Source organism: Psychrobacter sp. CAM01, from assembly GCF_032842965.1.
In the GTDB taxonomy this organism is placed as follows: Bacteria; Pseudomonadota; Gammaproteobacteria; order Pseudomonadales; family Moraxellaceae; genus Psychrobacter; species Psychrobacter celer.
This window is the reverse complement of record NZ_JAWJBL010000008.1, coordinates 57,672-115,342: the sequence shown is the minus strand read 5'-3', so window position 1 is coordinate 115,342 and position 57,671 is coordinate 57,672. Positions and strand designations below refer to the sequence as shown.

48 protein-coding genes and 1 pseudogene (2 of these 49 cut by a window edge) are annotated in these 57,671 nt (G+C 47.8%); 23 read left to right on the top strand and 26 right to left on the bottom strand.

Annotation, left to right across the window (positions count from 1 at the left end; translation table 11 throughout):
• From R0I52_RS04135 to pilG, 6 genes and pseudogenes are all read right to left on the bottom strand, one after another.
• Nucleotides 1-3,159: the 5' portion of an Hpt domain-containing protein gene (locus R0I52_RS04135; protein WP_317053282.1), read on the bottom strand. It extends 3,819 nt beyond the left edge of the window; the window shows 3,159 of its 6,978 coding nt (coding positions 1-3,159); its start codon is at nt 3,157-3,159; the stop codon falls past the left edge of the window.
• 55 nt (nt 3,160-3,214) lie between these two features.
• On the bottom strand, nt 3,215-4,180 hold the full coding sequence (locus tag R0I52_RS04130) for a CheR family methyltransferase (protein WP_317053281.1): 966 nt from the start codon (nt 4,178-4,180) through the stop codon (nt 3,215-3,217).
• A gap of 72 nt (nt 4,181-4,252) precedes the next feature.
• Nucleotides 4,253-5,326, bottom strand: a pseudogene (locus R0I52_RS04125) (methyl-accepting chemotaxis protein); the annotation flags it as partial.
• Between the two features lie 516 nt (nt 5,327-5,842).
• Complete coding sequence (locus R0I52_RS04120) at nt 5,843-6,373, bottom strand: chemotaxis protein CheW (RefSeq protein ID WP_100750037.1); 531 nt, start codon at nt 6,371-6,373, stop codon at nt 5,843-5,845.
• A 3-nt stretch (nt 6,374-6,376) separates the two neighbouring features.
• A complete protein-coding gene (locus R0I52_RS04115; RefSeq protein ID WP_207970054.1) occupies nt 6,377-6,739 on the bottom strand; it encodes a PleD family two-component system response regulator in 363 nt (120 codons plus the stop codon).
• Between the two features lie 245 nt (nt 6,740-6,984).
• The gene (pilG, locus tag R0I52_RS04110; protein WP_317053280.1) at nt 6,985-7,362 is read right to left on the bottom strand and encodes a twitching motility response regulator PilG; all 378 of its coding nucleotides are present in this window, start codon (nt 7,360-7,362) and stop codon (nt 6,985-6,987) included.
• Nucleotides 7,363-8,169: 807 nt separating this feature from the next.
• Between pilG and R0I52_RS04105 the strand changes: the two genes are divergently transcribed.
• The 7 genes from R0I52_RS04105 (at nt 8,170) to R0I52_RS04075 (ending at nt 17,137) form a co-directional block, all read left to right on the top strand.
• Nucleotides 8,170-9,471 (top strand): efflux RND transporter periplasmic adaptor subunit, encoded by a 1,302-nt coding sequence (locus R0I52_RS04105; protein ID WP_317053279.1) that lies wholly within the window; start codon nt 8,170-8,172, stop codon nt 9,469-9,471.
• 379 nt (nt 9,472-9,850) lie between these two features.
• Nucleotides 9,851-10,573, top strand: a complete 723-nt coding sequence (locus R0I52_RS04100) for a response regulator transcription factor (protein ID WP_317053278.1) — start codon at nt 9,851-9,853, stop codon at nt 10,571-10,573.
• A gap of 98 nt (nt 10,574-10,671) precedes the next feature.
• Nucleotides 10,672-12,918 carry a sensor histidine kinase gene (locus R0I52_RS04095; RefSeq protein WP_317053277.1) on the top strand — a complete coding sequence of 749 codons (2,247 nt, stop codon included), beginning with the start codon at nt 10,672-10,674 and terminating at the stop codon, nt 12,916-12,918.
• A 287-nt stretch (nt 12,919-13,205) separates the two neighbouring features.
• Complete coding sequence (locus R0I52_RS04090; RefSeq protein WP_172953126.1) at nt 13,206-13,976, top strand: methionine ABC transporter ATP-binding protein; 771 nt, start codon at nt 13,206-13,208, stop codon at nt 13,974-13,976.
• Between the two features lie 18 nt (nt 13,977-13,994).
• The gene (locus R0I52_RS04085) at nt 13,995-14,681 is read left to right on the top strand and encodes a methionine ABC transporter permease (RefSeq protein WP_317053276.1); all 687 of its coding nucleotides are present in this window, start codon (nt 13,995-13,997) and stop codon (nt 14,679-14,681) included.
• 168 nt (nt 14,682-14,849) lie between these two features.
• Nucleotides 14,850-15,809, top strand: coding sequence for a MetQ/NlpA family ABC transporter substrate-binding protein (locus R0I52_RS04080; protein WP_317053275.1), 960 nt, complete (start codon nt 14,850-14,852; stop codon nt 15,807-15,809).
• Nucleotides 15,810-16,288: 479 nt separating this feature from the next.
• Nucleotides 16,289-17,137 (top strand): aldo/keto reductase, encoded by an 849-nt coding sequence (locus R0I52_RS04075; protein WP_317053274.1) that lies wholly within the window; start codon nt 16,289-16,291, stop codon nt 17,135-17,137.
• 256 nt (nt 17,138-17,393) lie between these two features.
• On the opposite strand, the gene ccmE is transcribed toward R0I52_RS04075, so the two are convergent.
• The 5 genes from ccmE to ccmA form a co-directional block, all read right to left on the bottom strand.
• Entirely contained in the window at nt 17,394-17,894 is a 501-nt protein-coding gene (gene ccmE / locus R0I52_RS04070; RefSeq protein ID WP_075100381.1) for a cytochrome c maturation protein CcmE, read from the bottom strand.
• A 391-nt stretch (nt 17,895-18,285) separates the two neighbouring features.
• Nucleotides 18,286-18,498 (bottom strand): heme exporter protein CcmD, encoded by a 213-nt coding sequence (gene ccmD / locus R0I52_RS04065; protein ID WP_317053273.1) that lies wholly within the window; start codon nt 18,496-18,498, stop codon nt 18,286-18,288.
• A 35-nt stretch (nt 18,499-18,533) separates the two neighbouring features.
• Entirely contained in the window at nt 18,534-19,322 is a 789-nt protein-coding gene (ccmC, locus tag R0I52_RS04060) for a heme ABC transporter permease CcmC (RefSeq protein ID WP_317053272.1), read from the bottom strand.
• A 197-nt stretch (nt 19,323-19,519) separates the two neighbouring features.
• Nucleotides 19,520-20,263 carry a heme exporter protein CcmB gene (locus R0I52_RS04055; protein WP_317053271.1) on the bottom strand — a complete coding sequence of 248 codons (744 nt, stop codon included), beginning with the start codon at nt 20,261-20,263 and terminating at the stop codon, nt 19,520-19,522.
• A 30-nt stretch (nt 20,264-20,293) separates the two neighbouring features.
• Nucleotides 20,294-20,923 carry a heme ABC exporter ATP-binding protein CcmA gene (gene ccmA, locus R0I52_RS04050; protein ID WP_317053270.1) on the bottom strand — a complete coding sequence of 210 codons (630 nt, stop codon included), beginning with the start codon at nt 20,921-20,923 and terminating at the stop codon, nt 20,294-20,296.
• 217 nt (nt 20,924-21,140) lie between these two features.
• On the opposite strand from ccmA, the gene R0I52_RS04045 reads away from it, so the two are divergent.
• From R0I52_RS04045 to R0I52_RS04035, 3 genes are all read left to right on the top strand, one after another.
• Nucleotides 21,141-22,280, top strand: a complete 1,140-nt coding sequence (locus R0I52_RS04045; RefSeq protein WP_317053269.1) for a hypothetical protein — start codon at nt 21,141-21,143, stop codon at nt 22,278-22,280.
• A gap of 142 nt (nt 22,281-22,422) precedes the next feature.
• The gene (locus tag R0I52_RS04040; RefSeq protein ID WP_317053268.1) at nt 22,423-23,271 is read left to right on the top strand and encodes a YbjN domain-containing protein; all 849 of its coding nucleotides are present in this window, start codon (nt 22,423-22,425) and stop codon (nt 23,269-23,271) included.
• Between the two features lie 118 nt (nt 23,272-23,389).
• On the top strand, nt 23,390-24,307 hold the full coding sequence (locus R0I52_RS04035) for a histone deacetylase (RefSeq protein ID WP_317053267.1): 918 nt from the start codon (nt 23,390-23,392) through the stop codon (nt 24,305-24,307).
• Between the two features lie 33 nt (nt 24,308-24,340).
• Here the strand turns inward: R0I52_RS04035 and R0I52_RS04030 are convergent, their stop codons facing one another.
• Entirely contained in the window at nt 24,341-25,114 is a 774-nt protein-coding gene (locus R0I52_RS04030; protein WP_317053266.1) for a sulfite exporter TauE/SafE family protein, read from the bottom strand.
• Nucleotides 25,115-25,222: 108 nt separating this feature from the next.
• The gene (gene coaBC, locus R0I52_RS04025) at nt 25,223-26,614 is read right to left on the bottom strand and encodes a bifunctional phosphopantothenoylcysteine decarboxylase/phosphopantothenate--cysteine ligase CoaBC (RefSeq protein WP_317053265.1); all 1,392 of its coding nucleotides are present in this window, start codon (nt 26,612-26,614) and stop codon (nt 25,223-25,225) included.
• A 141-nt stretch (nt 26,615-26,755) separates the two neighbouring features.
• Here coaBC and radC point away from each other — a divergent pair, with 141 nt between their 5' ends.
• The 3 genes from radC to R0I52_RS04010 all read left to right on the top strand — a co-directional run bounded on the left by radC (nt 26,756) and on the right by R0I52_RS04010 (nt 32,856).
• Entirely contained in the window at nt 26,756-27,439 is a 684-nt protein-coding gene (radC, locus tag R0I52_RS04020; RefSeq protein ID WP_317053264.1) for a RadC family protein, read from the top strand.
• Between the two features lie 322 nt (nt 27,440-27,761).
• On the top strand, nt 27,762-30,842 hold the full coding sequence (locus tag R0I52_RS04015) for an acyl-CoA dehydrogenase (protein WP_317053263.1): 3,081 nt from the start codon (nt 27,762-27,764) through the stop codon (nt 30,840-30,842).
• A gap of 637 nt (nt 30,843-31,479) precedes the next feature.
• A complete protein-coding gene (locus R0I52_RS04010) occupies nt 31,480-32,856 on the top strand; it encodes a dicarboxylate/amino acid:cation symporter (protein WP_317053262.1) in 1,377 nt (458 codons plus the stop codon).
• Between the two features lie 268 nt (nt 32,857-33,124).
• Here the strand turns inward: R0I52_RS04010 and R0I52_RS04005 are convergent, their stop codons facing one another.
• On the bottom strand, nt 33,125-33,880 hold the full coding sequence (locus R0I52_RS04005) for a TSUP family transporter (RefSeq protein ID WP_317053261.1): 756 nt from the start codon (nt 33,878-33,880) through the stop codon (nt 33,125-33,127).
• 502 nt (nt 33,881-34,382) lie between these two features.
• Here R0I52_RS04005 and nhaA point away from each other — a divergent pair.
• The 3 genes from nhaA to R0I52_RS03990 all read left to right on the top strand — a co-directional run bounded on the left by nhaA (nt 34,383) and on the right by R0I52_RS03990 (nt 37,784).
• On the top strand, nt 34,383-35,588 hold the full coding sequence (gene nhaA, locus R0I52_RS04000) for a Na+/H+ antiporter NhaA (protein ID WP_075100370.1): 1,206 nt from the start codon (nt 34,383-34,385) through the stop codon (nt 35,586-35,588).
• Between the two features lie 218 nt (nt 35,589-35,806).
• Nucleotides 35,807-36,388: a DUF2799 domain-containing protein gene (locus R0I52_RS03995; RefSeq protein ID WP_317053260.1), complete on the top strand. Its 582-nt coding sequence runs from the start codon at nt 35,807-35,809 to the stop codon at nt 36,386-36,388.
• Between the two features lie 40 nt (nt 36,389-36,428).
• Nucleotides 36,429-37,784, top strand: coding sequence for an oxygenase MpaB family protein (locus R0I52_RS03990; protein ID WP_317053259.1), 1,356 nt, complete (start codon nt 36,429-36,431; stop codon nt 37,782-37,784).
• Nucleotides 37,785-37,808: 24 nt separating this feature from the next.
• On the opposite strand, the gene R0I52_RS03985 is transcribed toward R0I52_RS03990, so the two are convergent.
• On the bottom strand, nt 37,809-38,546 hold the full coding sequence (locus R0I52_RS03985) for a CoA pyrophosphatase (RefSeq protein ID WP_317053258.1): 738 nt from the start codon (nt 38,544-38,546) through the stop codon (nt 37,809-37,811).
• A 545-nt stretch (nt 38,547-39,091) separates the two neighbouring features.
• Here R0I52_RS03985 and R0I52_RS03980 point away from each other — a divergent pair.
• Nucleotides 39,092-39,655, top strand: a complete 564-nt coding sequence (locus R0I52_RS03980) for an NUDIX hydrolase (RefSeq protein ID WP_075100367.1) — start codon at nt 39,092-39,094, stop codon at nt 39,653-39,655.
• 126 nt (nt 39,656-39,781) lie between these two features.
• Here the strand turns inward: R0I52_RS03980 and R0I52_RS03975 are convergent, their stop codons facing one another.
• Complete coding sequence (locus R0I52_RS03975) at nt 39,782-42,859, bottom strand: insulinase family protein (RefSeq protein WP_317053257.1); 3,078 nt, start codon at nt 42,857-42,859, stop codon at nt 39,782-39,784.
• 303 nt (nt 42,860-43,162) lie between these two features.
• On the opposite strand from R0I52_RS03975, the gene R0I52_RS03970 reads away from it, so the two are divergent.
• Complete coding sequence (locus R0I52_RS03970) at nt 43,163-43,624, top strand: universal stress protein (protein WP_317053256.1); 462 nt, start codon at nt 43,163-43,165, stop codon at nt 43,622-43,624.
• A gap of 99 nt (nt 43,625-43,723) precedes the next feature.
• Nucleotides 43,724-44,185, top strand: coding sequence for a universal stress protein (locus tag R0I52_RS03965; RefSeq protein WP_075100364.1), 462 nt, complete (start codon nt 43,724-43,726; stop codon nt 44,183-44,185).
• 130 nt (nt 44,186-44,315) lie between these two features.
• Here R0I52_RS03965 and R0I52_RS03960 read toward each other — a convergent pair whose 3' ends face one another.
• Nucleotides 44,316-45,251 (bottom strand): LysR substrate-binding domain-containing protein, encoded by a 936-nt coding sequence (locus R0I52_RS03960; RefSeq protein ID WP_317053255.1) that lies wholly within the window; start codon nt 45,249-45,251, stop codon nt 44,316-44,318.
• A gap of 282 nt (nt 45,252-45,533) precedes the next feature.
• On the opposite strand from R0I52_RS03960, the gene R0I52_RS03955 reads away from it, so the two are divergent.
• Nucleotides 45,534-46,619, top strand: coding sequence for a YeiH family putative sulfate export transporter (locus R0I52_RS03955; RefSeq protein WP_317053254.1), 1,086 nt, complete (start codon nt 45,534-45,536; stop codon nt 46,617-46,619).
• 199 nt (nt 46,620-46,818) lie between these two features.
• On the opposite strand, the gene R0I52_RS03950 is transcribed toward R0I52_RS03955, so the two are convergent.
• The 4 genes from R0I52_RS03950 to R0I52_RS03935 form a co-directional block, all read right to left on the bottom strand.
• Entirely contained in the window at nt 46,819-47,028 is a 210-nt protein-coding gene (locus R0I52_RS03950) for a cold-shock protein (RefSeq protein ID WP_025644841.1), read from the bottom strand.
• Nucleotides 47,029-47,261: 233 nt separating this feature from the next.
• A complete protein-coding gene (locus R0I52_RS03945; RefSeq protein WP_317053253.1) occupies nt 47,262-47,684 on the bottom strand; it encodes a YbaN family protein in 423 nt (140 codons plus the stop codon).
• A 295-nt stretch (nt 47,685-47,979) separates the two neighbouring features.
• Nucleotides 47,980-48,462 (bottom strand): hypothetical protein, encoded by a 483-nt coding sequence (locus R0I52_RS03940; RefSeq protein WP_317053252.1) that lies wholly within the window; start codon nt 48,460-48,462, stop codon nt 47,980-47,982.
• Nucleotides 48,463-48,523: 61 nt separating this feature from the next.
• Entirely contained in the window at nt 48,524-48,712 is a 189-nt protein-coding gene (locus R0I52_RS03935; RefSeq protein ID WP_317053772.1) for a TerD family protein, read from the bottom strand.
• A gap of 242 nt (nt 48,713-48,954) precedes the next feature.
• Between R0I52_RS03935 and R0I52_RS03930 the strand changes: the two genes are divergently transcribed.
• Both R0I52_RS03930 and R0I52_RS03925 read left to right on the top strand, forming a co-directional pair.
• Nucleotides 48,955-50,229 (top strand): AAA family ATPase, encoded by a 1,275-nt coding sequence (locus tag R0I52_RS03930; protein ID WP_317053251.1) that lies wholly within the window; start codon nt 48,955-48,957, stop codon nt 50,227-50,229.
• A 4-nt stretch (nt 50,230-50,233) separates the two neighbouring features.
• Nucleotides 50,234-50,767 carry a hypothetical protein gene (locus R0I52_RS03925; protein ID WP_317053250.1) on the top strand — a complete coding sequence of 178 codons (534 nt, stop codon included), beginning with the start codon at nt 50,234-50,236 and terminating at the stop codon, nt 50,765-50,767.
• Nucleotides 50,768-50,867: 100 nt separating this feature from the next.
• Here the strand turns inward: R0I52_RS03925 and R0I52_RS03920 are convergent, their stop codons facing one another.
• Complete coding sequence (locus tag R0I52_RS03920; protein ID WP_317053249.1) at nt 50,868-53,825, bottom strand: valine--tRNA ligase; 2,958 nt, start codon at nt 53,823-53,825, stop codon at nt 50,868-50,870.
• Between the two features lie 296 nt (nt 53,826-54,121).
• Between R0I52_RS03920 and R0I52_RS03915 the strand changes: the two genes are divergently transcribed.
• Nucleotides 54,122-55,168, top strand: a complete 1,047-nt coding sequence (locus R0I52_RS03915) for a formate/nitrite transporter family protein (protein WP_317053248.1) — start codon at nt 54,122-54,124, stop codon at nt 55,166-55,168.
• Nucleotides 55,169-55,390: 222 nt separating this feature from the next.
• Here R0I52_RS03915 and R0I52_RS03910 read toward each other — a convergent pair whose 3' ends face one another.
• The 4 genes from R0I52_RS03910 to R0I52_RS03895 form a co-directional block, all read right to left on the bottom strand.
• Nucleotides 55,391-56,314, bottom strand: a complete 924-nt coding sequence (locus R0I52_RS03910) for a bile acid:sodium symporter family protein (protein ID WP_317053247.1) — start codon at nt 56,312-56,314, stop codon at nt 55,391-55,393.
• Nucleotides 56,315-56,604: 290 nt separating this feature from the next.
• Nucleotides 56,605-57,078 carry a YbjQ family protein gene (locus R0I52_RS03905; protein WP_317053246.1) on the bottom strand — a complete coding sequence of 158 codons (474 nt, stop codon included), beginning with the start codon at nt 57,076-57,078 and terminating at the stop codon, nt 56,605-56,607.
• Between the two features lie 44 nt (nt 57,079-57,122).
• Complete coding sequence (locus R0I52_RS03900; RefSeq protein ID WP_317053245.1) at nt 57,123-57,569, bottom strand: YbjQ family protein; 447 nt, start codon at nt 57,567-57,569, stop codon at nt 57,123-57,125.
• Between the two features lie 96 nt (nt 57,570-57,665).
• Nucleotides 57,666-57,671 carry the end of a YecA family protein gene (locus R0I52_RS03895; RefSeq protein WP_075100354.1) on the bottom strand. 552 nt of this gene lie beyond the right edge of the window, so 6 of the gene's 558 nt are visible here — the last part of the coding sequence; the start codon falls outside the window, past its right edge — the gene reads right to left on this strand; it ends in the stop codon at nt 57,666-57,668.

The window sequence follows — 57,671 nt, the reverse complement described above, 5'->3', positions numbered from 1 at the left end:
AGAGGTAAGCGATTGCAAGGTGCTATCTATCTCTATGGCCACTACAGCGTCCCTTACCTCGCTGTCATCGCTTTCATCACCATTTTCATAGTCGCTCGCAGCCTCAATCTCATCGGCATCAGTCTCATCCCACTGCTCTGAAGCTAAAGCCAAGTCGTCTTTGTGAATATCAGACGCAGGCGTACTACCCGTTTGCGCCAGTAAGGCTGGGTAACTAAATTCCTGAGACTTTTGTTTACTATAGGCGTTGGCACAGGCAATCCATAACGGTACCAATGCTGGATACTCTTGAGCACCTCGCTCAAAGGTAGCGAGCATCGCTGGGTAAGCGGCTAATACATCCGCCATTAGCTGAGTGATATCTGCTGTCACCTCAATACTACGATCTAGCACACGATTGAGCATATTTTCAATAGCCCAAGCCAGCTCAGCGCTATAGTTGGCCCCGACCATACGGCCTGAACCTTTTAGGGTATGGAAGCCGCGGCGAATATCTGTCAAGACATCTAGGTCAGTAGGAGACATGCGCCAGTTTTCGTACAAAGGCACGATTTCGCTCAATACCTCATCGGCCTCTTCGATAAATATCTCTTTAATATCAGGATCTGCGTCACTGGCATCGACTGGTAGCTGCTCAGTATCTGGCATAAAGGGCGCAAGCACTGCTGGAACCTCAAGATCAAACAAAGATACCGTTTCGCCGCGCGCTTCGGTATCGGCCATATCCATACCGATCTCATCAGACGCAGCGGCATCATTGCTCTGTGATGCAGCGACGTCAGCTGCCGCGCGCGCTTCATCAGCCAGCATTTCCGTCTCAGTCACTGACTCGGTGTCAGAGATGGCCAATGCAGACTCGCTCTCGGCCAATCCAGCGTTGACAGGTTGTCCGCTCAATAGATTACGGCTTTGCAGTATTGTGATAGCAGGATCCACACTTGGCGGCCGTTTGGCTTGAAAATCAGCGACCAGAGTGGGCAGATGCGTTGTGGTTTGCGTGACCAGAGTTACCACGTCTTCGGTGACGGGCAAGGTTTTGTCCAATAATCGATTCAGCAAGTTTTCGATAGACCAGGCCATCTCACTGATACTAAAAGCCCCCACCATGCGCCCTGAGCCTTTTAGGGTATGAAAACCTCTGCGCACTTCTGTCAAGGGTGTCAAATCCTGTGAGTCTTGCTGCCAAATAGGCAAAAAGTCTTCTAAATCAGCGATCACTTCTGTGACTTCTTCGATAAATATCTCAAGGATATCGGCGTCTGCCTCAAAACTATCAGGCTGCAGCTGCGCGCGAGCCTCGGCCAATGCCTCACTATCTTTATGCGCAGCACTGCCATCGTGCACGTTGTCATCACGCACGTTGTCATCCTCTGGCGCATCACCGGATGGCTGAGCAGATAGATCCTGACTGGCAGGAGCAATCTCACCGCTGTCATCATAGCGCAGCACATCAGTTGCAGCAGGTGTCTGGGTATGAAAAGTATCACTAACCATCTCTGGTGCCTCAATATAAGCATCAAGCAATGCTTCTGCTCTGGCCGTATGCTCACTTGCGAGCGTTAATAGTTGCTGATCAAAAACCTGCTGAGCCAGATAATCTAACAACAGCTCAACTGACGTCAGTGCTTCGGCCAAGGCTTGCGTCACATCCCAACTCAGCGCATCAATCTCATGCGTTTTTAGCTGGCTAAAGATATGCGCGATCTGATCGGTGGTTTGGCAGATCGTTGGCAGCCCCATATCATCAAAGGCTTGACCGATTTTTGCAAAGTCAGCAGTCGCCGGTAGCAGCTGCACTTCTTGACGCTGTATATACTCATTAAAGCTTTGTTTGACGTCTTCAACAGCGATGCGCAGCTCACGCAGCTCTTCGCCCGCCGACACAGCATCAGCACTTGTGACGGGTTGCTCGTTGGCACTGGCAAGTACATCAGAAAAAGGAACAAATGCAGCGGCCTCACCAATCTTTTGCGAGATCACTTGCTCCGTATTGTAAATGGCGCTGTATAGCTCTTGCAGCTTTTGTTCAATTTGCCATTGTATTTGCGTCAGCGCCGCCTCAGACGCCAGCACTTGCTCTATCTCGGTCAGTATTTCTGCCACTTGTGCGGCATAATATGTCCAACCACGCCCCTCCAGCTGGGCTTGTATCTTTTGCAGCGGATATAACAGTGTGGTTGGCTTGTCTAAATGAAAAACCAAAGTCTCAAGTTCACTCAATATACGCGGTAAAAAACGCGACTCTACCGCCGAGCTTTGGGGCAAGTTACTTAGTATCGACTGCGTATTGTCACTGCTTTGGTCGAGACCGCTTAGCTCGATATAAATATTGGTGATAAGGCTTCTGATGACACTTGGTACAGGCGGTGTTTGCTGCACAAAAGCGGCAATAATCTGCTCAAGCTCGCTTAACAGAGGCGCATACTGCTGAGGCAGCGGAGCGGTATTTTGCGCAAGCTCACTAAACCACAGCTCAGTCAAGTACCAAAGCCGCTGCAAATCTTCATCTTGGCTCGTCTGCTGCAAGTATTGGCTGACTTTTTCTAGCGGGGTTAATAACGGCGGCTGATTACTATTAGCACTTAACAGCATTTGTACTTGTTGTCGCCAGACGAGCAATAATTGCTGGTATTGCTGCTCGTCTAGATGCTCGGTGACGTCATCTGTTCGCACAGGTACGGCCAGCTCAAACCCATCCACAGCCGCATCTGTGTCAGTTTTTTGATGCAATGCGCCTTGCTGAATAGCGCTGGATGCCAATGATGACCCACTAGCCGCTCCCAATTGCGTTAGCACCTCACGCAGCTGCTCCGCGGCGGCCGTGATTGGGGCGACATGGTAACTGCCAATGCGAGCATACTGATTTAGCGCTCGCTGCAACAATCGGTGCACAAGCTGACCCACGCGGCGCGCCTCACTAGCTAGGCCATCGCGACCACCAACTTCTGCTAATGCGCTGAGCTTGTATGCCAGATCTGCCAATGCCGGCAGATTGCTCATGATGAGCGCGCCACCGAGCTGATGATAGGACGCGACCATGTGCTCATAATTGATGGGATCAGCGTCTAATTGCCAGCCATCCGATACCTGTGATAATTGCTGATTAAATAGAGGGAGCAACCACTCAAGCGTCACTATGTCATTGGGCTGGTTTTTCATAGGGTCATCCTAACTCGTCTAGGCACTAATTTTGCCACTCATGAAGGCATGGGGTTTAAGTGTTGGTCTTTTGCCACACATTAACCTGTGGGTGCGCAATACGGCGCATATTTGCAGGACGCCAAAATAGCGCCTCACCCGGAGCCAATACAATGTATCCACCGGGAGCACACTGCGCTGACAGCCGCGCCAAAATATCACGCTGATCAAATTTTCGAAAATACAGCAGCATATTTTGGCAAATAATCACCTGCTGCAGATGTGGCGTGGGTGGTTGCTGCTCGATAATATTATGTAAAGCAAAGCTTACGTGTGATTGCAGCGTTGGGGCAACTTGCCACGATGCCTGTAGCGCTGTAGCAGGCATCGCGGTATCTGCCAAGCTCGATGTAGGCATTAGGCGGTTTGCTGACAACGGATACACATACGGCTGACAGTGCTGCGGAATCAATGCCTGCTGACGTTTGTCATATTGCGCCAACCGTGCTTTTGCCAGTGCTTTTTCACTCACGTCAGTGCCTAATATCGCAAACCTCGTCAGCTGCTGCGCCGCCAGACTCATGGCCAGCGACCACGCTTCTTGCCCACCGGCACAGCCCACACTCCAAATACGAAACAACTTGTCCGCGCCGCTTATCCCATCAGCGCTTACCCTATCAGCGCTTAGGGCTAGGCACTGATGCTCGGCGGCGCATTGGGTAACAAAATCTATCGAAGGCTGATGTCGAAAAAAACGGCTTTCGTGGATAAGCACTTTGTCCAGCAGCTGTTGACGCAGCGCGTTGTTTTTGGGTAGTTGATACCATAGCTGCTTGGCGCTTAAGCCCTGCGACTGGGCGGTATGGTCAATCGCATTTTTTAACCACTTTAGCTGGGCTGCTGGTAGTACAAAGCCCGTTTCGTGCTCTATATACCGCTGCCATTGCTGCGCATCAAAATGCTCATTTTGCATTACCGTCTTACCCAGCGCAGCGCTACTTGCTTTAACAAAGCTGCGGGTTGGTTGATTAAGATCGTCCACATGACCTGCCATTAATGTTACGCATCGTTACTGCATCTGTTTGCCAACTCTGGCTCGGGCACCAAATATCTATCAGGCGCTCTCTGATAAAGCCTCTTCAGACTCTAGCGTATCAGCGTCCAACAACTCATCGTCATTTGAGATTTTAAACCCAGTGACGGACTCTTGTAGTGCGGCTGCCATCTCACTCAACTCGCCGATAGAACGCGCGGTCGCCATGGTACCTGATGAGGTCTGTGACGTGATGTCTTGAATGACGTTCATGGTGTGTGAAATATGGCCTGCAGATTCAGCTTGCTGCAAGGCAGCGTTTGAGATGTTTTGGATCAAATCAGCGAGCGTATTTGAAACGCTTTGTACTTCTTCTAGTGCCTCACCGGCGTCTTTTGCCAGACGTGCACCGCGTACGACTTCAGAGGTCGTTGATTCCATCGAAACGACCGCCTCATTTGTATCTGCCTGAATGGTTTTTACCAGTGTTTCGATCTGCTTGGTCGCATTGGCTGAACGCTCAGCGAGACGCTGAACCTCGTCAGCAACGACCGCAAAGCCTCGGCCTGCCTCACCTGCCATCGACGCCTGAATGGCCGCGTTCAAGGCCAAAACGTTGGTCTGATCGGCAATATCATTAATCAAGCTGACGATATCGCCAATCTCTTGTGACGACTCACCCAAGCGCTTGATACGCTTTGAGGTTTCTTGAATCTGATCACGAATCACGTTCATACCTTCGATAGAGCGCTGTACTACCTCGGCTCCGTTATAGGCAATAGCAACTGAGCGCTGGGCAACGGTCGCTGACTCTGAGGCGTTATTGGAAACTTGGTCAATCGATACTGTCATCTCATTAATCGCCGCCGACACGCCAGCGATCTCTTGTGCTTGGTGCTCAGAGGCTTCAGCCAGCTCTACAGCGTTCATCTGTGTTTGCTCTGAGGATTGCGAGACGCGCTCAGCGGTACTGTTAATGACCAGTACCAGCTGACGCAGCTGGTCGATGGCAAAGTTGACTGAGTCGGCAATCGCCCCCGTAAAGTCTTCTGATACAGTCGCATTGACTGTCAAGTCCCCTTCTGCCAAGTCGCCTAGCTCATCGAGTAGACGCAAAATAGCGATCTGGTTACGCTCGTTTTCCTCTTGGATTTGACGAGCGCGCTCAGACTCCGCTTCGGCTTCTTGACGGCGACGTAGGGTCTCTTTTTCGATCAAGATGCGCTCTGAGCCGCCCCGTTGTTTTAGGATCTTATATAAGGCAAAGAAAATACCTAGCATACCTATGATCAACACCACCACAGGCAGAATGACCGATTGATTAAAGTCAGAAAAGTACTGACTCACTGACGATACAGAGTTGCCTAGCCAAATCAAACAAGCCACGCTTATCGCCACAAATAGAACCAGCAATAAGTTCCATTCACTATAGGCATCTTTGCCATCCGCTGTGGTTTTGGGCGTACCAGCTACAGGTTTTTTTATAACATCACTCATCTTACGTATTCCTTTCAAACAATCGTCAAAGTCTTATCGTGACTGACTTTGACAATCTTATTGTTATCAAAACAATGATCAACAAAGCCTGTATGAATGCTGACATCCAACCGCATCATGTCAGTCGCTATTCCTCTGTCTTTATGGATGAGACAGATTCTGTATTATCGACAGTTATATTGCCGCATCGCTATACTGCAAATCCTGCGCTAGTAAGCTTGGCATGAAGACATACCAATCTTGCTCATTTTTATAAAACTTACCGTGATTATAAGGCGCAAATGGCGAGCTTGGCTCGATGGCCTCGGCGCGATACTGGTCACTGGTAAACTGCTCAATACCGATCACCTGATCGACGAGCAAACCTGAAAACAGGTTGTCGTGATCGATGACAATGACCTTACGCTGACTCATTTGTGCCACACGGCTAGGTACTTGTAAAAACTGTGACAAATCCGTGAGCGGTAATAAACGACCACGGATATTGGCAATACCTAGCATCCAAGGCTTCACTAAGGGTAAGCTGGTATATTCTGGCATGGCCAACACCTCCGATACCTGACCCATTGGCGCCACCAAACGCTGTCCGCCAATCTCAAATACCACACCTTGCCAGTCATATTCTTGCCCACTACGGCGACCACTTTTGCGCGCGCGTGCCAGATCTGCTAGACGCAGAAGCTCAATAAACCCTTTGGAAGCCACAAGCTACTCCATTACTCGACGAATGATATTGACCAAGCTGCTCTCATCAATCGGTTTGGTCATATACTCTTTAGCGCCTTGACGCTTACCCCACACACGGTCTGTTTCTTGGTTTTTGGTACTGATCATGATCACTGGGATATGGGCGGTGGTTTTGCCGCGAGTAATCTTGCGGGTCGCCTGAAAACCATTCATCTCTGGCATCACCACATCCATCAAAATCACATCTGGCAGATGATCTGCTGCCATCTGACAGCCCTGCTCCCCATTGGTCGCCTCCAGCACTTGAAAGTTGTTTTTGGAGAGCATGTCGCGAAATTTCGCCATTTCAGATGGCGAGTCGTCAATGACTAAGACGGTAGTCATAGGATTTTCCTTTATTTACGAAGATATCCATTTGGATATTCAAATATATTATAAAGACCAACTGCTAAAGCCTGTGCTCCAAATACTCATGATCACACGCCTCTCACCGCAGTGGTTACTCGTTGTCAAGCGGCTAGCAACAGCCGTATGTGATATCAAAACCTGCACAAAATGTCTGCGAAAAACGTCTGCACAAAATATGCCACGCTCAAAGACCGTCTGGCACGTTTATCTTGACCCTTTGTCTAGCGATATTGCTTGATCGCGTCAAACAGCTCGTCTTTACTAAATGGCTTGGTCAGATACTCATCAGAGCCCACGATACGGCCGCGTGCTTTATCAAACAAACCGTCTTTAGATGACAACATGATTACAGGCTTGTCGGCATAATCAGGGTTGTTTTTGATCAAAGCACAGGTTTGATAACCATCTAAACGTGGCATCATAATATCCACAAAAATAATATCGGGATTGTTATCGACAATCTTTGCAAGTGCATCAAAGCCATCAATAGCAGTTACAACTTCGCAGCCAGCCTTTTGTAACAAAGTTTCTGCAGTACGGCGAATGGTTTTGGAATCATCAATCACCATCACTTTTAAGCCATCAAAATTATTTTCCATTCTCATTGTCCTATGAACGACTATGGGTTTGTCACGCGATCTATCAACACAGCTGTTAGGGTATTCTCAATTGATCATTTATTGATTATGGGCTTAAGACCACCCCTGCCATCTATCTATATCGTAGCGGACCTATCTTTTCTTTTATGAGTATCTGGCTTTTATCAGTCCTGAGCAAAAGTAGCCCCGCCATCTGGGTCATGATAGGCAATTTATGATGACTGAATCGATTGACGCTCAATCCGGTGGCCGACCACCAACCACCAACCACCAACCACCAACCACTGTGCTTAGCGTGTCGCCAGATAAAGGTATCTTAATGCATAAAAAACATTAAAGCACTTTGCCACCAACTATCGTCATCCTACTTTTTGATAAAAACAGGGCAACAAATCCACCAACTTCATGATATTTCTGCATTATATAGAATCAACTGCCACATTGCTGAATAATTTTCGATTGTGATAAAAATGTATCAATATATTTTGTTATGTTTGTTTTAGCACAGTTGTTAATGCAATTCCAGTGATTGACAAATTTATGTTCAGACTGACCAGTCTCCTAGCTAAGAACTTAAATAGCTATCCAAATAATTACCTAAATAGTTATCCAAATAGCTCCCTATAGTCATACTCCAGTCATGCTTCTATCAGCAGGTTGTTGTCAGCTTGTATGGCTTAGCATTTGGCAGTCATGATTGCATGACGATCGGCAATGTTTGGTTACTGCACAATCAGATGGCGTGCAATCGTTTCACCTCATAGGATTTCACTATATAATAAAACGACGATTATAACGGTGATTGCTATGACAGCTTTTCAATGGTTAAAAAAAGGCCCGTACTTACTTAGCGTTTTGCTGCTGCTGGCTTGTCAGCCCTCCCCGCCTACCGATGAGCCTGTCACAGCAGAAAATAGTGAGACGGTAGATAACCCACTCATCATCAGTGATAGCACGGTGACGATGACGCCAGACCATATTCTAAGTATCAAACCATCGCGCTATCAACCCAGCCTCGGGCTACAGGGCAATATACAGCCAATCAAACAAAGTCAGTTTGTCGCCGCCCAGCCGCTGTATGTCGAACAGGTACTAGTCAGTGAAGGTCAGCAGGTCGAAAAAGACGCGCCTTTGCTTATCGTCCGACGGCTGGACATGACCAATAAGACACCTCCCAAACGCCCAGATGAGATAAATACAGAGACCGATGGCAATGCAGCGCCGCAAGCCGAGAATGCAGCACCGCAAACCAAAAGTGCAGCAAAAGACCCAGCTACTGAAAAAACCTCACCTCGCCCGGACCAGACAAAACAAACCCCCATAGAGGATGCGGCCTCCGAGCCATCGGCCATCGATAGTAAATCTACCTCTGACAGCAAAGCCAACTCCGACAGCAATCCTGCCTCAGCCAAGATGCCGCACCAAAACAACGCGGATGCAGACGCTGCGACAGAGACACCGGACGACAACGCCTCAGAGCATTCGTCATACCAACTTATCACGGTGCGTGCCAGCTTCGCTGGGCGGGTCACGCAGTTAAATGCCGCCGCAGGACAGCAGCTCGCTGCACGTACGCCCTTATTGCACATCGCTGATGAGACCAAGCTATACTTTGTCGCGACCGTACCTATTCAGGCAAAGCCGCAACTATCGGTAGGACAAACCGTTAATTTCACAACCGCTGAGCTGACAGAACAGTTCACCGGTCAAGTCAGCAAATTGGTCGAAGCCCCGCACCCCAAAAAGCTGCTGGTTCATGTCAATGTGATCGATAATGAGAGCAGTCGCAAAAAACTGCTGCCTAAGATGCAGGTCACGGGGCGGGTCAACTATGGACAAATCGACGTCGGTACTATCGTGCCTAGGCGCGCCTTACATGATGTGAACTTGACAGAATTGCATTCACCACCATACAAACCTCTAAGGCCATTGGCGGCAAATGTGTGGATCATCGGACAAGATCAGCGTCTGACGCGCCAGCCTGTAGAAGTGATTGAGTTTAACCCCACCACTCAGCAGTATCTGATCGCAGGCATCAGTAATGACAGCTTGATTTGCTTGGCTGACTTACAGCTTGATTCTAAAGGCAAAAAAGTCATTGTGTCTTAATGGCTTATGCTGACAGTTACATTATGTAGAAACATTAACAAAGCTTGTCTTGTTTTGTCACAGCAAAATTAGGCACTATGTTTTTATTATTAAAGCGTTCGGATAATAGAACGTGATTATTAATAAAAAGAGTGCTAACGCAGCACTATAGAAAATACAGATTAACATGTGCAGCAACCACACGATGCAGTTAAAAGTATGCAGATTTAAGCGTATGTATATTTACGAGATAGTGCCTTTAAATAATGTCTTTAAATAGCACATAACACATTTAGACGTTTGGCATATAACAGCGGTCGCATCTGATGTATTTATCAGAATGACTGTACAGAGCCGTATAAACGCCTGACACATGATAACAACAACTAGAGGATAACCGATGAGTAAACAGATCTTATTAATAGAAGATGATCCAGATTTAGCAGAATTGATCAGCGACTATCTGACCATGAATTATTATGACGTGCATCATGCAGGACTTGGTCAAGAAGGTCTTGACTTACTAGATACCAAAGAGCGCGATATCGATTTGGTGGTGCTTGATTTGATGCTGCCCGATATGGACGGCATGCAGGTCTGTCAAAAGATCCGTGGCAATAAAAACAACATGACTAATAAAGTACCTATTATCATGTTAACGGCCAAAGGCGATACCACAGATCGCGTACTAGGCCTTGAGATGGGTGCCGATGATTATATCGCCAAGCCTTTTGAGCCGCGTGAGCTATTGGCTCGTATCCGCGCCGTGATTCGCCGCCATGAGCAGCCAAACCAAGCAGACAGCCAGTCAGATAGCTTGACGTTTGGCCGCTTAAGCGTATTTCCTGACAGTCATGAGGTGACGATTGATGGTGAGCCGGTACGTTTGACCACGCATCAGTTTCAATTACTACACTACTTTGCCACGCATTCTGGTAAAGTGCTCAATCGTGAGCAGCTCTGGCAGGCGATGCCAAATGATGACAGCTCAGACAATATCGACCGCGCCATTGATGTGCATATTTCACGTCTGCGCGCCTTGATTGAAGACAACCCTCGCCAGCCCAAACGTATCATCACCGTACGCGGCGTCGGTTATCAATTTGCCACCGATCAGGTGTGATTTTTTGCTCATATCATGAGCGGCAGCACGCTATAAACGGTAGACTGTATGCTAGCCGTTTTGAATTGTTATAAACGTCTGATAATAGAGATGGTTTGATGCAGCACTTGGGTTTTCGCTCTTTATTTGCCAAGCTATTTGCCAGTGTGATGCTGGCGCTTATCTTATTTGCGGTGGCGATGGTGCTGTTGACCCAGCTGGTCCATGATAAAGATGCGGGAATTCGCTCCGAGGTATTGGCCACTCAGATCTTAGGGCAAATCGATCCTTTTTTGCATGAGCTAAATACCGCCATTAGCAAAGACAACCGTTTGCAGTCGCGGTTTATGCTGGCGGTCGTCAAAAAAAGCTTTGATATTTTTGACGAGTCTTTACAGGCCAAGATGGGTCTGTATGACAGCGATGGTCATTTGCTGATGCAAACCGACCACAGCGATTTGCCATTAGAGCTGCCGCCTACCCCATCTTTGTTATCGCGCATTTTCCCTTCTTTTTCTGACACTACCACGACCCAGCAAGCACAAGTGTATAGCAGCACAGGCTATACGCTGCTGTACGAATCGCGCTTACCGCCCAAAAAACCAGCCCTTTCTGCGGCATTGAACCTATTTACTGGCACCTTATTGCTGCTGCTTATCATGGCAGGGGTTTTGTGGATTATTGCTCGCACCATGACGTGGCGTATCAATCAGATGAGCCAGCAGATGGCGCAGCTAGGTGACGGTGATTTTACCGTGCGGGTCAATGCGCGCGGTAATGATGAGATTGCTTCCTTGGCGCGCGGGTTTAACCAAGCGGCGCAAAAAATCGAGCATTTGGTCGATGCCAATAACTTACTGCTAGCGCATGCCTCCCATGAGCTGCGTACGCCCATCACCCGTATTCGCTTGCAGATTGAGATGATGGACATGCTGGCTGGCGCGCTGCCCTCTGATATCAAAGAAAAGTTTGATAAACGCGCCCAAGCCATCAATCGCGATTTGTCTGGGCTCAATGACTTGGTAGAAAGCATTTTGCTGGTCAGCCGCTTGGATGCAGGTCATGCGTTGCAGCAAGTAGAACGCCTAGATCTATACGATCTCATCAATCAAGAGCGCCAACATTACCCTGAGGCGACGTTGATCGGCGAGCACATCATCATCGATGGGCAGGCCTCTATGCTAACCCATTTGATTCGCAATCTATTGACCAATGCCATGCTGCATGGGGTGCCGCCGGTGACCGTACTGCTATATGGCGTACAGACCATTGACGAGGCCGATAGCATCCCAGACTATCTACTGCAAACCCTCATTTGCAGTAGTTTCGCTGACTATAATAGCTCAGACTTTGACTCCTATGATGAGACCGTGGCACCAAACCGAGAGGATGCGCGGGCGGCATCAGCGCAAGGCGACGATACCGCGCTCACAGATACCACTGCAGATGAAGCAGACATGACAGAGACGGTCATGGCCCTGCCTGCACCGCCTATCTACAAAAACGGCGAAACGTTCGTTGACGAGGCCGCTGTCATTAATGAGGCAGATAATACTGATGCCACTCACACTGCGGTCGACACGACAAACGACAACGCTGCTGACCGTCCTAACCACGATGCAACACCAAGCAGCAAGACGCATCAGATTAAGACATCTGCGATAGGGGCGGATGACACGCTTGCAACGGAGACGGATGATAACGCTCTCGCTTCGGCCAATAACCATACCGCTCTTGAAATAAAGAACGCGCGCGCATCGCTATCTGTAATGACAGACTATCAGCGCTTTACCTCTGAGTTTGCGGACAAAATCAAAAAGGTCACTTGGCGTGCGGTACCTGAGAGCGCGGCAGCAGAGGATAGTGACCTTATAGTGCAAAAAACCAAAGACAGTCTGATGAGCAAAGGTATCAATGCGCTAAAAAATGGTCACAGCCAAAAAAGCGCCATCGCCGATAGTACAGCCACTAGCGATGATAGCAAAAAGCCAAAAGATCAAAAAGCCAGTAGCAAAAACACGACGCAGCTTGACGGGGAGGCTATGGACGCGCCGCGCAAAGAAGGCTTGTTTACCAAGCATCTCAAAAAAACCAAAACAGAGCCTGAACGTCCTCTGCCCAAATACGCGGTACTGGCCGTCATCGACGAAGGAGCTGGCATCCCTGAAGAAAAGCGCGAAGAAGTGTTTAGTCCATTTGTGCGTTTGCAACAAAAAAACAAAGGCTCAGGGCTGGGATTATCACTGGTATCACAAATCGTCACCGCGCATCAGGGCCGTATCACCACAGATACCATCAATGGCCATACAAGGTTTTTGGTCGTACTACCAGTCAAGCATGATACGCACTATCATCCAAATGACTAGGGCGTGTCTTTATCTTGCTTGCGCAAACCGTTCTATTAAGGGCATCTATCTGGTCTTCGTGTCAAAAGCTGCGCTTATTATCTGCCTCTTTTCCTCGCCTCCCCCGCCTAATCGCTATTCATCATAAGCGGGTCGCGGATGCGCATATCCAAAGTACCCGATAATATGCTATATTAGCGCCCCTTATTATAGGGTTATGAACGGTTGTTTTTTTGCCTCTTAGATGACGATAGAGGCAAAACAAGGCGTTTGTGACATTAAAAAAACCATTGAATTTTGAGCCCTCCATGAATGACATGATTGTCTTAAACGATGTGACCAAAAGTTTTTTAAGTGACCGCTCAATCAAAGACAAAGATGGCAAGCCCCACTGGTTTACTGCTGTCGAGCCGACGTCACTGTCCATCCAGCAAGGTGAAATCTTTGGCCTAATGGGCTATTCAGGTGCCGGTAAATCCACCTTGTTGCGCCTGATCAATATGCTCGAGCGTCCAGATTCAGGTCAGGTCATTATCGATGGCACTGATTTGACCACCTTATCAGCCAGCGACCTACGAGTGGCGCGCCACAATATCGGTATGATATTTCAGCAGTTTAACCTCATGTCCAATCGCACCGTCTTTGACAACGTGGCCTTTAACTTGATGGTCGCAGGCTATCCGCGTCGTGATATTCATCAGCGCGTCATGGATTGCCTGGAGATTGTCGATCTGACTGATCGCGCCGGCCACTACCCTGCGCAGCTCTCAGGTGGCCAAAAGCAGCGCGTTGGTATAGCCCGCGCGATAGCGCCTAGTCCAAAGGTGCTATTGGCCGATGAGCCGACCAGTGCCCTCGATCCTGCGACAACTCGTAGCTTGCTCACCTGTCTGCGTGATATCAACGAGCAGCTAGGCGTGACCATCGTCATTGTCACCCACGAGATGAGTGTGATCCGCAGGCTTTGCGACCGCGCCGCCTTATTACACCAAGGCAAGCTGCTTGAGGTTGCAGACGTAAGAGATGGTCTGATTCAGGCCACCACCCCGATTGGCCAAGGCTTAGTCGTTGAGGACTAATGAGGTAGGAGAAATAATATGTTAACTGGTACGGAACTATCCGCCTCGATCGACAAGCTGTTTGCACTGCGTAAAGAGATTGTGACTGCGTTTATTGATACCTTTATCATGCTGGGTATCTCAACGACGGTTGCCATTTTGATCGGTGGGCTATTTGGAATATTCTTATTCTTATCCAGCGATAGACAGTTTTTGCAAAATAAAACACTATATGGCGTGTTAGGCGCCATCACCAACTTTATGCGCGCCTTCCCGTTTGTGATTTTAATGATTGCAATGAGTCCATTTACCAAAGCCATCGTCGGTACAGGTATCGGACCGATTGCCGCCTCCTTGGTGCTTGCGATTGCCGGCTCGTTTTATTTTGCCCGTTTGGTCGAGCAAAACCTGCGTGAAGTCCCGCGCGGTATCATTGAGGCCACCGAGTCGATGGGCGCTCGACCCTTTACCATTATCAAAGTCTTGCTCAACGAGGCGCGCTCAGGGCTGGTGCTGTCAGTGACTATCTTGTGTATCAGCTTGCTGTCATACTCTGCGGCGGCTGGTATGATCGGCGGCGGCGGTTTGGGCGATTTGGCCATTCGTTATGGTTACTATCGTTACCAAACTGAGGTGATGATTTTTATCGTGATTATGCTATCCATCATGGTCATCGCTATCCAAGCGTCTGGTAACTGGCTGGCCAACCGCCTAGACAAACGTTAAACCGCTTTGGCAAATACTTGACATTGCCAGCGACTCGGTTTATTTTTGGCAGTAATGAATCCTCTTAGCTCTTATCCTAAAAAGCAGCATTACTATGTAGAATGTTGCTTTTTTAATGCTCAGGCGCGACTCACATAACCCAATCCCATGTACGAATAAGGAAATTTTATGAAATTAACAGATATCAGCCGTCAGTTGGCCACTGCCTTTGCAACCGTTGGTGTGACGGGGCTCGTATTGGTGGGCTGTAACAACTCATCAGCGCCAGAAGCCACCAAAGAAGCGGCGACTGAAAACACCACAGCCCAAACGACGGACAGCGATATCGATCCTGAGCATAGCAAAATCGTCATCGGTACCACTGAAGGTGACTTTGCCGACATGGTACGTAATCAAGTCAAAGGCGCGCTAGAAGAACAAGGTTATGACGTTGAGCTAATCGCATTTACCGACTATGTGCGTCCTAACTTGGCGCTGGCTGAAGGCGACTTGGATATCAATATCTTCCAGCATAAGCCGTATCTTGATACCTTTAAAAAAGAAAACAATCTAGATTTGGTTGAGGTATTCCAAGTACCGACCGCCCCGCTTGGTATTTATTCAGGTAAAAAGACCAGCCTTGATGAAGCCTACAAAGGCATGAGTGTCTCAGCACCAAACGATCCAAGCAACTTTGCACGTGCTCTTGTGATGATGGACGACCTTGGCTGGATCACGCTAAAAGACAATATCGATCCGTTGACAGCCTCAAAGACTGATATCGCAGATAACAGCAAATACGACATCAATATCGTCGAATTAGAAGCCGCGCAGCTGCCACGTGCCCGTGATGAAGTTGATTTTGCAGTGATTAATGGTAACTATGCCACCGACTCTGGTATCAAATTGACCGAAGCACTGTTTCAAGAGCCAAGCTTTGCTTATGTCAACTGGTCAGCGATCAAGTCTGCCGATACTGGCAAAAAATGGGTAGAAGACGTCACCAACGCCTATAACTCAGAAGCCTTCAAAAAGTACGCGCATGAAACATTCCCGGGCTACAAATACCCAAAAATCTGGGATGAAAACACCACTGACGCAACCAAAGCCCCTGAAAACGCGGCTGTAGAGACCGAAGCGGCGCAGTAATTTATAACCGTGCTTCCGCGTCTATAGAAGCGTCCAATATCAATCGATATTGGGCGCTTTTTTACGTTATCTCTCATCCGTCTGCTACGTCTCTTGCGCCTTTGCTCTACTGTCTTTTTTGACTCTCGTTATCACACTGACAACATTTGCTCATAAATTAGACGGCTCTGGAGCGTGTCTTCATCCCAAAAACAGGGATAAAAATGACGTTACAGCCTGTTTGTCCTTTGTAGGAAAGCGTCAACCGACCTTTTACTTTATTCTATTTTTTTCTATAGTAGCTGGGTTGCCGCGTTGTTCTGTTAGGGCAAGTATTACAATGAGCACTATGATACGACTGTTATTTATTCAGGTTTAAAAGCTTCTCACTCAGGTAGTGACACTGAATTTAGTTATTACTTGTTTAGAGAACACTTATATAAAGAACACTTATATAAACAGCCATAGAACCACACTCAACACATAATAAGGATAATAATATGAGCAAGAAAACTTATAATATTCGTACCGCAGGCCAAGCCAATATTCCTGTACTAGGGCTAGGTACTTGGCAATCAACAGGCCAAGACTGTATCAATGTCGTCAGCCAAGCGTTAAAAATGGGCTACGAGCACATTGATACCGCGCAAGCTTATGACAATGAAACAGAGGTGGGAGAAGGTATCAAGCAATCAGGCGTGGCGCGTGATAAGTTCTTTTTGACCACCAAGATTTTCCCTGATGATATGAAGTTTCAATCAGAAAAGCTGATGGCAGCTGCCAAGCGCTCATTAGAAAACCTAGATACCGATTATGTCGATCTGCTATTACTGCATTGGCCCGATGATCGCGTGCCATTGTCTGAGACCATTCCTGCGCTGTGTGAACTGCAAAAACAAGGGCTGACGCGTCATATTGGGGTTTCTAACTTTAATATCGCTCATATCATCGAAGCCAAAAAACATGCTGATGTGCCTATTGTCGTCAACCAAGTAGAGTTTCATCCGTTTATCAAACAAAACACCCTGCAGACTTTTTTGAATAACCATCATATTTTACTAGAAGCCTATTCGCCACTGGCGCGCGGTGATGTGTTTGATAATGAGGTCATCAAAGAGATTGCGGATAAGCACAACGTGACACCTGCACAAATATCACTGGCTTGGATATTATCGGACAAAGACCGTGTAGCCATTCCCAAGACGTCCAATCCCGACCACCTGCAAGGCAACTTGGATGCCATCGATGTCCAGCTTAGCGCCGATGAGTTAGAAAAAATCGGCAATTTAGCTCGTAGCGATGGCCGTAAAATCGAGCATCCTGACTATACGCCTGAATGGGATGACTAGGACGTATCCTCCATTCAAGCGATAGCCATCTAAATGGGCTAAAAATGGCTGAATCTGACCAAACGGTGTCAGATAGCTGACTACTATCTCGATAGTATCTGCGCTATTTTCCTTGTTTGACGGCGATTTATCTCATTTTTACCGCCATTTTTAAAATGAGGACACGCCCTAATGTTTTTATCAAAACCCACATAAAAAAGCGCCGCTAATAAAATATTAGCGGCGCTTTTACGGTCAGTGTGGCTATTTTTGAACGCTACTGTTGCAGCGTTTGGGTCTCATGGATTGGCTCTGCTGGATTGTACTGCTCAGAAGGCGGCGTCAATCCATTGCGATTGTTTTCTTTCATAGATTTGGCAACCTCAGGCGGCATGTAGTTTTCGTCGTGCTTGGCCAGCACTTCCCCTGCGACAAAGGTCTCGCCCTGCATTTTACCTGTGGCAACCACGCCTGAGTTTTCAGCAAACAAATCTGGCAAGATACCTTGATAAGTCACAGGCACCGTCGATTCAAAATCGGTAATCGCAAACTCCACACTCAGCGGATCATTTGGTGCTCGCTGCACGCTGCCAGCGACGACCATACCACCTGCACGAATACGCTTATTTTGCGGCGCTTCCCCTTGGGCAATGGCTGTCGCATCAAAATAATAGTCAGTCTGCTGCCCAATGGCATAGATGACCAACGCCACGGCTATCGCGGCTCCTGCCAGCGTAAACATCACCCACATCAGTTTTTTGCGACGAACTGCGTTCATACCACTACCTCATTGATGAGTCACTGTCTTATAGTCAAATCATTCTAAAAATAACATAGCGATATTGGGATAAATGTTGCGAGCATCGGACGATAACAGCACGCAAGTAAAATTTATACCAGTAGCGCGTTTAAATCTAAAACGATTTTAATTGGAACTGACCATATCAGTCATATCCAATGCCATATAAACCTATAAAACAGAACATATTAAAGAAACCACCATTAGAAAAACCTTTTTTAAATATTTTTCTAATCGTACTTTCTAGTGGCTATATAGTAGCATTTTTTGCGTCAATCAATAAGCCTCCAAGCCTTCATATCGCCATATAGTGACGATATAGACATTCTAGTCTTGCGAGCTAAATTGATGATATACAGATGGTTTTTGACTATTCGGTTGTAGAATTGGAGGTGTTGGCAGTACGCTGCGCTTGCCGCGCTTGCTGGATGGTCAGCTGCTTAATCAGCGCTTGTCGCTGCCTGCGGCTATAAAAAATAAAAGCCAGCACCACACCCACGGTAATAGCCCAACACGACCAGACAAACACGCCATGCTTACCCATGGCGATAAACTCAGACACGCTGTAAAAATAAGGCTGCATCATCATCTCCTAGCCGTTATTTATGTGATTGACGATTATTTGGCTTGCCCGCGAATGTATTCTTTTACCCAAGCCTTGCCCTGATCGCGGTACAAAATCAACGTATTGGTGCGATAAATCGCCAAGGTCGCCACCAGTAAATAGCTACCGATGACCATGAGCAATAGCGGCATCCACATATCGGCTGACATTTTTGGTGCAGCGGTCAAGGTAAAAGTTGAGCCTTGGTGCAAGGTGTTCCACCACTGTACCGAGTATTTGATAATTGGCAGGTTGACCGCACCGACGATAGACAAAATAGCCGCCGCTTTGCCGCGGTTGGCGGTATGCTCAAAGGCGGCAAACAGCGCCATGACGCCTGCGTACAAAAACGCCAAAATCAGCATCGAGGTCAAACGCGCGTCCCAGACCCAATACGTCCCCCAAGTGGGTTTTGCCCAAATAGAGCCAGTGATCAAGCTAATCACACAAAGCAAAAACCCCAGCGGCGCGAGCGCTTGCGCCACCAAACTGGCCGTCTTAATCTTCCAAACGAGAAAGATAACCCCTAACACCGCAAGGGCGAAATAGATGGAGATGGCCAGACTGGCTGCCGGTACGTGGATAAATATAATACGGTAGCTGTTGCCTTGTAAGTAGTCAGGCGGCGCAAATGCCAGCCCCCAGACACTACCGATTACAAGGCAAATACTGGCAAGTATGGCAAGCCACTTGACCCAAGGCGCAAAAATGCGAAAAAACTGCTTGGTACCAACAGTGGTCAAAAAGCCTTGCCAAATGCGCTGCCACAGGCTGGGAGATGAGACATTATTCAGGTTGGGCATGGGAATAAACCTATTTACACAGCATAGTGGTTTGACAGATATGGCATCATGGGCGCTACGACATCATGATTGCTACTATCCGCTAACCTGCCGGCGTTAAACACTGGATAGAATCTACAAGTGACTTGTTTGTATCGTTAATTGGCTATTATAGCAAAGTTGCCCGTTTTCAACATGCTGTTGATATAAAGGTTTTTTTAATTGAGCCACGCCATCTTTAAGGTTACAGCAATCACCCATGGCATCACGAGTACCGAGATGATGCTGCCAGCTAATAACAGCGCTAGTATCGGCAAACCATTGAGACCTGTGGCAAACAAATCCACCGCCCCAGTGGCAAAAATCAGTACCGGAAGCTGCATGGGCAAAGCTATCAGCGGCACCAGCACGGCACCGTTTTTTAATGACAGTGTCAAACTACTGGCAACGGCAGAGAGCATCAGCAGCATCGGACTGCCAGTGACGATAGAGGCCAGCAATATCCACGCCTCAAACCAGCTAAGCTGAAATAGCGGCACCGCCAATAAGCTGAGCACCGCCACAATACCGCTACTAAAAATCCAGTGTATGACTAAGCGGATGAGCACCCAAAGCGGTAGCGATGCTCTGGCAACGACCAACTGCGCCAGCGTGCCATTATCAAGCGCGGGCTTAAATAGCCCATCAACCCCCATCACAAGTGACAAGAGCGCGGCAATCCACACAGCAGACACGCCTAAACGCTGCAATAGCGCAGGCTCACTACCGACAGCCAGCGGAAACAAGGTAATAATCACTAAAAACAGTACAAGCGGATATAGCCACTGTACCGCTCCTTGCTGCTTGACCTGCCATTCGCGGCGCCAGAGCTGCCCAAAGCTGATACCGCGCGTACCGTCAAAGATATTTGAGCGCGGCTTTGCTGCTTGCGTTGGTGCAGACTGTACTGGGCTATCTGTCATGATTCATCCTTTTACTGATACTCACCGCCCTTATACCATATAACCTGACAAGTCGAGCACTTGATTGGCCACGCCGACGGCCTGATGACTGGTCATTAATATCGCGCCGCCCGCACTGGCAAAGTCGCATAGTCTATCCTCCATTCGTGCCACCATATCGACATCTAGCGCGGTAAATGGCTCATCAAGTAGCCATAATGGTGTCACCGCAGGCGTCAATAAATACAATCTGGCAAGAGTAATGCGCCGCGTTTGTCCAGCGGATAGATGGCTTGAGCTTACGGTCTCAAAGCCTTGTAGCCCTACCCACGTCAGAGCGGCATCAATGTCAGTACTGCTTGGCGCGATGCCATATAGATTGAGCAAAAACGTCAAGTTTTGTGCGACCGTCAGATTGGGATGGATACCCAGCTGATGCGAGACATATAGCGGCTGTACAGGTAAGCTTTCGACGCCTTGATAGCGCACGGTACCTGTCAGTACCGGCAGTAGTCCTGCCAGCTGCATCAGAAGTGTCGTCTTGCCCGTACCATTGGCACCGATGAGATGGCAGATATCCCCTGCAGACAGTGTGAGCGCGACCTTTTCGCATAGGGGAGTCTCACCGCGCTGGACGGTCAGCTTATCGAGCGCAAGTAAGGGTGCATCCAGTGCCGTCATCAAATCTCTCGTTATTTATTAAGCGTTATCAATATTCATCACAAACGAATACTGCTTTCATGACATAATAGTTGATGCGCATACCATTCACAAAAACTTGTCCGCGCTCCCTAAACAAATAAGGCTGACACCGACACCGACAATCGTATTTTTTAGGGTTGATATTACCCCAGCCACACAGTATAACAAATTGTCCATCACTATGACCTCAAAACCTATGCCGACTTCACAAGATAATCCTAGTTTAGAAACCCACCCTGCCCCCTCTCAGAGGCAAAAAGCAGATGTCCAGCCAAATACTCAGCCAAATACTCAGCCAAATAGCCAGTCAAACACTAGCGCTGGCGCGCCTCTCAGTCTTGATAGTATCATCGAGGCACAAGTTGGCTTTATGCAGCAATGGCTTGGGGCACAAGCAGATACCTTGAGCGTGCAGGCATGTCAGTGGTTTGGTGAGCAGCCATTATGCCAGTACCTACAGGCTGATGATTTAAAGCGCCTCATCAATGACGGCTTATTACAGCAGCCGATGAGCGACGTCATGCGCACCGATATCCGTGATATCTTGCATGCCGTTATCTACCATCCGATCAATGACAATGTCCCATTGTCTGAGCTGATAGATGACACCCAAGTCGAGACCCTTGCCAGCTATATCGGCCGTCACGACGAGCAGCGCAACGCTCTTATTCATACGCTCATCGGCAACGAGACCTTTGCTGACCTACTCACACAGACGCTTTATCATGCTATCAATGATTTTATGGAAAATACGCTCGATAAAGCAGGCGGCGTGGGCAAACTGATGAAGCTTGGCCGTAGCTCGTTTGAAAAAGCCACCAATAAAAACCTAGATGAAAAACTGCAAACCTATTTGCACCGTAACATCAAAGACTTGACGCAGCGCGCAGAGAACAATGCTCAAACGCACTTGTCTAACGATGAGGTCGCGCGGCTGTTGGTCATGGGCTGGTCACGTATCAAAGATCTACCGATCAGCGAGATACAGACATACCTAAATGATGATGCCGACAACAACAGTATCGAGCATATCGAGGCCAGCATTCAGCAAAGCTACAACCGCCTGCGTTTATCGCCCTATCTGCGCAGTCTAGTAGCAGCCAGCATCGACACGTGGTACAGCAATCATCAATCAGACACCATTGCGGCAGTGGCGGCAAGCCTACCTATCGATACCTCGCTCTCCTCACCACTGAGCACAGCATTACGACCGATCATACAAGACGCGCTTGACAGTCCATGGTTTACCGCTCATATTCGTGAGATGCTACAAGCTTTTTATGCGCAGCCTACTATCAAAGCTTCGTTTGCGGGGCGCAGCGATGAGCCCTGCTAATCACCCAGCGCGGTAGATGATAGGGGCGGCGTAGCAAGCAGTATGGTCATCGGCAAAGTGACATTATTGTCTTTACGGTATTATCTTTACTATATTGTCTTTACTATAACGCTCTTACTTCTCTATCGGTCATGGCAATCTTATGAGCCAACGTAACAAACTCAGCTTATGGCAACGACTCAAGCGGCTGCTGACAGAGGCCGCGCCGCCTGCTGTCGTCGATGACGATAATGACGACTTGCGGCAAACCACGATCGATGATGAGCTCAATGGCAGGCCGTTATCTAGCGACAAGCCTGCTAGCCGTCTAGACAGCGATCAAAAAAACAATCAAAACAGCAATCTAAATAACGATCTAAACAGCCATGTAGACGCCTCTGATAATGACAGCAAGCCTGTCGGCACCGTGCCCCCTCAATCTACGTCAGATCGTACTCATCAGCCGCTCGACTCTACCGACACTCATATCGATATTGTCGAGTGCTTAAAACAATACTTTGAGCAAAAACAATGGCACTATGTCTACTATCGCCCAAGCAAAGGCGATCAGCGGCAGTCGCATCATTTGTCGCTAAAGATGCAACATAAGCAGCTAAGCTGTGGCTATTTGTTTCGTGTGCCAGCAGAAAACAAACTGCTGGCCGTATATGGCATATTGCCTTTTTTGATTCCAGAGAGTCACCAAAGCGCGGCGATGTTATTGATTACCCAAATCAACTATGACATGCTGATTGGCAATCTAGAGATGGATATCAACGATGGCGAGATACGCTATAAATATGCTATCGACGTCGAAGCCGTCGGTATCAATGACCATATCATCGAGCACGCCTTACAAAGCGTCATCGCCATGACCACAGTCGCCCATGAGCTGTTTTATGATTTGATCAATCAGCAATACCCTGCCGAAGACATGCAGACGTTGCTGGCAGAGCTGCGTCAACAAGCAGATGCGCGCACCTTCTTTTTGCCAACTCAGTATGTTCAGTAATCCACTGAGTCTGATGGCTATCCCCAGCTTTTACAATTCCTCACCAACCCCTTATTTTCAAAGCATTTAAACTTATCTATCCTTAAAACACTTTTCAAAAAAGACATGCTTTAACACTATGCTAAAAATTGCCTATTCTGACGTGTTTCGTTATAGCGTGCCTGACAAGCACCGCTTCCCTATGCAAAAGTACACCATGATTCCTGAGCGCTTGCTTGAAGAAGGCACCATCACCCATGATAACTTTTTTGCGCCAAAACGTCTGACAGAAGATGAAATCTTAACCACGCATACAGCGGACTACTGGCATAAGCTCAAAACCCAAACCTTGCCGCGCAAAGAAGCGCGACCTATCGGTTTTGAGATGACCGAGGCTTTAGTTGATCGAGGTCGTCATATCGCGCACGCCACTTATGAATGTGCATTATATGCCCAGCAGTATGGGGTGGCGATGAATGTCGCGGGCGGCACCCATCATGCGTTTGCCGATCATGGCGAGGGGTTTTGCGTGTTTAACGATGTGTGTATCGCCAGTAATCTACTGCTTAATCGCAGGCAGGCGCAAAAGATTTTAATCGTGGATTTGGATGTGCATCAAGGCAATGGTAATGCTAGTATTATGGCGGATGAGCCGCGCGTTTTTGTCTTTAGTATGCATGGCGCCAAAAACTATCCGTTTCGCAAAGAAGTCTCTGATCTTGATATTGAGCTAGATAACAATACAGGGGATGCAGAGTATTTACAGATATTAAAAGACACCTTGCCGCGTTTGATCAGTGAGGTTGCACCAGATATGATTTTTTATCAGTCAGCGGTCGATGTGCTGGCGACCGATAAACTGGGTAAACTTGGCTTAACGCAAGCAGGCTGCAAAGCTCGTGATGAATATGTGCTTGAGCAAGCAAAAGCCGCTAGCATTCCAGTTGCTATCGTCATGGGCGGTGGTTATTCTGAAGATATTGAAGATGTGGTCGAGGCGCACTGCAATACCTTTCGCATCGCCCAGCAGCTGTATTTTGGTGAAATGGTTGGTTGAGTATAGTCGACTCGTTTATTTGTATTGACTATACTACAAAAACGCCACCACCCCCTGCCAGCCCACACGCAGTCCCAGTACGGAGAGAATCACTAAAATAAGCTGACGAAAGCGTGCTTGCGGCAAATAACGACGCAAGCGGATACCAACCAGCAGCATCGCTATAGACAGGACGCTAAGGATCGCTATCAGCTGCCACTCACCACGGCCAAGCGCCTTGATTGGCTCACGCAATACGATGATTTGAGCGATTTTACCCAAAAAATAACACATGTTGCCGACTTTGGCGATGGTGTTTTTATCATTGCTGGCAGAGAGCAAATACATCATCAGGATGGTCGACATCGCGTTGGTCGCACCGCCAATAACGCCTGCACTAAAACCTACGATAATCAGTACTGGCTTGGTATCAGGCAGGCGGATTTGCTTACCGAGTAAGCTACTGACCACATAATAACCAATGACCGCCGCCAGCAGTACTAAGATGTACGCGCTATCGACCCATAATAGTAGCTTTGCCCCCAAAATACTGCCAAGTAGACTGGTCAACGCCAGCAGCCAGTAGCGTCTGCCATAATAGATAAAGTTTTGCCAAATACTACGGCCACCGCCAGCCAGCCACGTCAGCGCGTTGAGCAATAATGACGGAAAAATAATCAGTACAATGGCGCATGGCAGCGGGTACATGCTCGCAAGCGCAGTGGTGGTGACCAAGGTGACGCCCAGCCCGCTGATACCATGCAGCAGTGATGCTAGGGCAAAGACAGCCATCAGTAATACGGTCTGGGTACTTGCATCATCCATCATACTTACCACACCGCCTTAGCGCCCAACTTGTCCCAACTGATCTGACATCACTATTCTAAAATCACTATATAGCTGTGCTGTGATAGCTGCGCCGTGATTGAGCTATGATTAAGCATCATACCGCTGCCAGAGGGTCTCACCGATAATACGGGTCAACTGCTCAGCGATTTTATCCTTGCTTGCTTTTTCTAACGTGACACTGTCGTGCTCATAACGCTCGGAGAAAAACACTTGCATAGCGTTATCATCACTGGCAAACCCAATATCCACGCGAGACACATCATTGCAAGCAATCAAATCCAAGTCTTTGGAGACAAGCTTACCACGTGCATAACGCTCGACATCTTGCGTCTCTGCTGCAAAACCCACGACAAATAGCTCAGGATGCGCAAGCGAGATAGTCGCTAAGATATCAGGGTTTTTTACCAAGTCTAGTGTCATCGACTCTTGGGTTTTTTTGATTTTCTGCGGCGCCGCGTCTCGAGTACGATAGTCAGCGACAGCCGCGGTGGCGATAAAGATATCAGCGACTTTAGGCTCGTCATCAGGGACATGGTCGTGCATATGAATGTGATCGTCTTCATGCTCATGCGTCTCACCGCAGCCACAGTCATCGTGATGTTCGTGCGAATGGTCATGAGTATGCTCAGAATGGTGTTCATGCTCCTCTGCGGGCCCATACTGTAGTGCCGCATGCGTACCTGCCACACACTGCTGAGCCGTCAGCAACATCTCTTCGGCAGACAGCACATCGATACGTGTGACATTGAGCGGCGTCGGTAAACCCACCTTGCCACCTGCTATCAAGATCACCTCCGCACCGGCAGCCACGCAAGCGCGCGCTAACGCAAAGCCCATTTTCCCTGAAGAATGATTGGACAAGTAGCGCACTGGATCGATCGCCTCGACCGTTGGCCCTGCAGTAATGACCACTCTTTTACCAGCCAAGAGCTGCGGCGTGGTTTGCATGGCATTGAATAATAACACCTCGGTCAACAGCGCCTCAGGCTCAGGTAAGCGGCCGGCGCCCACATCACCGCACGCTTGCTCACCGCTGGCAGGGGCAATGATTTGATAGTTCATATCGCGTAGAGTTTGTACATTGAGATTGACCGCAGGGTGCGCCCACATCTGCTGGTTCATCGCTGGAGCAACCAGCACCGGCGCGCTCGTCGCCAGACAGACTGTGGTAAGCAAATCGTCCGCCATACCCATCGCTAGGCGTGCCAAGGTATTGGCAGACGCCGGCGCGATGACGACCAAATCTGCCCATTTTGCCAGCTCGATATGCCCCATACCCGCCTCCGCTCGCTCATCGAGCAAAGAGATATGCACTTCGTTACCCGTCAGCGCCTGCAAGGTCAGGGGCGTGATAAAGGCTTGCGCGCCGCTGGTCATGATGACGCGCACATCAAAGCCTGCTTTGACAAGCAAGCGAGCAAAAATAGCGGATTTATAAGCGGCGATACCGCCGGTGATAGCGAGCACGATATTGGACATAAGCATGGCATCAATAAAAAAGTGGAAAGATAAATTGCGCTTATAGTAACAATTATGAGATAAATTGGGTAAGAATTTACGTATTTCGCCCATTTATCGATACGGGCGTGTTTATCAAAATAATACTTTTAGGAAAAAATAATGGCAATCAAGGACTGGCACGAAGACGACCGACCGCGTGAGAGACTACTCAAAAACGGGGCAGCAAGCTTGTCTGACGCTGAGATTTTGGCGATATTTTTACGTACGGGCACTCAGTCACAGTCGGCAATCGAGCTGGCGCGGCATCTTATTGACCAATTCGGCAGCCTCGCTGAGCTGTTGGCCGCCCCGCAAGACACCGTCCTCGCCTGCCATGGCATCGGCCCTGCCAAGTACGCCCAGATACTGGCCTCGCTTGAGATGGGGACACGCTACTTGGACAGTCAGCTAAAAACAGGGCAAGTGCTTGGACGCTCTCAGGTGGTCAAAGACTATATCAGCACCCAGCTACGCGGCGAGCACCGCGAGGTCTTTGCCGTACTGTGCTTGGACAACGCACTCAACTTATTGAATTTTGAGGTACTGTTTACAGGCGGTATCTCTTCTTGCTCTGTCTGTATCAAACACGTCCTGCGCCATGCGCTGAGTCATGCCGCCAATCAGCTTATCATCGCCCACAATCATCCGCACACCGATGCGACCCCATCGACTGCCGACGATGTGCTTACCTATGAGCTAAAAAAAGCCTGCGACCTAATCGACTTGTCATTGGTGGATCATATCATCGTGGGGCGCAACAACACGTTGTCTTACGCCGAAAACGGCTTTGCGCCTTTTTCTTAAATGACAAAAATAGCGATGAAGAAGAAAGCACTCATAAAAATAGCGATAGCCATTCCATAATCGCCATACCTAGCGTCTTATGATACATATTTTCGACACAGCGTAGCACTTTCGCTATTGATAGTCATCGACAACTGTTTCATATTGATGGTTAACTGTGTCTTTCGTAGAGATTTGACTCTTAGTATTTTGACTCTCAGTATTTTGACACACGGCCATAAATAACACTTAAAAACCTACGTCAGAAAAACCATAACTATATGTATCTGACCTGCATTCACATATTTTTACGCTATTGTTTGGCGTTATAAAGGAGACAGTCATGGCAATTGGCTTATTTATTTTGGCAATATTCATTCAATTAGCCATGGTCTTGGCCATCTTTTTGATGTCCTTATCACGTATCACCGGCAGCATCGTCGCCCTCGCCACCGTCATCATCACTGCTTTTATCAGCCCGTGGTCGCTTGTTTTGGGCATTCCAATCGCGGTGTTGTGCTTGATACTGCTTATCTCGCCGCTGCGGCAGTCCCTTATCACCAAGCCGGTCTATAAGACGCTGGGCGGTGCGATGCCCAGCATGAGCGATACTGAGCGAGAAGCGCTGGATGCTGGCACCAGCTGGTGGGAAAAAGAGCTGTTTATGGGTGCGCCCAATTGGGATACTTTTGCCAAATACCCTTATCCAGAGCTATCAGATGAAGAGCAAAGCTTCATCGATAACGAAGTAGAGACGCTGTGTGCCATGCTTGATGAATGGAAAATTCAGCATGAGGATAAAGAGCTTTCGGCTGAGGCATGGCGATTTATCAAAGACAATGGCTTTTTGGGTTTGATTATTCCAAAAGAATTTGGCGGCCGAGCGTTTAGCTCTTATGCCCAAAGTCGGGTGATGAGCAAGATTGCCTCACGCTCACCGACAGCAGCAGTGAGCTGCATGGTGCCAAACTCACTCGGTCCAGGCGAGCTGCTCATGCATTATGGTACTGATGAGCAAAAACAGCGCTGGCTGCCGGGACTGGCAAGCGGTGATGAAGTGCCTTGCTTTGGTTTGACAGGGCCTGAAGCAGGCTCTGATGCAGGCGCGATACCGGATACTGGTGTGGTGTGTTATGGCAGGCATGAAGGCGAGCCCGTGCTCGGCCTACGGATGAATTTCTCAAAACGCTGGATTACTCTGGCTCCTATCGCGACAGTCGTAGGCTTAGCCTTTAAGATGCACGATCCAGAAGGCTTGCTTGGAGATGCTAAAAAGACCGACTACGGCATCACCTGTGCGCTGATTCCTGCCGATCACGAGGGCGTGGTCATCGGACCTCGTCATAATCCTATTGGCTCGCCCTTTATGAATGGTACGGTCGATGGCAAGGATGTCTTTATTCCGCTAGATTATATCATCGGCGGCGTCGAAAACGCGGGGCGCGGCTGGCGTATGCTGATGGAGTGCTTGGGCGTCGGCCGCGGCATTTCTTTGCCTGCCCTGTCCACGTCGGCCAGTGAGATGACCTATCTGTCTGTCGGTGCCTTTGCCAAAGTCCGCGAGCAGTTCAAAATCTCTGTCGGTAAGTTTGAAGGAGTACAAGACGCCACCAGCCGTATGGCCAGTCATACCTATATGTTAGAGGCCTTTCGTCATCTCGTCACCTGTGGTCTCAACCAAGGGGGCACACCATCGGTCATGACGGCCATGGCAAAATACTACGCCACCGAAACCATGCGTGAAGTGGTCAATGACGGTATGGATGTGGTCGGTGGCCGTGCGGTACAGATGGGGCCACGCAACTTTTTGGCGACGCCTTATCAGGCAATCCCTGTCTCTATCACCGTTGAGGGTGCCAATATCTTGACGCGCTCACTGATGATATTTGGTCAAGGAGCGATGCGCTGCCACCCTTATCTGTTTGATGAACTACAACTGCTACAAAGCGAGGACAAACACCGCGCTATCCGCGAGTTTGATACTTTATTCTTTAAGCATTTGGGTTATACCTTTAACCGCGGGGCAAAAGCCTTTGTCGCAGGCTATGTCGGCGGCAGCAATCATGTGCCAAGCTTTGCCGATCGCTTCACCCGTCCTTACTATAAGCACATCAACCGCTTGAGCGCTAGCTTTGCCTTGACTGCCGATATGGCGTTGGGGCTGCTCGCAGGTGATCTAAAGCGTAAAGAGATGCTCTCTGGTCGTCTGGCTGATATTCATAGTCATTTATTTATCGCGACGGCCATTTTGCAGTTTTATGAGTATGGCAGCAAATCTGAAGCGGAGCGTTTGCATGCCGAAGTCGCTTTACAAAATAGCCTGTTCACCATCCAAGAAGCGTTTGAATCATTTTTTGAAAACTTCCCGAATCGCTTTGCCGCAGCATTGGTTGGATTCGTGACTTTCCCCAGTGGCCGCATCTTTACGCCGCCAAGCGACGAACTAAAACGTCAGCTCGGCGATACCTTTATGGAAGACTTTGAGGCCAATCCTTTTCGCGATTACCTCAAGACCATGGTCTATTACAACACTGACGAGGACGATGTGACGGGCCGTATGGAAAACGCCTATCAGACCTTATTGGGTATCGAACCGCTATGGCAGAAATTTAAAAAGGCGGAGCACAAAGACAGCTTTGCTGGCCTGACCTTTGAAGACCATGTGGTCTATGCCAGCCAAAACGGAGATATCACCGAAGAAGAAGCCGAAGTGCTTATTCAATACAATGCCATACGTTTTGATTCGCTATTGACCGATGTCTTTGACAAGCATTTATCACAAGCGCAGCCACGCTTTAACCATCATACGCTCGAAAACGCGGTCAACCAGCTGACCGACTATGCAGAGCGCAAACGTGCGGCGCAAGCTCAGAGTGACTCAGCGTCTGATGATAAGTCTGCTACCGACACGGCCACTGATACAGCAGCCAATAGCATAGCGGCGGGCGCAGCAGAAGGCTTGCGAGCTTCAGCAGATGAACCAACAGGCGATGACAATCCCAATCATGGCTATGAGCCTGATGGTGAGGTAGAAATGGTCGCAGAACAAGACTCTCAAAAGGAAAGACAGGCTCAGACTGACTTTGATGACTCTCATCCTGAGATTGAGGCCTTGGATGCACGTCACCGTGACGCCGCCTCGCACCTCAATGAGCGTATGGGCAACAATCATCGTAGCACAGCCTCAGAGCGCGCTGAACCAGACAGCGCTCAACTACATGGCACCCAGCTAACGGACAATACCGACCAAATAGATACTGACCACGCCAATACCGATGACATCAATCACGACGACATCAATAATAAAGGCATCAATCAAAAAGACAGGGCGCAAAAAACTCAGTCTATCGACGAGCACCTAGACGAGCTGGGCGATAGTGAGCCATGGCAAGACAAACATCGCCGCGAGGAAAGCAAAAACTAAGCGATGGACTTTGTAGAAATTGTCCGTTTAAAAACGCCTGTTTAAAAACACTGTTACTTATTAGTGAATGTCCTCGTTTAGCGGGATATCGATAGGATTAAGAATATGCCTAGCCATTTATATTGATAGACTTATGTTTTACAGTAAGGTGATCCTTACCAGTGGCCTGAAGCTTCATCATTGATACATTACTGTCATTTTTACAAAAGACTGCCGCGGTTAGGCAGTCTTTTTTTTGTCCGAGCGTTTTTGGTCATCGCACCCTTTTGATGATGACATTTAACAAAAATGCGTTGGTGCTGGCTTAAATGTCGATATTTTAGCGACGTTAGCCTAATGATTGTGGTGCTTTTGGCGATTTATAGCATCAGATCTATCTTTTACTGAGTGATTATCTAGACCTGTTTTTTGACAAAAAACTCTAAACCACCTTTAATCAGTTATAGATTATTATTTAAATCATAAAAAAATCTTGCAGTAACCTTAATAATTATTTTATATTGTCGAAGAGCCTGACATGAAATGACAGACAAAATTTTGCAGATGCAACACCATCAGGCGTAAGGATGGCAATCATAAACGCATTGGTTTAGTAGCACCCTTGATACTGAATGTTGCGGATAAAAGGATAGAGTTTATGTGGAAAAATATGGGACTAACGGGCAAGATCATCGTTGCCATGGTGCTCGGTATCATACTGGGATTATTTATCAACTATTCAGGACTGAACGCTGAGGGCGGTTTTGTTAGTACATATATCACCAATGGATTTTTGGCCATCATCGGCAAGCTATTCGTCAACTCCCTCAAAATGCTGGTCGTGCCTTTGGTACTTATCTCGCTGATTTGCGGGGTGTGCGGTATTGGTGATATTCGTTTGCTTGGGCGCATAGGTACCAAGACTTTCCTAATCTATATGATGACGACCGCGCTTGCTATTGCAACTGCTATCGGACTTGGGTTTTTATTTGGTATCGGTAAAGGCATGGAGGTTGAAACAGAAGCGGCATTTGAAGCCAAGTCTGCGCCACCTCTACTCGATGTTTTTTCAAATATCATTCCGTCAAACCCCATCAGCGCGATGGCAAATGGCGACATGCTGTCGATTATCTTCTTTGCCATCTTGATCGGTATCAGTATTTTGATGGTCGGCAAGCCTGCCAAAGGTTTGGTACAAAGCTTGGAGCTGATTAATGAAGTCATCTTAAAGATGGTGACCATCATTATGAATCTTGCGCCTTATGGGGTTTTTGCGCTATTGACCAAAGCCATGGCGGAGCTGGGCTTAGATCTGATTTGGTCATTGCTCGGTTATGTTGCAGTACTGATTGGCTCACTGGCTTTCCACTTTTTTATCACTATGATGATCGTGCTAAAGCTGTTTTCTGGTCTGTCTATTAAGACGTTTTTGGCAAAAATGCGCGAAGTACAGATTTTTGCTTTTAGTACCTCAAGCTCGAACGCCACCATTCCGATCACGCTGCGTACCGTCACCAAGCGTATGGGTGTCAACAACTCAGTAGCCTCGTTTACCGTGCCTTTTGGGGCGACCATCAACATGGATGGTACGGCCATCATGCAAGGTACGGCGACCATCTTTATTGCCAATATTTATGGTATTGATTTGGGTGTGACCGAGTATCTGACAGTTATCTTGATGTCGGTGCTGGCCTCTGTCGGTACCGCAGGCGTCCCTGGTGTGGGCTTAATCATGCTGTCTATGGTATTTGCTCAAGTCGGTCTGCCTATCGAAGGTATTGGGCTGATCTTGGGTGTGGATCGTATCCTTGATATGCTGCGTACGGCGGTCAACGTCGGCGGCGATGCAGCAGTGACAGCAATCGTGGCAAAATCTGAAGAGAAAATGGACGTCGCTATCTACAACGATCCTGCGGCGGGCACCAAAGACGTCTTTGATGGTCACATCGATGAAGACAACGAGCGTGAGTTCTCTCAAGTGTTTAGTGATGGCATCATGGGTAGTGAGTACGATGATATTGATCGTCGCCGCTAATCAATAAAGCGTTTATTTATTCATTTATCAAAACCTTAGTTCACTTTTGAACTGAGGTTTTTTTATGGCTGCACTGCCTATAAACAGGCTGTATCGATACTCAATAAAGCATATAGCCAGTTGAAAACAAAACTGTCATAAGTTCCAAAGCACTACTGGGATGCTGTTTTTAAACGTAGGCTGCGCAGCCTCTGTGCATACAGCACGCAAGTAAAATTTATACCAGTAGCGCTACAACATTTTTAAACTGAATCTACTATAGATTGCGTTAGCCAATCACATACTTGGTAATCATGGCAAGGCAGACCAGCACGATGACAGGACGAATCAGCTTGCTCCCCCCTTTGACCACCATATGCGAGCCAAAATACGCCCCTACCGTTTGTCCGACCATCATTGCCAGACCGACTTTCCACAACACATTACCGCCCAAAATAAAAAAAATCAGCGAGCCAATATTGGTCGATAAGTTTAAAACCTTAGCCGCGCCTGTTGCCTCGATGATCTGCCGACCACGTAGCGCCACATTACCCAGCGCAAAAAACATGCCCGTCCCTGGCCCGATATACCCATCATAAAACCCAATCAATGGCGCCACAATTTTTTGCCACTTGCCCTCTGAGATACGCGGCGCCGCTTCCACCTCGCCGAGCTTGGGTGCAAACAAAGTATAAATCCCGATAGCGGCAATCAAAAACGGAATCAGCTTTTCGAGTAAATCCGGCGGCGACATCTGTACAGCGATGGTACCGATGACTGAACCAATAAAAGCCCCGATAATCGCCACCTTTATACTTTTAGGGTTGATGACGCCCTTTTTTATCATCGTAATCGAGGCCGCTAGCGCACCCGAGGCGGCTTGTAGCTTATTGGTGCCAAGCGTGAGCACTGGCGGGATATTGGCCAGTAGCATGGCTGGTATGGTGAGGAGCCCACCGCCGCCTGCAATGGCATCGATAAAACCGGCTATTGCGGCCACCGCCGTTAGCATTAAGATAATCTCGATAGAGAGGGATAAGTCCATGACGCTGACCTGCAAAATTGATAAGAAAAATCAGCCTCGATATTGAGGCTGTATGTACCGCTATCTGTCAGCAGATACACTGACCTGCTGACACATTTATACCTATAAGTGGCACTGTAGAGTGACGCTCATTATAAAGATAAAAACGTAAAAAAAGCCAAAAACGTAAAAAAGTCTGCTAGATTTGTCTAAGGCATGCTCTCGATTCAATCGATAGTCATCTAGATGGGCTAAAGATTGCGACGCGCGTCGGATCGTTAGTCAGTAACGACTTATCACTATATTTACCAGTGTTATCATCGTTATAATATCGCTATTGTGGATATAGCAAGACGTGCTTATAACTTTGGGTGGACGTATTTTGTTGTCTATATGAATCAGAGTATGAGAAACTGTTGCTGTCTGTTTGTATGGCGCGCTAAGCGACCGCATCGATATTTGAGGTTATTGAATTGTTTGGCAATTCGTTTTTAGTAATTTGTATTTAGAAAATGAGGGTAATATGGCAATACGAAGGATTAAGGCATTTTTTGAATTTGAGGCAGCAGGCGGCATCGTGTTAGCACTGGCTGCCATCGCTGCGATGATAATTGCCAACTCCCCTCTAAGCACGTGGTATGAAGGCTTTATCCATGCCCCTGTTGCCATTCAAATCGGTGATTTTGCGATTGCCAAAGACGCCCATCATTGGATCAATGACGGCCTGATGGCGATTTTCTTTTTTTTGGTCGGCCTTGAGCTCAAGCGCGAAGTGCTTATCGGTGAGCTGTCCAATGTCAAACAAATCATTTTGCCAGCAGGCGCGGCCATCGGCGGGATGATCATGCCCGCTGCAGTCTATCTGCTATTTAACTATAGCGAGCCTGAGTTTTGGAAAGGTTGGGCCATTCCTGCCGCCACAGATATTGCTTTTGCCCTCGGTATCTTAAGCCTACTTGGCAGTCGCGTCCCAAACTCCCTCAAAGTATTCTTGGTATCGATTGCTATTTTTGATGATATCGGCGCGATTTTGATCATTGCCTTGTTTTATACCAGCGAACTATCCCTTGAGTCATTGGCCTTTGCAGGGCTATGCTTGCCGTTTTTGTATTTGCTAAACCGTCGTAACGTGACCAGTATCACCCCCTACCTGCTCATCGGCGTCATCATGTGGATTGCCGTTCTCAAGTCGGGCATCCATGCGACATTAGCGGGCGTGGTGTTGGCGTTGTTTATTCCTATGTTTGATCGTACTGACCCTGAGCACTCCCCTGTCGAAGAGCTAGAGCACGACCTACACAACACTGTGGCTTTTGGTATCTTGCCTCTATTTGCCTTTGCCAACTCAGGCATCTCACTCAAAGGCGCAGGTTTTGCAGAGCTGTTTCACTCCGTACCGCTGGGGATCGCCGCCGGTCTATTTATCGGTAAGCAATTGGGTGTCATGGCGATGTGCTGGTTAATCTTTAAGCTGGGTATCTCAACCATGCCAAAGGGCATGAATTATAAGCAAATTTATGGTGCCGCTTTGCTGTGCGGTGTGGGTTTTACCATGAGCTTATTTATCGGTGGCCTTGCTTTTGCAGGCGACACCGCGTTATTTGATGAGCGTCTAGGCATCATCATGGGCTCTATCGTCTCTGGGATTGCAGGTTACCTAATGCTAAAAGTCAGCCTAAAAGACAACGTCAGCGGCACCTCAGTCGATTTGACACGGCCTCAGCCATAATCCATCATCAGAAGAAGGCGAGCTATTTTGCGGTTATTTAGCCAACAAATAGCTCACCGCTTTTTTGTTTAAACCCTAACAGTAAAAAACAATAACCTTAGAAAAACCAGCACCACAAGCCATGTTTGGATAAAGGCAGTAAGCGCAACGACACCTCGCCTCGTGACATCTAGATACACACTGGGCGCAACTGATAACAGCAGTTTTAGGAGATGACCATGCAAGGACTTATCAGATCTATATCGCTTAGTCTGCCTATCCTTGGCAGTATGTTTTTACTATCATGCGCGACTCTCTCCAAACAACAATGCCTGATCGGTGATTGGCAAACGATAGGCTATAACGATGGCGTGGCAGGCTACTCCTCAGAGCGCCTCGCCTCACACAGCAAAGCCTGTGCCAAAGCGCATGTGACCCCTGATTATCTTGCGTGGGAGCGCGGCCGCAAGCTTGGGCTGCAGCAATACTGTACGAGCACCAATGCTTACAATGTCGGTCGCCGCGGGCGTAGGTTAAACAACGTCTGCCCTGCTGCTATGGTAAACCACCTTCAACAGGCCAATCAGCACGGCCTAGCCTATTATCGTCTAGACAACCAGCTCGACACAGACAGACGCCTATTAGATGAGTATCAAGCAGAGTTTGATCAGCTTGAGAGCGGCGCGATGCTAGACTTTGCCAACGAAAAAGACGCTCGCAAACGGCTGTTGTTTTTAGCCGATGAGCTTGGGTCGATCAAACGTCGCCTCGATGACACACAAAGGCAGCTCGATATGCTCAACCAAACGTCTAAATATTAGGCCATCATAAAAAGCCTACCGATAAAGGCATTTGCTACCTATGGATCCAAACAATACAGCGCAGACACAGCCAGCGCGCGCGTCAAAACCGAGCCAACCTACCTCTGCATCGTATCAGCGTCATGGGCGTACCACAGCGATTGATGATCATCATGACCTACAGGTCTTAAAACGGATCAAGCGCTACTTGCTACCCAAAGATTTTGTCATCTCGCAAGATTTATTAGAGGAGATGGTCGCAGGCTACGACATCGGCGACCCCCTGACCGATACGCTCGCGGCTGATGGCCTGCGTTTTGCCAAACCTTTACAGCAGCTTATCCTCGATAACAAAACCGACAGTAAACTCGCAGCTCATCCGTCCTTTTGTGCACTGGCTGAGCAGTTTAGCGATCATCCTACTTGGTTTGACCCTCAGCTTGCACAGACTGGGGCGATCGCCTATCGGCGCTATCCGCTGATGCTGATTTGGCTGCTGCGAAATGTGGCATTGATGGCAGGTTATAGCATCCCTGCCCTATCGCTGCCACTGATCCAAACTGGCGCGTTGATGCACGATGCTCTACCAAGACTCATGCGCACTTATGCTTATATTTTGGCGGTCTCTGAGCATCCATTATTGCCCAAAACAAGCACACGTATACCGCGCACACGAGGGCCTATCGATAGCGTTTTGGCGATCGGCTCTGAGGGTTGGCGTCAGTCGATTCAGGTGCGGCAGATTCACACACTCGTGCGGCAAAACTTGCTCAGTGGCAAAAGCAACGCGGCAAAAGGCGTCGTCACAGAGGCCGATCAGCATCGCAACCCTGATGGCAGCTGGAACACTGCTTATTGGGGTGTACCGATCAACCAAACTGATATGATTGCCACTCATCTGCAATTCTCGCTACTGATTATGCGCGGGCTACGGCTGCTTGGCGCGCGTATCAGTAGCGAGGAGGCCGAGGGAATTTTGCATTTATGGAATCTTGCCAGTTACTGGATGGGTGTGGATTTAGAGCGTCTACCAAAGGATGAGGCCGCCTGCTGGGAGTGGCTCTATACCTACTTGTCCATTCAACAGCTAGACTTTGAGATGGGGCGACCTTTAGCAAAAGCCCTACACGATCTGCCGCGGCAACTGATGGGCGAAGACAATCGCCGCGGGCGTTTTGTAGAGATGGTCAATGCCAGTGTGACACGTACTCTGGTCGGTGATGATATCGGAGACGGCTTAGCGCTACCAAAATCGAAGCTCCGGTTTGGTGTCTTATCTTCCGTGCCTATTTTGTTTGCGCTCGATACCGCGCGGCAGCACAACCAAACGGTAGCCGCCAAACTAGAAGCCTTTCGCGCCAAGCGTCAAGACAATATGAACTGGTGGCTCAAAAAAAACGACGCCTATTATCAATGACGCAGCATCTGTCGGCTCAGCTCATTACAATCGGCTATCTTGCACGCGGTAATACCACTCCAACTGCCGATCAAAAGCTGTCTCTAATAAGCTGGCAATGACGCGGCCTGTCAGCCCCCAGACCGTCTCGCCATCGACTTGCCAGCTGGGCGTAAGTATCGTCGCCACCTGATCTTGCATGGCATATTCTATCGCATACTCAACGGTAGGCTGCGTGAGTAACGCCTCAAAATCTGCCCAAAAAATACGCGATATCTCACCGATTTCAGGCACCAGTACCAAATCAGGCGCGATCAAAGCCACGATTGGGCGCACGCTCATGCCGCTTTTGGAGGTCTGAATGGGTAGCTGACCGATTAGCTGTACCTTGTTGGGCGGGAGTGCCGTCTCTTCACAAGCTTCACGTAGCGCTGTGACGACGTTATTACCATCCCCTATCTCGTATTTACCGCCAGCGCAAGATACCTCGCCTGCATGGCTATTCATGTGCGCAGCGCGCCGCGTCAAAAGCAGCTTGGGATGGCGCTCATGGGTGATGGCCACCAGTATCGAAGCATCGGCAATGGGCGTCTGGTATAGACTGTCTAAGACACGCGCGCTGCGAGAGCTTTGCTGCGCGGTATGCAGCGCTGAATCGGTCAGCGCATTTAACGTCTCTTGCTGAACCCGCTCGGTCAATTGCCTGAGTGTCGGATAGCGAATAAAAGGTGGTATAGCGACTGACTGCTCATCTAACTGTACAGTCTGGGAAGGGAGTAACATGATCTTGCCCTATGTTTTTATCAATACGTTTTTATCAATATGTGGCGTGACTAGCTGTAGACTAACGTACTCTTCACGCAGCTGCATGCTATTTGTGTGACTCTTCATTTGTCAGGAAGTGTTCGTTATAAGGTATTCGTCATGAACGTCTCAAATCGCATCGACAGACAGGCGCCGCGTATTGTCTTCTTATTTTATAAGTCAACGTGTTTTATGGGTTAGCGTGACCGTTTGAGACAAATAGCAGTGATGGCTTGCCACGATGCCAAGATACCACGGGCGTTGCTGTCATTTATCGGACGATGACCCGCCAGCGATATGCAGCGTTACTGTTATCATGCTGCGCTACGAACAAAATGTGTGCTATCTTAAGGCGGTGCTTGCTTATTAAAACAACACCTTGCAGCATCGCTTTACCGGTATCCTGATAGTAAAAAAACCAATGTATAAAGGGCGGGCGCGCCTGCCCATGACGAGGTGTTTTTGCCATTAGGAGTACTGATTCTTTATCTCTTACGCTTACTACATTTATAAAGGCAGTTGATATGCGCTATTGTCTCCAATGCGGTCATCAAGCAGAACGAAAAATACCAGCCACGGATAATATGCCGCGTTTGGTATGCCCAAATTGCAACTATATTCACTACGAAAACCCAAAAGTCATCTGTGGGTCGCTGGTCGTACATAAAGACAGAGTGCTGCTATGCCGCCGCGCGATAGAGCCGCAATACGGTCTTTGGACGATACCGGCAGGCTTTATGGAAAACGGGGAAACCATGGCAGAGGGCGCCGCGCGTGAGAGCTACGAAGAAGCGGATGCAGTGGTGCTAAACCCTCATCTGTACTGTATCTATGATCTACCAGACATCGGACAGATATACTCGATTTATTTGGCCGATCTCAAAGACGGTGCGTATGGTGTCGGCTCTGAAAGCCTTGATTGTGCACTGTTTAGCGAAGAAGACATCCCGTGGGATAGTCTCGCCTTTGAAGCGGTGCGCCGCACCTTACGAAGCTACTTTGCCGATCGCCAGCAGTTCAGCCAATTGTCTGAGTTTCCTATTCATCAGGATATGATTGGCAAAGACTTGAGTATCAAACGTTTTTAAACGCCTTTAAACGTTGACTCAACCATCAGTCTTTTTACCATAAACCATAAAAGCAGACAATAACCTAGTATTGTCTGCTTCATAAATACTCACAGTGACAGATTGGTTTTTATTCAAAAAACCCCATTAGCTCTTTATTTTGCAAACGTTAAAGCCGAGGTTTTTCACGGTTTCTTCTTTATCATAAGGCGCTAGTACTGCACGTACATGCTGTTGCCCTTGTAGGTATTGCTTGGCCACGCGCTGTAGGTCCGCCACCGTCACATCCAATATGGCGGCACGCATCTTACGTTGCCAGTCAGCACCTCGATGGTGTAGATCAGCAAAGCAGGCTTTGACCGCCTCGCCAGCTGGGGAGCCTGGCTTATCCATACCCGAGATGATACCTAAGATGGCTTCTTCTAACTGCTCATCGGTCTGCGGCTCATTTATTAGCCACTCAATACTGGCCTCAAAATGCGCAAAGGTCTCAGCACACTGCGGGTCGCGGTAGCTAAAGAATTTAAAAGCGCAGGCATTGGCGTCATAGCCTGCGCCGCCGCCGTAAGCACCGCCGCGCTCGCGGATGGCGCTGTGCAAGTAGCCATTGCGCAGATACGGCGCTAATACCATCAAAGCGGCGGTATCAGGATGATCGGCCGCTGGCACACGATAAGCGCTGGCATTATGATAGACGTTGGTCGGTACCAGCCATGCCAAGTCCTCAGCATCGAGCGCAGCGGCGCTCTCTCGTGCCTTGATGGCGTCTGTTTCGCCATTTAACGCTGCCGCAAGGTGCAGCTCGGCAAACTCACTTGGTATAGTGTCTTCGATAGTCGCATCAGAGCCACTTAATTGCGCAGCAAGCGCTGGCGCTTGACTGTCTTTCCAGCTCTCGACGATTAAGTTGCTTAAGCGCTCGGTTTGTTCAGCTTCACAAATGATCACGGCATGCTTGGGCAAGCTGATCACACGCTGGTGCAAGTCCATCAGACTGGTTGCCAATTTATCCCACTGCGTGTCATCATCACCGGCATGCGCCAAAAAGTCTTTTAGCGCGTTTAGTGCAGGCAAGCCACTACGCACATACTCAAGCTGCGCTTGACGGCTCATACCGCGGCTGGCGGTTTGCATGGCATAAGAATGCCCAGAGCCAGCCAAATTCGACTGCCAGCCCGCTTGACGCTGCTGCAAAATCTCTTTGATACGGTCATGTTCGCGAAAGACGCTATGCTCCATGACCTCTTTGAGCAAATCAATCGCTTCAGGCTTGCGGTTGAGCGCACGGGTCGCCACCACAAAATAACTGCTGATCGTTTGGCTATCATCGATACTGGTGCGCTGGCTGATACGCGCCGTCACGCCAGAAGAATGCGCCGCTTGCTTGGCCTGCATCTCATGAGCGCTCATCGAGTCAGTACCCAGCTCTGATAGTAGGCTTAAATAAATCGGTAGCAGTGGATGATTGATCACCTCGTTCACAGGCAGGCTGCTGGTGGCCTGATTGCCAATGGCATCGGTCAGCGGCACAATCACTTGATAATAATACAAGCCGTTGGTGCCCGCTTCATATTCAAACAGCGTACTGTCTTGTCCGCTTAGGCGCACTTGTTTTTGTGTGCCTTGCTTAAAGCTGATATCGGTCGGGACATCCTCCAGTCCGACTTTTGGCAACAGGCTTAAATCATCAGGTGCTGCTTGCCGCGCTGCCAAATCAAGGGCTTGCTGTTTTAAGATGGCTTTATCATCAGCGCTCAAGTCCATCGCGATGGTATCAAGACGGGTCTGCTCTGCTGCAGCAAGGCGTGCTGATTTTTCACTATCTGGCGTTAACGTCACGCGCACACGGTGCTGATTGTCTAGTAGATGGGTTTTGATAAGGTTTGGTAGCCACTCTGCGTCTTTTACTTGCTCACGCAGCCACTGCAAATGCTCATCCACTTCCCAGACGTCGATCGGGTTGCCATCATGAATGGCCGTGCTAAAGCCTTCGAGCATCAAATTTAAACCATAAGGGATGCTATCGCCGCCGATATGGCGCTGATCGATCTCAATTTGGTGCAAAATGGTCTCAATCGTATCATCATCGATCGGTTTACTGGCCACTTCAGTCAGTAAATCCATAATACCTTGCTCTACTGCCTCGGCATGCTCAGGGTTGGAGCCGCGTAGACCGGTATAAAATACCATCTCATAATGGCTGTCATCGAGTCCCAATAGCGGACTTGGCGCTTTGCCAAGCGGATGACTGTCGAGATACGCACGTAATGGCGAGCCAGCATGCTCGACCAACACGCCTTCTAGCAGACGCAAAGCCAGACGCTGCTTGGGATCGGTGATCGATGGCAGCAGCCACGCCACCACATGATGGGTTTGGTCAGGGCCCGCTTCGTCAGCCGTATAAGTGTCGACCGCGCTGATCGGCGCAGGCAGGCGCTGCTCTGGACGTGAGACGTGTTTTTTACCCGCTTCAAACTGGCTCAAAGCATCGTTATGGATTTTCGCTTGGGTCTCGGCGACCGGAATATTACCAAAGCTCATAATCACGCTGTTTGATGGATGATAATGGCTTTGATGGAACTCAACGAGCTCGGCGTGGGTCAAATCAGGAATGTCCGCAGGATCACCGCCCGAGTTATAATGATAAGTGGTCGTTGGGAATAAATGATGAGCGACCGTATGATAGAGCTGGTCGATCTCGCCGCTCATCGCGCCTTTCATCTCATTAAAGACAACACCTTTAAACTGCGGTTTGTCATTTTCGTCCAATTCTACGCGAATACCTTCTTGAGCAAAATCAAGCGGATGAATATTGGGAAAAAACGACGCATCAAGATACACAGCCAGCAAGTTAAAGTAATCGTTTTTATTTTGTGTGGCATACGGATACGCTGTCCAGTCGGCCGCGGTCATGGCGTTCATAAAGGTATTTAATGAGCGCTTAATCATCGAAAAAAACGGATCACGAACCGGAAACCTTGCCGAGCCGCACAGCGCCACATGCTCCAAAATATGTGCCTCGCCCTTTGAGTCCATCGGCTGAGTACGAAAGCCAACCAAAAAGGCATTTTCATCACTTGGATGCGCCAAATGATAATGCATCGCGCCGGTTTTGACATGCTGACTGATCAGCACGTCCATTGACAACGCCTCGATATGGCGATGCTCAATCAACTCAAACGCTGGATGAAGCGTTAGATCGGCGATAAATGGCGTGTCAGTCATAGTGATCCTTATCAAATTATAATACATAGGGTGCCGTAGTAGATGGGGCTGCTGTTTTGATAAGTCAAGCGATCTGAGCGTTAATATTCTATGCCTCTTTTTGCTTGATAAGTCAATTGACAGGTCGTTTTGTAAGTCGTGTGGTCAACAGAGTCTCATAGGTTGTCTGTTAAACAATAAACGAATTAGGGGGTTGTAAATATCGCCTACAGGGGAATATCCATAATAAAATAATGGATTTAACCCTTAACAAACACCGCCACCACTGCTACTATAAAATAAACGTCTTAATAGGAGCTGATGATGGGCTATCAACATATTTTACTGGTCACCGACTTGTTATCTGATGCAGATGCCGTCGCACTCAAGGCCAAACGTATCCTTGCAGGTTCTCCTGAAGCTAGGCTGTCGGTATTGCATATCGTCGAGGATGACATGGTGCGCTTTGGCTTTGAGCTAGTACCAGCTTCCAGCCTATCAGGCGATGTCGATGGCGAGCACTGGCAAGAAGCACGAGAAAAACTGGCGCAGTTTTTGGCACGTAATGAGCTGCATGCGGTCAACTCTGAGGTGACATCTGCCATCTCAAACAGTAAGGGCATCGTCAATTATTGCCGCGACAATCAAGTCGACTTGCTCATCATCGGCCGCCATGAGCGTCATGGTATCGCCGCATGGTTGGCCAAAGCGACGGCCGACAGTATCTTGCCAAATATTCCTTGCGACAGCTTGGTGGTCAAGCTCGACCAACCCTTTGCAGAGTGATACGCGGCCTGCATCATCCGTGTGATGACGCTTGATGACGATTTAACAGCGCTCTGTAGTAGTGCTATAGTAAATACTATCTGACATGAGGAAGACGCTATGAGTTACGAACACATATTACTGGTCACCGACTTACTCTCTGATGCCGATATCGTCGCACAAAAGGCCAAACGTATCGTCGATAACCGCCCGGGCGCTAAGCTATCCGTACTGCATATCGTCAAAGACACCATGGTTGGTTTTGGTTATGAGTTGGTTCCCGCCTCGAGCTTATACGATGAGATCGATGATGAGCGCTGCCAAGAAGCACGGGCAAAGCTGGCGCAGTTTTTGGCGCGTAATGAGCTAGACGCCGTCAACTCGCAAGTGACCACCGCCATCTCTAGCAGCGAAGGCATCGTCAATTATTGCCACAAACACGACGTCGATCTTTTGGTCATCGGTCGGCACAAGCGCACAGGCATCGCCGCGTGGATCAGCGGTGCTACGGCGGATAATATCCTGCCCAACGTCCCATGCGACAGCTTGGTCGTAAGACTCGACAAACCCGTATCCAAGTAGCGCCAATAACATGTTACTTAATAGCGCTCAAACAATGGCGCTCAAACCGTAACGCGCAAATAGTCGCTCTCAAAACTTCAAACGCTAAAAAAGCGCGGTGTATCTACGACGCCGCGCTTTTTGTATTTGCTCAATCGTCTTGTATCATATCTATGAAAGTCTGCCAAATCGGGCTTTGATGGCGGGCTTTGTGCCAGACCAACCACCACGTCCGTGATAGATCGATACCTGCGACTTTTACTTGTACCAGCTTTCCTGCTGCCAGCTCCGCCTCGATGACGTGCTGGGACAGACAACCAAGACCGATATCGGCACTGACCATATGTTTGATGGCCTCTGACTGCTGAATTGCCATAATTACCTCGGCCTCTGGCAGATGTTTGAGCAGCTGCTCATCGATGATCTGCCGCGTGCCCGACCCCGCCTCTCGCACCAGTAGCGGCAGTTTGGCCAACTGCGTAAGAGTGATATGATACAGACGTTCAGTCTCTTGATAATCTGCAAGACCTGCCAGCCATCTGCTATCGCGTTTGGCAAATATCATCAAAGTATCCGTGCGCCATGCGCGCTGCTCGATGGCCTTAATATCTGTGGGGCGCGGCATGCCTTCTACCAACGCGATATCGATATTTAACTGCTCAACCTCCGCCACCACCTCTTGCGTATTGGCGATATACATATCGACACGAGCGTCTGGCAGCGCCTGATACAGCTTGGCTAGCAGCGGCGGCAAGGCATAATTACCGATGGTGGTGCTGGCGCCAATATGGATCTGACCGACTTGATACTTATGATAATGCTCCAGCGTCAATGACTGCTCTAAGATCGCTTGCGCTTGTATATAAATAGGATGGGCATTGGGGTGCTGGTTGAGCCTACGTCCGACCCGCTCAAATAACGGCATCTGCAGACGCGCCTCCAGCTCACTCAGCGCACTACTAACGGCCGACTGCGAGAGATGCAGCGCTTCACTAGCGCGGCTGGTGCTGCCAGTTTGATAAATACTCACAAACACTGCCAGTTGCTTTAGGGTAATCTTCGGTAGCGTTTGCATGGCTTTTTTCATTGTCTCGCTTGCCTTATATCCGTCTTTGGAGGTGTGCACACAACCGACATTGTTTAATAAACAACAAATTTAGCAATCTGTCTTTTACTGAGCTTGTTTTAACAACGTCCTCATCACTGCTGATGCCTCTGCTTTTAATAGAGGTTTGTTTCACGCCATCATTACCTGTATTTTCGATAGTTTCTATCTAATTAATCTGTTTTTATTATAAGTTGGCTTGTCTTATACTGTCTACTCATAAGCTTATGCTTATTTTGATTATAGCCATGAGGACGACGAGCCATGTATGCTTTTACACAGTCAATGAGTCACTATTGCCCGCGCAACCGCCACTTAGCAGGACTGCTGGTGGTGCTCTTTGGTAGTTTGCTGTGCTTGTGGTTGGACGCCAGCATCGATAGTTGGTCAAATGGTCGTATCGTTGGCCTCTCTCCGTTGACGCTGGCGATATTGCTTGGCATGGTACTGGGCAATACCGTCTACCCGCAGTTCGCAGAGCGCTTACAGATGGGCGTGGCCTTTGCTAAGGGACAAATATTGCGTCTGGCCATTATTTTTTATGGCTTTAAGCTGACCTTGACACAAGTCTCCAGCGTCGGAATGCCAGCGATCATGACCGACGCTCTGGTCTTGACCTCGACATTTCTATTGACTTACTGGCTCGGTACTAGATGGCTAAAGGTCGATAAGCAAACGACACTACTGATCGGCTCAGGGGCTAGCATTTGCGGAGCGGCGGCAATCATCGCTGCAGAGCCTGTGGTCAAGGCCGAAGCGCACAAGGTGACGATTGCTGTGGCGACGGTAGTAGTATTTGGCACCATCGCTATGCTGCTTTATCCATTTTTATACCATCTTGGCTGGCTGCAGCCGTGGCTCGACGCTCAGCAATACGGTATTTATACCGGCTCCACCATTCATGAAGTGGCGCAAGTGGTGGTCGCGGGTAACGCGGTGAGCACCGAGGTCGGCAATACTGCGGTCGTCACCAAAATGATACGAGTCATGATGCTCGCGCCATTTTTGCTTGTTTTATCATTTGCCTTGACCTCATCTGGTAGCGGTCAAGCCGACAAACCTTCCATAATGAGCCGTGTACGACAAGTGAATGTCCCTTGGTTTGCTTTTATCTTTATCTTGATGGTGCTGTTGCACACTTGGATACCGATGTCCGATGGCTTTGAGCAAAGTATGGTGATGCTAGATGATGTGATGCTGACCATGGCGATGTTTGCACTGGGCCTGACCACACATATGAGCGCTATCAAACAAGCTGGCGTCAAGCCGCTGATTTTAGGAGCAGTGATGTTTGCTTGGTTGCTACTCGGCGGCGGAGTGATCAATATCGCTATCAGCTCATTTGGTTAACCTGCAGCTCATTTACCTAAAACTAGAAAGGCCAACGATAGTGAAGTCGTTGGCCTTTTTTATTGCTCGTCTGCATAAGCGATGATAGCCATCATAGACGACAGCTATCTATAATCTTATAACCTATAATTGCAGACGAAAAAAAACGAACCCAAAGGTTCGTTTTTTTATCTTGCTCTATTTATCTATAAAAGACAAATTAGATAGCAACGATGTTGTGTGCTTGTGGGCCTTTTTGGCCTTGAGTTACAGTGAACTCAACTTCTTGGCCTTCAGCCAAAGTTTTGAAGCCTGAGCCTGAGATTTCGCTGTAATGAGCGAAAACGTCTGCGCCGTTTTCTGGAGCGATGAAACCAAAGCCTTTAGCTTCGTTGAACCACTTAACTGTACCTTTTTGAACGTCTGACATAGTCATAACCCTGATATTTAATTTATTTGTGGTCTAATAGACCGATAACGCTTGCAAATAGCTACTGAACGATAAATATTAAAACGAAGGATTATAACTAATACTACGAGGTAATGATTTGGTGCAGAACTGCTCTTAAGCTTGGATGTATTATAAGGGGAACATACTAGTATCGCAAGCCTTATCTCAGATTTTATGTAACTGGACTTAACTATTGCCCTATATTGGCGACCTTATTTGGCATTTGGCAGACGAAACAAATAGACAGCAACCCCGCTACAGACCAGTGCTACCAGCCATGCCGCCCATGCCATATCAGCGGGCAGACGATAAAACAACATGGCAGTCGATATCGCCATCATGATGGTCGCAAGCCACTTAGCATAAAGCGGTACTGCATGATTTTCTTCCCAATCACGGACGTATTTACCAAAGTATTTGTGATTGATCAGCCAAAAATGAAAGCGCCGCGAGCTACGTGCCCAGCACCCTGCCGCCAGTAATATAAAAGGCGCAGTCGGCATCACGGGTAGCAAAATGCCGATGATACCCAGCACAAAAAACACCCAGCCTAATATGACAAATGTCCAACGCACTGTCGGGCTGTGGTGCTGATTGGTCTTTGGGCGGTAGTAGAAGTGCTTTTTTTGGCTCATAAAGTATGTCGTTGGATAGTGTCAGATAATCAGGTTTTGGCCGGCAAATTTATGACAAAGACGGCGGCTGATAGAATTCACTAAGGATGCCGTATCAGGAGATATGCTACAAGACTATTTTTATGAGGGTTTTGCTATCAATCGGTATGTTTGGTTAGTGATTGGGTAAATTGAGACTATCTCCCTATCGCAAATAAAGCAAAAAGACCGCTGTTTTATGATGATAGCGGTCTTGAACACATGTGTCATATAAATGGATTAATTATCCATCTACTCAGCAATATCTATAGCGTCATTACAATAAACACACTGGCTCTAAAGTTGGCTTGTAGGTGTAAGTGAACTCTTGACCATTTGGATAGGCCTGCTGCAACTCAGGGTCGCTAAAGCTTTGGTTGAGTACCAGCGTTTGTTTGGGTGCCAGTTTTATGACCTTAACTTGGGAAAAAACTGGCTCGTTTTCATATTGAAGCCCTACTGCGGTACGGTTGGGCTTTAGGTTATATTTTTCTACGGCCGCTTGCTGATAGCTACCATCGGTATAGCATTTAAAGCGATAGTTGTAACTTGTGCCATCTCGGCGAAAGTTGACTACAGCAGCTTGACCGCCCATCCCTGCTGTCATCGCCCAATAGCCGTCGTAGATCTGTTGTGGCAACTGGTAGGCGTTATTGACCTGATCGTTTGGGTGCGATGGCGACATGCCAGTACTGGCACAGCCGGATAAATACAACGCGCCGCCTAGCATGGCAGCGGTAATCTTAAGATAATGGCTCATGGCTCGTCCTTTAGTTATGAGTAAGTTGATGGGTTATATTCATAGATTATATTAACAGTAATTACTTTCTGCGGGTTATACAAAATTCAAACTCGGCTTGGATACCTTTACTTGCCGTTGGCTGTGACTTGTAATGAGTAAGATTGATTTGCCCACATGGTGAGATTGGCTGATTATAAAACACCTTGTAATCATCATTGATCAGTTTGCCCGCTGCGTCTAAAGCAAAGCAGCTGATATCCATCTCTATTGGACTCTGGCGAGTGAAATTAAGCGTGATGGGTGCTGTATCGTCGATATTGCGTTGGCTTAGAGGTAGATATAATCCGATGGTTGGATTAATAGTTTTTCTTGATCCAGAATTGCTTCTCTAAACACCATAGTTAGCTAACAACCTAACTTATATACTTTAAAAGTCAATTTCGTTTTACCTATTCCATACTTACTGCTAAAATTGACTACAATTATGATCTTATCAGGTGGACTACTAAAATGGAAAAAATATATTTGAATAACTATAAAGGATTTAAAAATCAGTTCATTCAACTTGACGATATCAATTTTCTAGTAGGTGAAAATAGTACAGGTAAAACCTCTTTTTTGAAAATCATTAATTTACTATCTAAACAAGAATTTTGGATGGGATTCGAATTTAATAACAGCGAGGTTGAGCTTGGTTACTTTAATGAAATCTATAACAAGAAAAACCCTAAAAAGGGTAAGAAAAAATTTCAAATTGGTATAGAAAGAAGTCTTAGAAGGTCTAGGAATAGCAATAGAGATTTGAGATTAGTGCTTGATTTTAATGAAAAGCAATCAATTCCAAACCTATTTCAAGTAAAAGCTCGTATAGGTAGCTTTGATGTATTGATTAGGTTTTCGGATAAGCAAGTTAGGTATTGGTATAAAGAATCCGAAAAACAAGATTTCAAAGAATGGGTGACTGATCTTAATACCTATGGAAGCTTCAAAATTCTTAAACATCCAAAGAACTTACCTCTATTTATCATTCTTACATTAATAGAAAATGAAATTCATGACGACAGTCAAAGAAGCATGGGGTTTTATAACCTAGAAATTTTTGATAATTTTAAATGGATAGCTCCAATTAGAGCTAAAGCCAAAAGGATATATGAGTCCTATAAAATAAAATTTTCTCCTGAAGGAAACCACATACCCTCTTTGTTAAGAAAAATGCTTATGGATAAGGATACTGCTACAAAAAATAAAATAATAACTATTTTAGAAAATTTTGGTAAGCAAAGCAATCTATTTGATGAAATTATAGTCAAAGAGCTAGGTGAAAGAAACGTATCACCTTTTGAAATAATTATTAAGTATAAAAATCTAGAAATGAAGTTGCCAAATGTAGGCTATGGAGTCTCTCAATCATTACCTCTAATCATTGAAATACTGTCTTCTACTAGAACTGTTTTCTCAATTCAACAGCCAGAAGTACACCTTCATCCTAAAGCGCAGTCTGCCTTTGGTAGCTTTCTGTTCAATTCTGTCACAAACGATAATAATAGATTCATTATTGAAACACATAGTGACTTTACAATTAATAGACTTAGATATGAGATTTTGAAGAACTCAGAAGAGATCGAAGCAAAAATAAAATCCAAAGTATTATTCTTTGAAAGAGGTGATTTTGGCAATACTATTACAGAAATGAGTATTGATAAGCACGGTACATTCATTGGCGATATTCCAAATACCTACAGAGAGTTTTTCATAGATGAAGAGTTAAAACTTTTGGAGCTTTAAGAATATGCCTATTATTATAGATGCGAACTGTATTGCAAATGTTTTTGATGTAAATTGTGCCAGACATGCTGAGTTTACTCCTGTTCGAGATTGGATTGTTTCAGGTAAAGGTAAAATGGTTTATGGAGGTACTACATATGAAAACGAACTTAGGTTATTACCGAAATATCTCCCAATCATTAGGTTTCTGAGGGAAAGTAACAAAGTTATTAGAGGAAACAAAACTGCTATAGACCAGTATCAGTCTCAAGTAGAAAGTAAAAGAACTGATCCTGACTTTGATGACCCTCACCTTGTAGCAATATCAGTGGTGACGAAATGTTTATTGATTTGCTCAGAAGATACTCGATCTATAAAGCATGTAAAAGATCGAAAGTATTATCCTAAATCTTTTGGCAATCTTCCTTCTTACTATACTTCTAGTAGTAACTCCAACTTATTATCTGATAATTATGTCCATCAGACATTTAAACCACTAACTACAATTAATAGATCTGTACAAGATAAATTTAATCTAATAAAAATTAAGAGTAAATAGAACGTATATCTTAATTACATATGAAAAACTAATCATTAAAAATATTTTGGTTAGAAAGCCACCTAGCTAGGTGGCTTTCTGAATATCAATGTCTAAAAAACTACAAAGCCTTCAACTCCTCCATTTGCCCTGCTATAGTAGCCAACTGCCCTTCTAACTCTTCAAGCTTCACCTTCTCCGCATCAACCACTTGCGCTGGCGCTTTACTCACAAAACCTTCGTTAGAGAGCTTACGCGCGATACCGTCGGCTTGCTTTTGCAGTTTTTCATGCGCTTTGTCCAGACGTGCCAGCTCAGCCGTTGGATCAATCAGACCTTTCATCGGTACCAGTACACGTAGCTGGCCGACCATACTTGATGATGACAATGGCACCTCATCACCTTCTTTGACGATCTCTAAGCTCTCGACTTTGGCCAGTGCTTTAAACTGGTTTTTGATACGTGATAGCCGCGCTTCTTCCTCATCTGAGATATTTTGTAGCAATACTGGTAGGCGTACGGCGTTACCCAGTTTCATCTCACCGCGGATATTACGGACGCTAGCGATCAGCTCTTGTAGCCATGCCATGTCCGCCTCCACCTGCTCACTGATCTGCGCATTATCAGCTTGAGGATAAGCTGCGACGACAATGCTGTCGGTATCTTTACGGCTCAGCAGTGGCGCGACAGTCTGCCAAATCTCTTCGGTCAGATACGGCATGATTGGATGGGTAAAGCGCAGCGCCGTCTCGAGCACATGCAGCAGCACGTAGCGGATTTGCGCTTTACGCTCGTCTGTCACCGAGTCGTCATTGAGGCTGGCTTTGGCAAGCTCGACATACCAGTCGCAGTATTCGTTCCAGATAAACTCATAAATATCATGGCTGACCATATCCAGGCGATACTGGGCAAAGTGCTGATGGATATTGCTAATCGTCGAGTTGAGACGGCTCATGATCCATTTTTCGGGTAGCTCCCACACCTCAGGCTTCGCGCTTTGGTCGATAGGCTTGGCATTGCTGTCACCATCGACACAGTTCATGAGGACAAAGCGGCTGGCGTTCCAGATTTTATTACAGAAGTTACGATAGCCCTCAACGCGTTTCAGATCGAAGTTAATATCGCGGCCAGTACTGGCTAAGGATGTGAAGGTAAAGCGCAGTGCATCGGTACCATAAGCTGGGATGCCTTCTGGGAATTCTTTACGCGTTTGTTTTTCAATCTTCGCCGCGTCTTTTGGGTTCATCATATTGCTAGTGCGTTTTTCTACTAGCGTCTCCAAATCGATACCATCGATGATATCGATTGGGTCGAGCACGTTGCCCTTTGATTTGGACATTTTTTGACCGTTGCCATCACGTACCAGACCATGCACATAGACGGTCTTAAACGGTACTTGCGCCGTACCATCTTCGTTTTTGACAAAATGCATGGTCATCATGATCATGCGCGCCACCCAAAAGAAGATAATGTCAAAGCCTGTGACCAAGACGCTAGTTGGGTGGAAAGTCTCAAGCACCTTTTTATCGGCAGCCGGATCAGCCCAGCCTAGTGTACTAAAGGTCCATAGTCCTGAGCTAAACCAAGTATCGAGCACGTCATCGTCTTGGCGCAGTTTGATATCGTCACTTAAGTTATATTTAGTGCGAACTTCGGCCTCATCGCGGGCGACATAGATCTCACCCGTCGTATCGTCATACCAAGCCGGAATACGATGACCCCACCACAGCTGGCGACTGATGCACCAGTCTTGCAGATCGGTCATCCACGCCATATACATATTTTTATACTGCGCGGGGACAAACTCAATACGACCATCTTCGACCGCATCAATCGCTGGTCCTGCCAGCTTATTGACGGCGACATACCACTGATCAGTCAGCCATGGCTCGACGATGGTACCACCGCGCTCAGCACGCGGCGCTTTTAGCGCGTAGTCTTCGATGTCTTCTAGCCAGCCTTCGCTACTCGCTTGCTCGACCAGTTGCTTGCGCGCCGCAAAACGCTCAAGCCCAGCGTATTCGCTCGGCGTGGTCTCAAGCGCAGGCTCACGCGTTTGCAGATCAGCATAGACCTCCATCTCAGGCAAAATGTTGGCACGCTCATCTAAAATATTAATCAGTGGCAAGCTGTGACGACGGCCCAGCTCATAATCATTAAAGTCATGGGCGGGGGTAATCTTGACACAGCCTGTACCAAAGTCGCTTTCGACATAATCATCGGCCACGATCGGCACCACGCGGCCTGTGATTGGCAAAGTAATGGTCTTGCCGATCAAATGCGCATAGCGCTCATCGCTTGGGTTGACGGCCACAGCGGTATCACCCAATAATGTCTCAGGACGGGTGGTGGCGACCACCAGATAGTTTTTGCCGTCTTGGGTAGTGAGGTCTGTATCGGTGAAATAGTAACGGAAATGCCACAAGCTGCCTTTTTCATCGACGTTTTCTACTTCTAAATCAGACAGTGCGGTTTGGAACTTAGGGTCCCAGTTGACCAAACGCTTACCACGGTAAATAAGACCTTCATCAAACAGACGCACAAACACTTCTTTGACCGCATTGGATAAGCCATCATCCATGGTAAAGCGCTCACGCGACCAATCCACCGAGCTACCAAGGCGGCGAATCTGACGGGTGATGTTGCCGCCCGACTCTTCTTTCCACTCCCACACTTTATCGATAAAGTCTTCGCGCGTCATATCACGGCGGCGGATGCCTTGCGCCTCTAGGCGGCGCTCAACGACCATCTGGGTTGCGATACCAGCGTGATCGGTGCCCGGTTGCCAAAGCGTATTGTCGCCGTCCATACGGTGATAGCGGGTCAGCGCATCCATGATGGCATTGTTAAAACCGTGCCCCATGTGCAGCGAGCCTGTGACGTTCGGCGGCGGCAAGGCGATAGAAAACGACTCATCCTTATCAAAAGTTGGGGCAAAATAACCACTCTCCTCCCAGCCTTGATACATGCCCGCTTCGACATCCTTTGGGCTGTAAGCGTTTTCTAATTGACTTAAGGCGGCTTGAATAGACTCGGTCAAGTTGGTTGTGCTGTTGGTATGATTCTCAGGATTGCTCATAATAGAATAATCTTTTATTAATAATGAATGAATTTTGTCAAACAAATAACATGAAACGTAAGCGATGGGATTGATAGAGTGATTTTAACGCAGATGGCCAGATTTTGTTAGATGCTAAGGTAATTTATCGGCTTTGAGACGCATCCATTAAACAATTAACGAACAGCAATCCCCCGCTCTGGCAAATATAATACGTTATAGTCATGCTGTAGCATATAACGTCTGTTTGTATATTAGTCATGACCTTCTGCCAGTCGGTAGCGCCCCATCATTGTCCCATAACCAGCGAGTTTACTGTGCCCAAAGATACCGAGCATAACAACACCTACCAAGCCGACCCATCACGCAATAAGCTTATCGCAGAAGGTATCGCGCGCCCTAACAATGCGCCAGACAATGACGCCGCCGCAGACGACTACCCGCCAGACGACAGTGAGGTACAAGCAACTAAGACCCTAAAGGATGAAGACCTACCCAAAGAAATCAGCGATGAAGACAAAGAAACCATCAAAAAAGTCGCAGGCGATGACAATCTAAGCCAAGCAAAAAGCTATGCCAGTATCTTGGTGGAGCAAGTGATACATGCCAAAGAAACCTTTGAGCGCTCTTTGGGCTCATTATTTACCAGCGCCTTTACCGCAGGGTTTGAGATTGGCATCAGCTTTTTTATGATTTTATCAGCCTTTGCGCTACTGAGCGCCGTCATACCTAGCGATTATGCCATCGTCCTCGCCTCCTTGATGTATCCGGTGGGCTTTATCATCGTTGTCATTGGCCAGTCGCTATTATTTACCGAGCAGACCTCCCTCTTAAGCCTGCCTGTCTTAAACAAAATCGAACCCTTGCACAAGTTGCTACGGCTATGGGGTATCGTTATCACAGGCAATATCGTCGGCGGCTGCCTGTTTGCCGCCTTGATGATTGGCCTTGGCCTAAATATGCAGCTGTTTGGCGCCAGTGATATCGATGCTTATGCTGAGCATATTTTGGGGTTTAGATGGTGGGTCATCTTTGGCAGTGCCGTACTGGCAGGCTGGATGATGGGCATTGCAGCATGGCTTGTGACCTCAGCGCGCGATACCATTAGCCGTATCGTCTTGGTGACGCTAATCACCGGTAGTATTGGCTTTTTGGGACTGCATCATAGCATCGTCGGCAACATCGAAATTTTCTCCGCCCTGCTATATGGCAATACCGTCAGTCTGTGGCGCTATTTGCTGTTTTTGATAGTGGTGCTGGCTGGCAATACGGTGGGCGGCGTGGTCTTTGTCGCGATACTAAAAAACCGCGCTTTTTTATTTGAAGTAGAGCGTGTCAAAGAACAGACCGACGAAAAAATATAGTCAATCCGATATAACATTGGCACACTTCATGTCATATGCTACTGGTATTTATTTTGCGCAGCATCGAGCAGCGTCGGCACAGCGCGCAAAGAAAATAAATACCCGTAGCGCTGTACCTATTTTAGAATAGATTACTTATAAGTACCGATGCACGGTGGCCTTAGCGCTGGTCAACGCTCTATAAAACCAATACAGGGCGACTCGGATCGCTCTGATAGCCAGTTATAAGCGGCGCGCAGCTAAGACGCTCATCTCCACCTCTGAGCGCTTTACTTGACGATATTTGGCACCAAACACTCTGACCAAGATACCAGCAGTCAAAAACATGATGAGGGTATAAATCGCAGGCGTCATCGACATTTTATAGTTGGCCAATAGGGTCAATGCCATAAAGATAGATAACGTGCTGTTTTGCAGGCCGACTTCTAAGGTTACCGACGTTCTTTGCGCCAAGTTTAGGCCAAACCACTTACTGCTATAGTAGCCAAGCGCCATGGTAGAGAGGTTGAGAAGCAACGATACCGGACCTGCTGCGAGTAGCGCCTCGACGAGGATACCGCGCTGGACATAGCTTAAAAACACCACTAAAAACGTCAAAAATATCACCCCAAATCTCGACACATAGACCTGAGAGTTGTCAGCGATACGCGGCGCATGGCGTTTGATCAGCATACCGAGGCTGATAGGCACGATGGTCAATACCACCAACGTCAGCACGGTTTTTAGGACAGGTAATTCAAACGCACTACCAGCACCCATAAAATAAATCAGCGAAAAGCTCAGCACCACAGGAATGCTAAAGACTGTGATGACACTAGCAATCGCTGTCATCGTCACTGACAACGCCACATCGCCTTTGGCCAGATAGGTAAATAAATTGGAAGTGGTGCCTCCTGGGCACAACACCAGCAGCATGACGCCGACGGCGTATTCAGGCTCTAGAGGCATGATATTGGCCAATGCAAAGCCGATGAGCGGTAATAACAACAGCTGATTGGTCAAGCCGACACCAACTGCCTTAGGGTATGTTAAAACGCGTTTAAAATCATTGGCGACGAGAGTAAGACCCATACCCATCATAATCAAAAACAAACAAATGGGGATGATAACTGAGTTGACTAAGGTGACAATTTCCAGACCTTCCATAACCACATCCTTGTAGATACTACCCGCCCAAAAACCCGCACCAGCCGCCACCTTCACATCGAAGCGTCAGCACCTATGCTATTGTTTTTGACCGGATATAAGACCCTGCGTGGGCCGGTGTATGACAGCATTCCATGCCATCGTGTCTATACGCCCCCTCATGGAGCGATATAACAAAGTATATCGTTGTAAAAGCGGCTTTATCTGTTTTATTCAACGACTCATCAGTCAGATGTGGTGGTCAAAGAAAGGAAAGCAAACTAGGAAGGAAAATCAGGAAGGCAAGACAATTAGGGCGTGTCATCGATACTATGCACCGCTGTGCCATAAGCAATGGCCTCCACCATACTACCGAGCTGGTTGATATTGGTCACCTCAAGGCGCAAACCATAGATGTGATTGTAGCCTTTGGCATGTGCCTGAGTACGCATACGTACGATGGCCTCGCGGCGCGCGCGATCCAGCAGTGTCTCATAAGTGGTTAGGTTTTTGCCAAAGATGCTCAGCACCCGCGCGACGATCATTTTAAAATAATCTTGCGCGATCACGACGCTGCCGAGCACCAGCTCACCTTGCGTGTCCGCCGCCAGTTTGGGACGATAAAACCGCTCGCTTGAGACCACGATATGACCCAGCGTTTGCTCAGCTTGGCGTAGCTGCGCTAGATGCTGACGCTCATGACGGGTGCCAAAAAACCACCCCACCACAAACAATATAAGGAGCGGCGCATAGTTGATAAGCATTTGGGTGAATGAGTGGTTCATGACACGTCTCTTCTTATAAAAAAGCAAATAGGCTTTTTAGGTGGTTAACCAAAAGGGTTGAAACGTGGTAAGTCATCAGCTGGCACTGCGCTTGGCTGGGTGGGCGCGGCTTGCGGCGGGCGTGATGAATCATCGTGACGATGGGGAGGCTGAGGCGCTGGATCCGGCATCGGTACGGCCTTGACCGCCGTACCATAGACAAACAGCTCGGAGGCCCCTTGAGCGATACTAGAGGTCGAAAAGCGCAAGCCCACCACCGCATCTGCGCCCAGTGCTTCGGCCTTGACCACCATACGATCGATTGCCTCTTGGCGCGATTCTTCTAACAGCTCGGTATAGGCGGTCAGCTCGCCGCCGACGATGTTTTTTAGCCCAGCAAACAAGTCTTTGCCGACGTGTTTTGAGCGTACCGTACTACCATAGACCACATCCAAACGCTCAGTGATCTGATACCCTGGTAGATGCTCAAGATTGGAGAGTTGCAAAGCCATGATATTACCTTATGCATACAAAATAACAGCGGCGACTGTCTGTTAAAACAGTTGCTACCTAAAAGAACTGACACACGGGACGATCTAGGTACGGTATCAGTC

Excerpts from the sequence above, each read along its gene's own strand:
- R0I52_RS03905 (WP_317053246.1), bottom strand. The coding sequence starts at position 57,078 with ATGAACCACTCATTCACCCAAATGCTTATCAACTATGCGCCGCTCCTT.
- R0I52_RS03995 (WP_317053260.1), top strand. The coding sequence starts at position 35,807 with ATGCAAGGACTTATCAGATCTATATCGCTTAGTCTGCCTATCCTTGGC.
- R0I52_RS04010 (WP_317053262.1), top strand. The coding sequence starts at position 31,480 with ATGTGGAAAAATATGGGACTAACGGGCAAGATCATCGTTGCCATGGTG.
- R0I52_RS04100 (WP_317053278.1), top strand. The coding sequence starts at position 9,851 with ATGAGTAAACAGATCTTATTAATAGAAGATGATCCAGATTTAGCAGAA.
- R0I52_RS03990 (WP_317053259.1), top strand. The coding sequence starts at position 36,429 with ATGGATCCAAACAATACAGCGCAGACACAGCCAGCGCGCGCGTCAAAA.
- R0I52_RS03925 (WP_317053250.1), top strand. The coding sequence starts at position 50,234 with ATGCCTATTATTATAGATGCGAACTGTATTGCAAATGTTTTTGATGTA.
- R0I52_RS03980 (WP_075100367.1), top strand. The coding sequence starts at position 39,092 with ATGCGCTATTGTCTCCAATGCGGTCATCAAGCAGAACGAAAAATACCA.
- radC (WP_317053264.1), top strand. The coding sequence starts at position 26,756 with ATGGCAATCAAGGACTGGCACGAAGACGACCGACCGCGTGAGAGACTA.
- R0I52_RS04090 (WP_172953126.1), top strand. The coding sequence starts at position 13,206 with ATGAATGACATGATTGTCTTAAACGATGTGACCAAAAGTTTTTTAAGT.
- pilG (WP_317053280.1), bottom strand. The coding sequence starts at position 7,362 with ATGGAAAATAATTTTGATGGCTTAAAAGTGATGGTGATTGATGATTCC.
- R0I52_RS03965 (WP_075100364.1), top strand. The coding sequence starts at position 43,724 with ATGAGTTACGAACACATATTACTGGTCACCGACTTACTCTCTGATGCC.
- R0I52_RS04005 (WP_317053261.1), bottom strand. The coding sequence starts at position 33,880 with ATGGACTTATCCCTCTCTATCGAGATTATCTTAATGCTAACGGCGGTG.
- R0I52_RS03945 (WP_317053253.1), bottom strand. The coding sequence starts at position 47,684 with ATGAGCCAAAAAAAGCACTTCTACTACCGCCCAAAGACCAATCAGCAC.
- R0I52_RS04085 (WP_317053276.1), top strand. The coding sequence starts at position 13,995 with ATGTTAACTGGTACGGAACTATCCGCCTCGATCGACAAGCTGTTTGCA.
- R0I52_RS03960 (WP_317053255.1), bottom strand. The coding sequence starts at position 45,251 with ATGAAAAAAGCCATGCAAACGCTACCGAAGATTACCCTAAAGCAACTG.
- ccmC (WP_317053272.1), bottom strand. The coding sequence starts at position 19,322 with ATGCCCAACCTGAATAATGTCTCATCTCCCAGCCTGTGGCAGCGCATT.
- R0I52_RS04080 (WP_317053275.1), top strand. The coding sequence starts at position 14,850 with ATGAAATTAACAGATATCAGCCGTCAGTTGGCCACTGCCTTTGCAACC.
- R0I52_RS04095 (WP_317053277.1), top strand. The coding sequence starts at position 10,672 with ATGCAGCACTTGGGTTTTCGCTCTTTATTTGCCAAGCTATTTGCCAGT.
- ccmE (WP_075100381.1), bottom strand. The coding sequence starts at position 17,894 with ATGAACGCAGTTCGTCGCAAAAAACTGATGTGGGTGATGTTTACGCTG.
- R0I52_RS04045 (WP_317053269.1), top strand. The coding sequence starts at position 21,141 with ATGCCGACTTCACAAGATAATCCTAGTTTAGAAACCCACCCTGCCCCC.
- R0I52_RS04015 (WP_317053263.1), top strand. The coding sequence starts at position 27,762 with ATGGCAATTGGCTTATTTATTTTGGCAATATTCATTCAATTAGCCATG.
- coaBC (WP_317053265.1), bottom strand. The coding sequence starts at position 26,614 with ATGTCCAATATCGTGCTCGCTATCACCGGCGGTATCGCCGCTTATAAA.
- R0I52_RS03950 (WP_025644841.1), bottom strand. The coding sequence starts at position 47,028 with ATGTCAGACGTTCAAAAAGGTACAGTTAAGTGGTTCAACGAAGCTAAA.
- R0I52_RS03910 (WP_317053247.1), bottom strand. The coding sequence starts at position 56,314 with ATGGAAGGTCTGGAAATTGTCACCTTAGTCAACTCAGTTATCATCCCC.
- R0I52_RS04105 (WP_317053279.1), top strand. The coding sequence starts at position 8,170 with ATGACAGCTTTTCAATGGTTAAAAAAAGGCCCGTACTTACTTAGCGTT.
- ccmA (WP_317053270.1), bottom strand. The coding sequence starts at position 20,923 with ATGACGGCACTGGATGCACCCTTACTTGCGCTCGATAAGCTGACCGTC.
- R0I52_RS04055 (WP_317053271.1), bottom strand. The coding sequence starts at position 20,263 with ATGACAGATAGCCCAGTACAGTCTGCACCAACGCAAGCAGCAAAGCCG.
- R0I52_RS03920 (WP_317053249.1), bottom strand. The coding sequence starts at position 53,825 with ATGAGCAATCCTGAGAATCATACCAACAGCACAACCAACTTGACCGAG.
- R0I52_RS03985 (WP_317053258.1), bottom strand. The coding sequence starts at position 38,546 with ATGTTACTCCCTTCCCAGACTGTACAGTTAGATGAGCAGTCAGTCGCT.
- ccmD (WP_317053273.1), bottom strand. The coding sequence starts at position 18,498 with ATGCAGCCTTATTTTTACAGCGTGTCTGAGTTTATCGCCATGGGTAAG.
- R0I52_RS03970 (WP_317053256.1), top strand. The coding sequence starts at position 43,163 with ATGGGCTATCAACATATTTTACTGGTCACCGACTTGTTATCTGATGCA.
- R0I52_RS04115 (WP_207970054.1), bottom strand. The coding sequence starts at position 6,739 with ATGACTACCGTCTTAGTCATTGACGACTCGCCATCTGAAATGGCGAAA.
- R0I52_RS03940 (WP_317053252.1), bottom strand. The coding sequence starts at position 48,462 with ATGAGCCATTATCTTAAGATTACCGCTGCCATGCTAGGCGGCGCGTTG.
- R0I52_RS04075 (WP_317053274.1), top strand. The coding sequence starts at position 16,289 with ATGAGCAAGAAAACTTATAATATTCGTACCGCAGGCCAAGCCAATATT.
- R0I52_RS03930 (WP_317053251.1), top strand. The coding sequence starts at position 48,955 with ATGGAAAAAATATATTTGAATAACTATAAAGGATTTAAAAATCAGTTC.
- R0I52_RS03955 (WP_317053254.1), top strand. The coding sequence starts at position 45,534 with ATGTATGCTTTTACACAGTCAATGAGTCACTATTGCCCGCGCAACCGC.
- nhaA (WP_075100370.1), top strand. The coding sequence starts at position 34,383 with ATGGCAATACGAAGGATTAAGGCATTTTTTGAATTTGAGGCAGCAGGC.
- R0I52_RS04035 (WP_317053267.1), top strand. The coding sequence starts at position 23,390 with ATGCTAAAAATTGCCTATTCTGACGTGTTTCGTTATAGCGTGCCTGAC.
- R0I52_RS03975 (WP_317053257.1), bottom strand. The coding sequence starts at position 42,859 with ATGACTGACACGCCATTTATCGCCGATCTAACGCTTCATCCAGCGTTT.
- R0I52_RS04040 (WP_317053268.1), top strand. The coding sequence starts at position 22,423 with ATGAGCCAACGTAACAAACTCAGCTTATGGCAACGACTCAAGCGGCTG.
- R0I52_RS04030 (WP_317053266.1), bottom strand. The coding sequence starts at position 25,114 with ATGATGGATGATGCAAGTACCCAGACCGTATTACTGATGGCTGTCTTT.
- R0I52_RS03900 (WP_317053245.1), bottom strand. The coding sequence starts at position 57,569 with ATGGCTTTGCAACTCTCCAATCTTGAGCATCTACCAGGGTATCAGATC.